The organism is Pseudonocardia autotrophica (assembly GCF_003945385.1).
GTDB classification, from domain to species: Bacteria; Actinomycetota; Actinomycetes; order Mycobacteriales; family Pseudonocardiaceae; genus Pseudonocardia; species Pseudonocardia autotrophica.
The window spans coordinates 7,005,887-7,063,304 of sequence record NZ_AP018920.1 but is presented as its reverse complement, the minus strand read 5'-3'; the positions used below and the strand labels follow the sequence as shown (position 1 = coordinate 7,063,304).

52 protein-coding genes, 1 tRNA gene and 2 pseudogenes (1 of these 55 only partly in view) are annotated in these 57,418 nt (G+C 72.6%); 38 read left to right on the top strand and 17 right to left on the bottom strand.

Going from position 1 to position 57,418, the window contains the following annotated elements; all coding sequences use genetic code 11:
- Positions 1-100: 100 nt before the first annotated feature.
- The 3 genes and pseudogenes from Pdca_RS32945 to Pdca_RS32935 all read right to left on the bottom strand — a co-directional run.
- Positions 101-811 (bottom strand): annotated as a pseudogene (locus Pdca_RS32945) (IS256 family transposase); the annotation flags it as partial.
- Positions 812-851: 40 nt separating this feature from the next.
- Positions 852-2,336 (bottom strand): ISL3 family transposase, encoded by a 1,485-nt coding sequence (locus Pdca_RS32940; RefSeq protein ID WP_125911562.1) that lies wholly within the window; start codon positions 2,334-2,336, stop codon positions 852-854.
- 168 nt (positions 2,337-2,504) lie between these two features.
- A pseudogene (locus Pdca_RS32935) lies at positions 2,505-3,065 on the bottom strand (IS256 family transposase); the annotation flags it as partial.
- A gap of 70 nt (positions 3,066-3,135) precedes the next feature.
- On the opposite strand from Pdca_RS32935, the gene Pdca_RS32930 reads away from it, so the two are divergent.
- Both Pdca_RS32930 and Pdca_RS32925 read left to right on the top strand, forming a co-directional pair.
- Positions 3,136-3,339 carry a helix-turn-helix domain-containing protein gene (locus tag Pdca_RS32930; RefSeq protein WP_373865518.1) on the top strand — a complete coding sequence of 68 codons (204 nt, stop codon included), beginning with the start codon at positions 3,136-3,138 and terminating at the stop codon, positions 3,337-3,339.
- Positions 3,339-4,511, top strand: coding sequence for a tyrosine-type recombinase/integrase (locus Pdca_RS32925; protein ID WP_166665880.1), 1,173 nt, complete (start codon positions 3,339-3,341; stop codon positions 4,509-4,511). Before Pdca_RS32930 ends, Pdca_RS32925 begins: the two co-directional genes overlap by 1 nt.
- A 102-nt stretch (positions 4,512-4,613) precedes the next feature.
- Here the strand turns inward: Pdca_RS32925 and Pdca_RS32920 are convergent.
- Positions 4,614-4,687, bottom strand: a tRNA-Gly gene (locus Pdca_RS32920).
- Between the two features lie 162 nt (positions 4,688-4,849).
- Between Pdca_RS32920 and Pdca_RS32915 the strand changes: the two genes are divergently transcribed.
- Genes Pdca_RS32915 through Pdca_RS32905 form a run of 3 tightly spaced genes read left to right on the top strand, consistent with a single transcriptional unit; the run spans position 4,850 to position 7,838 of the window.
- Entirely contained in the window at positions 4,850-6,025 is a 1,176-nt protein-coding gene (locus Pdca_RS32915; RefSeq protein WP_158092250.1) for a UDP-N-acetylglucosamine 2-epimerase, read from the top strand.
- 23 nt (positions 6,026-6,048) lie between these two features.
- Positions 6,049-6,633, top strand: coding sequence for a dCTP deaminase (gene dcd, locus Pdca_RS32910; protein WP_085914601.1), 585 nt, complete (start codon positions 6,049-6,051; stop codon positions 6,631-6,633).
- A 56-nt stretch (positions 6,634-6,689) separates the two neighbouring features.
- Positions 6,690-7,838, top strand: coding sequence for a hypothetical protein (locus Pdca_RS32905; RefSeq protein ID WP_085914600.1), 1,149 nt, complete (start codon positions 6,690-6,692; stop codon positions 7,836-7,838).
- Between the two features lie 66 nt (positions 7,839-7,904).
- On the opposite strand, the gene Pdca_RS32900 is transcribed toward Pdca_RS32905, so the two are convergent.
- On the bottom strand, positions 7,905-10,337 hold the full coding sequence (locus Pdca_RS32900; RefSeq protein WP_085914599.1) for a (Fe-S)-binding protein: 2,433 nt from the start codon (positions 10,335-10,337) through the stop codon (positions 7,905-7,907).
- A gap of 567 nt (positions 10,338-10,904) precedes the next feature.
- On the opposite strand from Pdca_RS32900, the gene Pdca_RS32895 reads away from it, so the two are divergent.
- Genes Pdca_RS32895 through Pdca_RS32865 form a run of 6 tightly spaced genes read left to right on the top strand, consistent with a single transcriptional unit; the run spans position 10,905 to position 18,523 of the window.
- Positions 10,905-11,177: a hypothetical protein gene (locus Pdca_RS32895; RefSeq protein ID WP_085914598.1), complete on the top strand. Its 273-nt coding sequence runs from the start codon at positions 10,905-10,907 to the stop codon at positions 11,175-11,177.
- Between the two features lie 14 nt (positions 11,178-11,191).
- Entirely contained in the window at positions 11,192-12,019 is an 828-nt protein-coding gene (locus Pdca_RS37305; RefSeq protein ID WP_232021323.1) for a hypothetical protein, read from the top strand.
- A complete protein-coding gene (locus tag Pdca_RS32880; protein WP_232021754.1) occupies positions 11,997-14,996 on the top strand; it encodes an ATP-binding protein in 3,000 nt (999 codons plus the stop codon). The genes Pdca_RS37305 and Pdca_RS32880 overlap by 23 nt, the downstream gene beginning before the upstream one ends.
- Positions 14,993-16,912: a hypothetical protein gene (locus Pdca_RS32875; RefSeq protein WP_085914595.1), complete on the top strand. Its 1,920-nt coding sequence runs from the start codon at positions 14,993-14,995 to the stop codon at positions 16,910-16,912. Before Pdca_RS32880 ends, Pdca_RS32875 begins: the two co-directional genes overlap by 4 nt.
- A complete protein-coding gene (locus tag Pdca_RS32870) occupies positions 16,902-17,498 on the top strand; it encodes a hypothetical protein (RefSeq protein WP_085914594.1) in 597 nt (198 codons plus the stop codon). Before Pdca_RS32875 ends, Pdca_RS32870 begins: the two co-directional genes overlap by 11 nt.
- Positions 17,495-18,523, top strand: coding sequence for a C40 family peptidase (locus tag Pdca_RS32865; protein WP_174824340.1), 1,029 nt, complete (start codon positions 17,495-17,497; stop codon positions 18,521-18,523). Before Pdca_RS32870 ends, Pdca_RS32865 begins: the two co-directional genes overlap by 4 nt.
- A gap of 23 nt (positions 18,524-18,546) precedes the next feature.
- On the opposite strand, the gene Pdca_RS32860 is transcribed toward Pdca_RS32865, so the two are convergent.
- Together Pdca_RS32860 and Pdca_RS32855 are read right to left on the bottom strand one after the other, a co-directional pair.
- Positions 18,547-19,230, bottom strand: a complete 684-nt coding sequence (locus Pdca_RS32860) for a GntR family transcriptional regulator (RefSeq protein ID WP_085914593.1) — start codon at positions 19,228-19,230, stop codon at positions 18,547-18,549.
- A gap of 66 nt (positions 19,231-19,296) precedes the next feature.
- Positions 19,297-20,415, bottom strand: a complete 1,119-nt coding sequence (locus Pdca_RS32855; RefSeq protein ID WP_125911653.1) for a hypothetical protein — start codon at positions 20,413-20,415, stop codon at positions 19,297-19,299.
- A 220-nt stretch (positions 20,416-20,635) separates the two neighbouring features.
- On the opposite strand from Pdca_RS32855, the gene Pdca_RS32850 reads away from it, so the two are divergent.
- From Pdca_RS32850 to Pdca_RS32815, 8 genes are read left to right on the top strand one after another with little or no spacing between them, the layout of a single operon-like run.
- A complete protein-coding gene (locus tag Pdca_RS32850; RefSeq protein WP_158092249.1) occupies positions 20,636-21,151 on the top strand; it encodes a nuclear transport factor 2 family protein in 516 nt (171 codons plus the stop codon).
- Positions 21,148-22,020 carry a fumarylacetoacetate hydrolase family protein gene (locus Pdca_RS32845; protein WP_085914590.1) on the top strand — a complete coding sequence of 291 codons (873 nt, stop codon included), beginning with the start codon at positions 21,148-21,150 and terminating at the stop codon, positions 22,018-22,020. The genes Pdca_RS32850 and Pdca_RS32845 overlap by 4 nt, the downstream gene beginning before the upstream one ends.
- Positions 22,020-22,478 carry a RidA family protein gene (locus tag Pdca_RS32840; RefSeq protein ID WP_085914589.1) on the top strand — a complete coding sequence of 153 codons (459 nt, stop codon included), beginning with the start codon at positions 22,020-22,022 and terminating at the stop codon, positions 22,476-22,478. Before Pdca_RS32845 ends, Pdca_RS32840 begins: the two co-directional genes overlap by 1 nt.
- Positions 22,462-22,872, top strand: coding sequence for a cupin domain-containing protein (locus Pdca_RS32835; RefSeq protein ID WP_085914588.1), 411 nt, complete (start codon positions 22,462-22,464; stop codon positions 22,870-22,872). Before Pdca_RS32840 ends, Pdca_RS32835 begins: the two co-directional genes overlap by 17 nt.
- 28 nt (positions 22,873-22,900) lie before the next feature.
- The gene (locus Pdca_RS32830) at positions 22,901-24,100 is read left to right on the top strand and encodes an aromatic ring-hydroxylating oxygenase subunit alpha (protein WP_085914587.1); all 1,200 of its coding nucleotides are present in this window, start codon (positions 22,901-22,903) and stop codon (positions 24,098-24,100) included.
- 14 nt (positions 24,101-24,114) lie between these two features.
- Positions 24,115-25,791 (top strand): ATP-binding cassette domain-containing protein, encoded by a 1,677-nt coding sequence (locus tag Pdca_RS32825; RefSeq protein ID WP_170205951.1) that lies wholly within the window; start codon positions 24,115-24,117, stop codon positions 25,789-25,791.
- Entirely contained in the window at positions 25,788-26,573 is a 786-nt protein-coding gene (locus Pdca_RS35905; RefSeq protein ID WP_158092247.1) for an ABC transporter permease, read from the top strand. Before Pdca_RS32825 ends, Pdca_RS35905 begins: the two co-directional genes overlap by 4 nt.
- A gap of 57 nt (positions 26,574-26,630) precedes the next feature.
- Positions 26,631-27,722, top strand: coding sequence for an ABC transporter substrate-binding protein (locus Pdca_RS32815; protein ID WP_085914584.1), 1,092 nt, complete (start codon positions 26,631-26,633; stop codon positions 27,720-27,722).
- Between the two features lie 70 nt (positions 27,723-27,792).
- On the opposite strand, the gene Pdca_RS32810 is transcribed toward Pdca_RS32815, so the two are convergent.
- The 4 genes from Pdca_RS32810 to Pdca_RS32790 form a co-directional block, all read right to left on the bottom strand.
- Positions 27,793-28,605: an ESX secretion-associated protein EspG gene (locus tag Pdca_RS32810; RefSeq protein ID WP_158092246.1), complete on the bottom strand. Its 813-nt coding sequence runs from the start codon at positions 28,603-28,605 to the stop codon at positions 27,793-27,795.
- Entirely contained in the window at positions 28,602-29,990 is a 1,389-nt protein-coding gene (locus Pdca_RS35900) for a hypothetical protein (RefSeq protein ID WP_158092245.1), read from the bottom strand. The genes Pdca_RS32810 and Pdca_RS35900 overlap by 4 nt, the downstream gene beginning before the upstream one ends.
- Complete coding sequence (locus Pdca_RS32795) at positions 29,987-30,391, bottom strand: PE domain-containing protein (protein WP_085914582.1); 405 nt, start codon at positions 30,389-30,391, stop codon at positions 29,987-29,989. The genes Pdca_RS35900 and Pdca_RS32795 overlap by 4 nt, the downstream gene beginning before the upstream one ends.
- A gap of 70 nt (positions 30,392-30,461) precedes the next feature.
- Entirely contained in the window at positions 30,462-31,022 is a 561-nt protein-coding gene (locus Pdca_RS32790; protein WP_158092244.1) for a DUF3558 family protein, read from the bottom strand.
- Between the two features lie 236 nt (positions 31,023-31,258).
- Between Pdca_RS32790 and dnaK the strand changes: the two genes are divergently transcribed.
- From dnaK to Pdca_RS32770, 4 genes are all read left to right on the top strand, one after another.
- Positions 31,259-33,142: a molecular chaperone DnaK gene (dnaK, locus tag Pdca_RS32785; protein ID WP_085914580.1), complete on the top strand. Its 1,884-nt coding sequence runs from the start codon at positions 31,259-31,261 to the stop codon at positions 33,140-33,142.
- Positions 33,143-33,177: 35 nt separating this feature from the next.
- Positions 33,178-33,912: a nucleotide exchange factor GrpE gene (grpE, locus tag Pdca_RS32780; RefSeq protein WP_085914579.1), complete on the top strand. Its 735-nt coding sequence runs from the start codon at positions 33,178-33,180 to the stop codon at positions 33,910-33,912.
- An 88-nt stretch (positions 33,913-34,000) separates the two neighbouring features.
- Positions 34,001-35,245: a molecular chaperone DnaJ gene (gene dnaJ / locus Pdca_RS32775; protein ID WP_085914578.1), complete on the top strand. Its 1,245-nt coding sequence runs from the start codon at positions 34,001-34,003 to the stop codon at positions 35,243-35,245.
- A gap of 47 nt (positions 35,246-35,292) precedes the next feature.
- Positions 35,293-35,724, top strand: coding sequence for a heat shock protein transcriptional repressor HspR (locus tag Pdca_RS32770; RefSeq protein WP_085914577.1), 432 nt, complete (start codon positions 35,293-35,295; stop codon positions 35,722-35,724).
- 136 nt (positions 35,725-35,860) lie between these two features.
- On the opposite strand, the gene Pdca_RS32765 is transcribed toward Pdca_RS32770, so the two are convergent.
- On the bottom strand, positions 35,861-37,156 hold the full coding sequence (locus Pdca_RS32765; protein WP_085914576.1) for an MDR family MFS transporter: 1,296 nt from the start codon (positions 37,154-37,156) through the stop codon (positions 35,861-35,863).
- A gap of 157 nt (positions 37,157-37,313) precedes the next feature.
- On the opposite strand from Pdca_RS32765, the gene Pdca_RS32760 reads away from it, so the two are divergent.
- The 4 genes from Pdca_RS32760 (at position 37,314) to Pdca_RS32745 (ending at position 41,548) form a co-directional block, all read left to right on the top strand.
- Positions 37,314-38,873 carry an ABC transporter substrate-binding protein gene (locus Pdca_RS32760; RefSeq protein WP_085914575.1) on the top strand — a complete coding sequence of 520 codons (1,560 nt, stop codon included), beginning with the start codon at positions 37,314-37,316 and terminating at the stop codon, positions 38,871-38,873.
- 7 nt (positions 38,874-38,880) lie between these two features.
- Positions 38,881-39,822: an ABC transporter permease gene (locus Pdca_RS32755; RefSeq protein WP_085914574.1), complete on the top strand. Its 942-nt coding sequence runs from the start codon at positions 38,881-38,883 to the stop codon at positions 39,820-39,822.
- Positions 39,819-40,676 carry an ABC transporter permease gene (locus Pdca_RS32750; RefSeq protein ID WP_085914573.1) on the top strand — a complete coding sequence of 286 codons (858 nt, stop codon included), beginning with the start codon at positions 39,819-39,821 and terminating at the stop codon, positions 40,674-40,676. The genes Pdca_RS32755 and Pdca_RS32750 overlap by 4 nt, the downstream gene beginning before the upstream one ends.
- 62 nt (positions 40,677-40,738) lie before the next feature.
- Positions 40,739-41,548, top strand: a complete 810-nt coding sequence (locus Pdca_RS32745) for a TauD/TfdA family dioxygenase (protein WP_158092243.1) — start codon at positions 40,739-40,741, stop codon at positions 41,546-41,548.
- Positions 41,549-41,582: 34 nt separating this feature from the next.
- On the opposite strand, the gene Pdca_RS32740 is transcribed toward Pdca_RS32745, so the two are convergent.
- Positions 41,583-42,755, bottom strand: a complete 1,173-nt coding sequence (locus tag Pdca_RS32740) for a globin domain-containing protein (RefSeq protein ID WP_174824341.1) — start codon at positions 42,753-42,755, stop codon at positions 41,583-41,585.
- A 360-nt stretch (positions 42,756-43,115) separates the two neighbouring features.
- On the opposite strand from Pdca_RS32740, the gene Pdca_RS32735 reads away from it, so the two are divergent.
- The 8 genes from Pdca_RS32735 to Pdca_RS32700 all read left to right on the top strand — a co-directional run bounded on the left by Pdca_RS32735 (position 43,116) and on the right by Pdca_RS32700 (position 51,594).
- The gene (locus tag Pdca_RS32735) at positions 43,116-43,856 is read left to right on the top strand and encodes a pyridoxamine 5'-phosphate oxidase family protein (RefSeq protein ID WP_232021322.1); all 741 of its coding nucleotides are present in this window, start codon (positions 43,116-43,118) and stop codon (positions 43,854-43,856) included.
- Positions 43,857-44,393: 537 nt separating this feature from the next.
- On the top strand, positions 44,394-47,024 hold the full coding sequence (clpB, locus tag Pdca_RS32730; protein ID WP_085914570.1) for an ATP-dependent chaperone ClpB: 2,631 nt from the start codon (positions 44,394-44,396) through the stop codon (positions 47,022-47,024).
- A 50-nt stretch (positions 47,025-47,074) separates the two neighbouring features.
- A complete protein-coding gene (locus Pdca_RS32725) occupies positions 47,075-47,407 on the top strand; it encodes a YbaB/EbfC family nucleoid-associated protein (RefSeq protein WP_085914569.1) in 333 nt (110 codons plus the stop codon).
- A complete protein-coding gene (locus tag Pdca_RS32720) occupies positions 47,404-47,730 on the top strand; it encodes a type VII secretion target (protein ID WP_085914568.1) in 327 nt (108 codons plus the stop codon). Before Pdca_RS32725 ends, Pdca_RS32720 begins: the two co-directional genes overlap by 4 nt.
- Positions 47,727-48,581 (top strand): WXG100 family type VII secretion target, encoded by an 855-nt coding sequence (locus Pdca_RS32715; protein WP_085914567.1) that lies wholly within the window; start codon positions 47,727-47,729, stop codon positions 48,579-48,581. Before Pdca_RS32720 ends, Pdca_RS32715 begins: the two co-directional genes overlap by 4 nt.
- 79 nt (positions 48,582-48,660) lie before the next feature.
- A complete protein-coding gene (locus tag Pdca_RS32710) occupies positions 48,661-49,308 on the top strand; it encodes a type III secretion system chaperone family protein (RefSeq protein WP_085914566.1) in 648 nt (215 codons plus the stop codon).
- Positions 49,309-49,398: 90 nt separating this feature from the next.
- Positions 49,399-50,544: an SDR family NAD(P)-dependent oxidoreductase gene (locus Pdca_RS32705; protein ID WP_158092242.1), complete on the top strand. Its 1,146-nt coding sequence runs from the start codon at positions 49,399-49,401 to the stop codon at positions 50,542-50,544.
- A gap of 54 nt (positions 50,545-50,598) precedes the next feature.
- A complete protein-coding gene (locus Pdca_RS32700; protein WP_085914564.1) occupies positions 50,599-51,594 on the top strand; it encodes an adenosine deaminase in 996 nt (331 codons plus the stop codon).
- 10 nt (positions 51,595-51,604) lie between these two features.
- Here the strand turns inward: Pdca_RS32700 and Pdca_RS32695 are convergent, their stop codons facing one another.
- On the bottom strand, positions 51,605-53,203 hold the full coding sequence (locus Pdca_RS32695) for a flavin-containing monooxygenase (protein WP_085914563.1): 1,599 nt from the start codon (positions 53,201-53,203) through the stop codon (positions 51,605-51,607).
- 152 nt (positions 53,204-53,355) lie between these two features.
- On the opposite strand from Pdca_RS32695, the gene Pdca_RS32690 reads away from it, so the two are divergent.
- From Pdca_RS32690 to Pdca_RS32680, 3 genes are read left to right on the top strand one after another with little or no spacing between them, the layout of a single operon-like run.
- Positions 53,356-54,129, top strand: coding sequence for an SDR family NAD(P)-dependent oxidoreductase (locus Pdca_RS32690; RefSeq protein ID WP_232021321.1), 774 nt, complete (start codon positions 53,356-53,358; stop codon positions 54,127-54,129).
- Complete coding sequence (gene pyrE / locus Pdca_RS32685; RefSeq protein ID WP_085914561.1) at positions 54,126-54,683, top strand: orotate phosphoribosyltransferase; 558 nt, start codon at positions 54,126-54,128, stop codon at positions 54,681-54,683. The genes Pdca_RS32690 and pyrE overlap by 4 nt, the downstream gene beginning before the upstream one ends.
- Entirely contained in the window at positions 54,680-55,333 is a 654-nt protein-coding gene (locus Pdca_RS32680; protein ID WP_085914560.1) for a TrmH family RNA methyltransferase, read from the top strand. Before pyrE ends, Pdca_RS32680 begins: the two co-directional genes overlap by 4 nt.
- 138 nt (positions 55,334-55,471) lie before the next feature.
- On the opposite strand, the gene Pdca_RS32675 is transcribed toward Pdca_RS32680, so the two are convergent.
- From Pdca_RS32675 to Pdca_RS32665, 3 genes are all read right to left on the bottom strand, one after another.
- Positions 55,472-56,365, bottom strand: a complete 894-nt coding sequence (locus Pdca_RS32675; protein WP_085914559.1) for a DedA family protein — start codon at positions 56,363-56,365, stop codon at positions 55,472-55,474.
- A gap of 96 nt (positions 56,366-56,461) precedes the next feature.
- Complete coding sequence (locus tag Pdca_RS36175; RefSeq protein WP_085914558.1) at positions 56,462-56,830, bottom strand: hypothetical protein; 369 nt, start codon at positions 56,828-56,830, stop codon at positions 56,462-56,464.
- A protein-coding gene (locus Pdca_RS32665) for an RNA polymerase sigma factor (RefSeq protein ID WP_373865517.1) crosses the window boundary here: on the bottom strand, positions 56,827-57,418 show its 3' portion. The gene runs 107 nt beyond the window's last position; 592 of the gene's 699 nt are visible here — the last part of the coding sequence; its start codon lies beyond the right edge, outside the window; the stop codon is at positions 56,827-56,829. Before Pdca_RS32665 ends, Pdca_RS36175 begins: the two co-directional genes overlap by 4 nt.

Here is a 57,418-nt window from a genome sequence, read left to right as displayed (position 1 = left end):
ACGGATCAGATAACAAACTGCGGCTGGAGTACTAGTACTCCAGCCGCAGTTTGTTATCTGGGGACTGTCCGATCAACGGTGTAACCGGCGTTGATGGGGTTCAGGTGTTGCTCGCGACGATACGGCCTTCGAAGGTGATCGCGAACGCGTTCAGTGCCGGCTTCCAGCGCATCGACCACCGCGCCTTGCCCTTCCCGGTCGGGTCCAGGGACCGGGTGACCAGGTAGAGACACTTCAGCGCGGCCTGCTCGGTGGGGAAGTGCCCGCGGGCGCGGACCGCGCGCCGATAGCGAGCATTCAAGGACTCGATCGCGTTTGTGGAGCAGATGACGCGGCGGATCTCCACGTCGTAGTCCAGGAACGGCACGAACTCTGTCCACGCCCGCGTCCAGAGCGTCCCGATCGCCGGGTACTGGCCGCACCAGCGGGCGGCGAATTCGTCGTAGCGCGCCTGGGCCGCGGCCTCGGTGGATGCGGTGTAGACCGGCCGCAGGTCCTTGGCCATGGCCTCCCAGTCGCGGCGGGAGGCGTAGCGGAAGGTGTTGCGGATCAGGTGCAGGATGCAGGTCTGCACCACGGTGGCCGGCCAGACGGTGGTGATCGCGTCGCCGAGACCGGTCAGGCCGTCGCAGACCGCGATGCAGACGTCGGCGGTGCCGCGGTTCTTGATCTCGGTGAGCACGGCGAGCCAGTACTTCGCGCCCTCGCCGCCGACGCCGGCCCAGATCCCGAGCACGTCACGGCGACCGTCGACGGTGACGCCGATGACGACGTAGAACGGGCGGTTGGTGACCTGGCCGTCGCGGACCTTGGCTCTGGCGCACTTCGCGTGATGGTGCGCGAGTCTGGACTCAGCGGGCGTGGAGGACGCGGGTGCGGAGCAGGTCGAAACCGGCTCGGCCGAACATCTGCCGCTTCAGCATTTTGATCTTGTTGACGGTGCCCTCGACCCGTCCGGAGCTGTGCTCGAGGGTCAGCCCGGCTTGGACGGCGTCATGGTCGCGGCGCAGGTTGCGGGCGAACCTGGCGATCGGAGCGATGTCGTCGAGCTCGACCGTGTCGACCCAGGCGTCGAGCTCGTGGCCGGTGCGGCTGGTCATCATCGTGGCGAATCCGCGGACGTGGCCGGTCAGCCTGTCCAGGCCGGGGTCGGCTTTGCGTAGCCGGGCGAGCCGGACAGCGTCATCGGTGGCCAGCCGATCGGGGTGGGTCATGATCCACGAGGTGACCTCGCGGACGGTCGGGGGTTTCGGACCCGGTCTCGGGGCATGGCCACGACCGTGACGGAACCGGCGCAGGTAGCGCTGCACCGCCAGCTCGCCGCCCGGGTAGCCGAGTGCGGCGATCTCGTGGAACAGGGCTGTGGCGTTGCGCTCGCCCTCGTTCCAGCGCCGGTGTAGGTGTTCGACGTAGTCGTCGACCAGGTGTGCACGTTGCTCGGTCTTGGCGGTCAGCTCGTGCGACGAAGTGGCGTCGGCGAACTTGCGGACCGTAGCCGGGTGCAGTCCGAGCCTGCGTCCGATCGCCGCCTTCGACATACCTTGCGCCCGCAACTGCTGGACGGCCTGGTAGTTCTCGCGCAGCCGGGTCACGATCCGCTTCTCCGGGACCGCCTGCACCACCCGTGGCTCGGAGGCCGGAGCCTGCGGTAGGACAGGGTTGGCCGCGGCCAGGACACCGCGGCGGGCGAGGAGGACCTTCTCCACCGCCTCACCCAGATTCCGCCACAGATGCCACCGGTCGGCGACCTGGATCGCCTGCGGGGCGCCCTGTCGGGCGGCGTCGGCGTAGCCGCCGGCTCGGTCCCGGCAGATCACCTCGACACCTGGCCGGGTGCGCAGCCAGTCCGCGAGGGTCTCGGTCTCCCGGTCTGCGAGCAGGTCGACCGGGGCGCCGGTGAGTACGTCGATCAGCACGGTGCCGTAGATGCGGCCGCGGCGCAGCGCGAAGTCGTCGACCCCCAACACCGCCGGCGTCGCGGGCTCGGGGTCGGGCAGGCCGTGCAGCAGTCTCAACAGCCGGTCACGGCTGGTGGGCATGCCCAATCGGGTCGCCAGCCGGGCTCCCGCCCGACCCGCCAGCATCAGCGCAATTTCGGTCAGCATCTCCCGTAACAGCGAGGTGATCCGGGCGCGCGGCGCGGCAAGCCCGTCCGGCTGCTCGACGAACGTCCGCGCCGCGCACTCGGGGTTCGCGCAGAAGAACCGCCGCACCCGCAGCCGGACCCGCACTGCCCGCCCGGCGATCGGGGCGTCGGCCAGCAGCCGCTCATAACGCGAATGCACCCGCCTTGACGACTGCCTGCACCACGGACAGGCCCCCTCCTCCGCGGTCATCCGGGCGAGCACCACCACCCCGGCACCGACGTCCTCAATCGTCTGGATCTCGACCGAGTCCAGATGCGGGAGCAGCTGCGTAAGATCACATTCAAGTGATCTTGCTCCGTCGCGGACCAGAGACCGGGAGCCACGCCGGACCGCCGATCACGCGAAGTGCGCCAGAGCCCGGACCTTGACGTGGATCGCGTCGATGAAGATCACCGGATAGACCGGGTCGAGCGGTCGGTTCTGCCACTCGGTCATCTCCTCGACGACCTTGTCGGTGATGCGGGAGATGGTGTCCTTGGAGACCTTGGCACCGTAGACCTCCTCGAAGTGCGCCGCGACCTCGCCGGTGGTCAGGCCGCGCGCGGTCAGCGACAGCACGATCTCGTCGATGCCGTCCAGGCGGCGTTGCCGCTTACGCACGATCACTGGCGCGAAGCTGGCGTCACGGTCGCGTGGGACCTCGATCTCGACTGGGCCGATCTCGGTCAGAACCGTCTTCGACCTGGTGCCGTTGCGGGAGTTCTGGCCGTTGTGACCGGCCGGGTCGTGAGGTTCGTAGCCCAGGTGCTCGCTCATCTCCGCCTCCAGCGCGGTCTCGAGCACGGTCTTGGTCAACCCGGCGAGTAGACCGCCCGGGCCGACGAGCTCGACACCTTCGGCGCGGGCCGCCTCGACGAGCTGCTGGGCAAGCTGTTGCTGATCAATCCGGTCGGGCACAGGCTCGATCGTGCTGGTCATGACTGCTCCTCCCACCGAGCTGCGCTCGGCGTGTCGGACCAGTTACACCGAAGATCAGACAGTCCCGTACCTGACCGTCCCGCAGGCGGCCGAGCACCTGAACACCTCGGTTCGCTTCGTCCGCCGGCTGATCGCCGAACGCCGCATCACCTTCTTCCGGGTCGGGCGGCACGTGCGGTTCGCCGTCGCCGACCTCGACGCCTTCGTGCAGGCGGGCCGGGTCGAGCCGGTGACCGCCGCGAGCGTCTGGCGGGACCTCGGGGGTGTGGCCTGATGGGTAACCGACGAGGCCACCGCCGGTTCGGGCACGTCCGCAAGCTCCCGTCCGGCCGCTACCAGGCGAGTTACCTCGGGCCGGACGGCCAGCGCCGGACCGCATCGACCACCTTCGCGCGCAAGGCAGACGCCGACGTCTACCTGTCCCGCGTCGAGGCGACGATCAGTCAGGGTGAGTGGACGGACCCGTCCCGGGCCAAGGTCCGGCTCGTCGACTACGCCGAGAGCTGGGTCGAGCAGCGCGCCGGACTCCGGCCCCGCACCGTCGAGCTGTACCGGTGGCTGCTGGCCCGGCACATCGTCCCCACCCTCGGCGGCGTCGCGCTCGGCGAGTTGACCACGGCGCTCGTCCGGCAGTGGCGGGCCGACCTGCTCGTCGCCGGGGTCTCCCAGACGATGGCGGCCAAGGCGTACCGGCTGCTCCGGGCCGTGCTGAACACCGCCGTCGAGGAGGATCGCATCCTCACCCGGAACCCGTGCCGGGTGCGTGGCGCCGACCAGGAGAACCCGGCGGAACGGCCGGTCCTGACGCTGCCGCAGGTGTTCGAGCTGGCCGACGCGATGCGCTACCGGCGGCTGCGGATGCTGATCATCGTGACCGCGTTCGCGACGCTGCGGTGGGGAGAGGCGACAGCGTTGCGACGGCAGGACGTCGCCCCCGACGGGAGCTGGCTGCGAGTGAGCGTCGCCCACACCGAGGTCGTCGGTCGGGGGATCGTCGTCGGCCCGCCCAAGTCCCGGGCAGGAGTCCGGACGGTCAGCATCCCGACCGCCGTTCGCCCGGAGCTGGTCGAGCACCTACGCACCTACGTCGGTCCGGGCCCGGACGCGCTGCTGTTCACCGGGCCCAAGGGCGGGGCACTGCGCCGGGCGCACTTCAACAACCTGGTCCGCTGGGTCGAGACCGTGAAGAAGATCGGCGCGCCCGGCCTGCACTTCCACGACCTACGGCACACCGGCAACCTCTGGGCCGCCCAGACCGGCGCGAGCACCAAGGACCTGATGTCCCGGATGGGGCACGACGACATGCGGGCGGCCCTGATCTACCAGCGTGCGACCAGCTCGGCCGATCGCCGTATCGCCGACGGGCTGAGCGGCCTGGTCGACGACCACCGACGTGGGGTCACGCGCTCACAGGACGACGAGCGCGATCCGCCGGTCGCTGGGTGAGCCACCCCGAATCGCACGTTGATAGCACGCAAGGCCGTTCAGCGAGAACGACGAAGGCCCAGGCTCGGTGGTAAATCCACCGCTGACCTGGGCCTTCGTTGATGGAGCGGATGACGGGAATCGAACCCGCGTATTCAGCTTGGGAAGCTGATGTTCTACCATTGAACTACATCCGCACGGTGCACGATCACCTTAGCACCAGCTGTCGGCGACCTGTCATGGGCCACCACACCCCGGTCGTCGCAGGATCCGACCACCCGGCGCGATCACCTCGACCCTCACCGCGACCGTCCCGCACACTCCGGACAACGGCCAGGTGCCGGTCGGAAGGGGTCGCGATGAGCATGTTCGAACCGCTGACGTCGGGGTCCGGCGCCGAGGCGGCCGAGATGTCGGAGCACGAGCACGACATCCTCCTCATCGCCGGCAGCCGGCCGGAGGTGGCGCGGCTCGCCCCGGTGGCGTCCGCGATCGCCGCCGCGGACCGGATCCGCGGGATCACCGTCGCGACCGGCTCGGACCCGATGGGCGTGCACGAGACCTTCGAGGCGCTCGACGTCGCAACGGACATCACGCTTCTGCTGCCCGGCGACGTCGGTCCCGCCGTGGCGGACGTCGCTGCCGCCCTGCTGACCCGGCTCGACCAGCTGATGGTGGACCAGGACCCGTCGGCGGTGCTGGTGCACGGTGGCGGGCTGGCCGCGGCGGTCGCGGCGTCGGTGGCGTTCTGGCGGCGGATCCCGATCGTCCACATGCAGGCCGGCATGGGCACCGACGACCTGCTGTGCCCGTTCCCGCAGGAGGCGCACCGGCGGGTGATCGGCCAGCTGGCGTCGCTGTTCCTGACGACCAGCGGGTCCGCGCTCGGCAGCCCGCTCGGCCCGAACGTCCTCACGATCGGCGACACGGTCAACTCGCTTCCCGGGCCGTCCGACCGCAACTGCCGCGACGCCCTGCAGCGGGCACACGAGCAGCACCGCAGGCTGGTGCTGGTCGACCTGGAGCGGTCGTCGTCGCTGCCGGTGCTCGGTGGCCTCGCCGACCTGCTGGAGCGCTACCCGCGGATCGAGATCCTGGTGACCGGCTCGCTCGCGACCGAGGAACCGGCACTGTCACTGGCCGGGCATCCGCGGGTCACCGTCGTCCCCCGGCTGGACCTGCCCGATGAGCTGGCCGTGCTGGCCGCCGCGACCGTCGTCGTCACCGACGACCACGAGCTGGTGGTCGACGCGCCCGGGCTCGGCACGCTCGCGGTGTTGGTCGACGGCCCGAACGTGCCGCAGCCCGGCGACTCGATCCGCAGCATCGCCGCGCACGACGCGGCGGCGTCCGTCGCGCAGGTGATGGACGGCGACCACGGTCGTCGCCCCGCGTCGTCCGACGGTTTCGAGGCCGCCCGAGCGGAGCAGGCGGTGGCCTGGATGTTCGGCCTCTGCCGCTCGCCGCAGCTGGGCCCGGAGGTCACCTCGGAGTCGGGATCGGAGTCGGGTGCGGAGGAGTCGTCCGAGGCTTGATCGTCGATCGCTAGGGTGTCCCGGTGCTGCTCTCCGACGGTGACCTGCGCAAGGAGATCGATTCCGGGCGGCTGGTGCTCGATCCGTGGGACGTCGAGATGCTCCAGCCGTCGAGCATCGACGTCCGGCTGGACCGCTACTTCCGGGTGTTCCAGAACTCCCGCTACACCCACATCGACCCGGCCCAGCAGCAGGACGAGCTGACCACGCCGGTCGAGACGCCGGACGGTGAGACGTTCGTGCTGCACCCCGGTGAGTTCGTGCTCGGATCCACGTTCGAGCGGGTGGGCCTGCCCGACGACCTGGCCGGACGGCTGGAGGGCAAGAGCTCACTGGGCCGTCTCGGCCTGCTCACCCACTCCACGGCCGGGTTCATCGATCCCGGCTTCACCGGCCACATCACCCTCGAGCTGTCGAACGTGGCGAACCTGCCGATCACGCTCTGGCCCGGCATGAAGATCGGGCAGCTGTGCCTGTTCCGGCTGTCCAGCCCCGCCGAGCGGCCCTACGGCAGCGCGGGCGTCGGTTCCCGCTACCAGGGCCAGCGCGGCCCGACGCCGTCGCGGGCGTTCCGCAACTTCCACCGCACCGACACCCGCCGGACCTGACACCACCAGCTCGTCGTTCCGCGGCGTGCCGGCGCCGCGTCGCTACGCTGGTCACGATGGACGCCGACCGCAGCTCCCCGGAGAACGGGCCCGCCGATCCGTGGGCGACCGGACGCCGCCGCCCCGGCAGGCCCGACCGCGGCCGGCGGCCGGGTGACGGCGCAGCCGCCGGTACGCCCGGCGCCGGTGCGAACGACGCCGATACGCGCGACGCCGGTGCGCACGCAGCTGTGCGCGACGCCGGCGCGCACGCCGGTGCACGCGACGACGCCGAGCCCGGCTCCGCGATGGTCCACGTCCCGCGGGCCGGCGCCGCGCCGGACCGCGAGGACGACCGTCCCGGCCCCCGGGAGACGGGCGCCGCGCGTCCCACCGGGCCAGGCCCGGACGGCGATCCGTGGGCGCACTGGCGCAAGCTGCGCCCGCGCACCGTCCGCGGGGCGAGCGCGCTCGGCCTGGTCGGTGCCGCCGTCCTGCTGCTGCCGTTCCTCGACGATCCGGACCGCTGGTGGGTGCCGGTCGGGCTCGGCTTCGGCACCCTGCTGCTGCTCACCCTGTTCCGGCTCGACCGGCTGCTGAACGGCTGGGCCCCGCACGTCGCGGGGGTCGTGCTGGTCGGCGCGCTGCTGCAGGCCACGGCCCGGAACCCGTGGGCCTGGGGGCTCGCGCTGGGCGTCGGCGTGGTCGTGGCCGGGCTGCTGCTGCTCCCCCGCTGGAAGGTCCTGGCGGTGGGTGGGGTGCTGCTCGTCGTCTCCGGGGCGGGTTACACGTTCCGGTCCGCCGAGATCCGCCAGGACCAGGCTCGGATCGACGCTCAGGCCGGCGCCCAGATGCGCGCGGCGCTCGGTGTCGACCGGCCGCAGCTCGCGCTCGTCGCGCTCGACACCGGTGTCGCGGACGGGAACCCGGCGCGGGTCTGCCGTCTGGTGCAGGACCCGGCGATCGAGCAGCTCCGGCTCGCGACCGGTGCCGCGACCTGTGAGGACGCCATCGCCGTCCTGCACTCCCGGGTCCCCTCCGATGCCCCGATCACGACGCCGGACCGGCAGTCGGATCCGGACGTCCCGCCCGGCGGCAGCACCGTCGTCGACGGCTGCGACACCGCCTGGGGTGCCGCCGCCGGCCCGCAGCTGGGAACCGTGGTGCTGACCCGCACCCCCGCTGCGACGCCGACCTTCCAGGTCTCGTCCTTCACGCCCTGCTGAGCACCCGGATCACCGTCCCGGAGCCGCGGGCCGCGATCCACGCGGCCCGCGGCGCCAGGGCGATGATCAGTTCTCGGTCGAGCGTTCCCGCGCGGCCTGGTCGGGCGACGAGCCGTTGCTCGCTGCGCCGTTCGAACCCTGCTCGGGGGTCGGTGCGGTCCCGGTGCTCTCCGCGCCGTCGGTCCCGGACGGGACCTCCGACTCAGCCGGGGACTCAGCCGGGGCCTCGGCCGAGGGCTCGGGGGTCGGCTCCGGCTCGGGGGTCGGCTCCGGAGCCGGGTCCCCGCGGCGCACGGCGGCGAGCAGCATCTGCGAGACGTCCTGGACCTTGACGGCCTCACCGGCGGTCTGGTTCACACCGTCGGTCATCATCGTGCGGCAGAACGGGCAGCCGACCGCGAGCGTCCCGGAGGGCTCCGTGCCGTTGCCCGCCTGCTGCAGGGTCTCGGCGGCCTCCTCGGCGCGGGTGAAGTTGATGCGCTTGCCGATGCGCTCCTCCATCCACATCCGGGCGCCACCGGCACCGCAGCACATCGACCGGTCGCCGTGGCGCGGCATCTCGGTCAGCGTGGTCGTGCCGGCCGCCCCGGTGGCGTTGATCAGCGCGCGGGGCTCCTCGTAGACCTCGTTGTGCCGCCCGAGGTAGCAGGGGTCGTGGTAGGTGACCGGGCCGGTCTCCTCGCCCGCCGGGGCGGACACCGGCACCAGCTTCTTCTCCCGCACCAGCTTGTTGAGCAGCTGGGTGTGGTGCAGGACCTCGTAGTGCCCGTCGAGCTGCGGGTACTCCCGGCCCAGGGTGTTGAGGCAGTGCGGGCAGGTCGTGACGATCTTGCGGGTGCCGGTCTCGCGGCCCTCGAAGACCGTGTTGAGGGTCTCGACGTTCTGCTGGGCGAGCATCTGGAAGACGAACTCGTTGCCCGAGCGGCGCGCCGGGTCACCGGTGCAGGTCTCTCCCGAGCCGAGCACGGCGAAGTTCACCCCGGCCCGGTGCAGCAGCTCCGCGGTGGCCTGGATGGTCTTCTTCTGGCCGTCGTCGAACGCGCCGGCGCAGCCGATCCAGAACAGGTACTCGGTCTCGGCGTCCAGCTCGCCCTCGACGACCGGCACCTCGAAGTCGAGGCCCTTGGTCCACTCCAGGCGGTCCTTCGGGTTCTGCCCCCAGGGGTTGCCCTTGTTCTCCAGGTTCTTGAACAGCGAGTTGAGCTCGGTCGGGAACTCGGACTCGATCATGACCTGGTAGCGGCGCATGTCGACGATGTGATCGACGTGCTCGATGTCGACCGGGCACTGCTCGACGCAGGCCCCGCAGGTGGTGCACGACCAGAGGATCTCCGGGTCGATCACGCCGAGCACGTCCTCGCCGCCGATCAGCGGCCGCTCGGCCTCGGTGCGCGCGGCCTCGGGGATCGCCGCCAGGCGGGCCTCGGCGTCGTCGCCGGTGATGCCGATCTCGTCGCCTGCCATGTCCTTCCGGCCACCGGCGAGCAGGTAGGGGGCCTTGGCGTAGGCGTTGTCACGCAGCGCGTTGACCAGCAGCTTGGGCGAGAGCGGCTTCTCGGTGTTCCAGGCCGGGCACTGCGACTGGCAGCGGCCGCACTCGGTGCACGTGGTGAAGTCGAGCAGGCCCTTCCAGGTGAAGTCCTCGACCTTGCCCGCGCCGAACACGTCGGTGTCCGGATCGGCCTCCTCGAAGTCCAGCGGCTTGCCGCCCGACATCATCGGCTTGACCGCGCCGAGCGCCTTGCGACCGGAGTCCTCGCGCTTGAAGTAGATGTTCGGGAACGCAGTGAACCGGTGCCACGCCACGCCCATCGTCGGCGTCAGGGCGATCACGATCAGCCAGATCGTCGCGGAGAGCACCTTGACCGCGGCGAACACCGTCACCAGCGTCTCCGAGGGCGGCAGGATCGCCGCGAGCGCGGTGGAGACCGGGGCCGACCAGGTCGGCACGTCGAACGCGCCGAGCGAGATCTTCGCGCCGCGCACGACCAGGATGCCCAGCCCCTCGAGGAACACGATGCCCTCGACGAAGTAGGCCCGGCCCATGTTGGAGCCGTAGAACCGCGACAGCCTGCCCTGGCGGGCCGGGTTGTGCAGCTGGCGGATGACGATCAGCGCACCGATACCGACCACGGTGCCGACGCCGAGGATCTCGACGAACAGCGAGTAGACCGACCAGGTGCCGATCAGCGGCAGGTGGAACGTCGGGTTCCAGACCTCGACGAACGCCTCGACCAGCGCCAGGAACAGGCCACCGAAGCCGACCATCACCAGCCAGTGCAGGACGCCGATGTGGCTCCACTTGAGCATCCTGGTGTGACCCAGGGTCTCCTTGAGCATGGTCATGAACCGCGGGCCGAACGGGCCGACGCGGTCCGGAGCCGGCTGACCGAGCCGGATGATCGACACCATCTTCGCGACCGTGCGGCTGACCAGCACGACCGCGACGACCGCCGACAGCACCGTGATGGTGCCGAGCACATACTGCACCCAGGTCATATGGAGCAACCTCCCTTGAGAGCACCCGGCCCGAGGGCTGTGCGGGGCCGTGCCGACCTGAGACGGGTGGCGCCGGAGGCGCCGTCATCGCGGCGGAACGGGACGGGAATCATGTTTCGGTGACCGGGGAGTGCCTGGGAGGCGGGCGGCCGGGGGCACGGCGGACCGTGCCCCCGGGACCGGGCGGGCCTCTCCATCGCAGTGCCTCCTCGGACGTCGCCGTCGCGTTGGTGTGGTGGGACGCAACGGCGGTCGGGCGAAGGGTAGTGCTCGCCGGCGCGGCGCGTCCCGCACCACCGCGGGACGGGTCAAGCTTTGTTACCGAACAGTAGCCACCCTCGACCATGACATTTCCGGCGCCCTCGCCCCAGTCGACCGCCCGAAGGTGAGGCACGAGTCACGTCCGAGATACGGGGGGTCCATTCGGCCGACCGTGTCTGATCCGTTGCGGTGCGTGGCGTTCACACCGGGCGTACGGGCCACTCCTCTACTATCACCGTCGGGTCTCGTGGTCTACTCGCCTGCGGGAGCGACCGGGACAAGCGGATGCCGCAAGGAGGAGCTGTGATGACCTCGCTCGAGGCGATCCAGCTGGTGCTCGCCCAGGGCGAGCTGACGACCGTGAACCTCCGCGACTGGATCACGAACAACATCGTTCCGCTGGTTCTGCTCGCGATCGCCGTGATCCTGCTGTGGATCGGTGGCCGTGGGGACAACGCCGGCGTGGCCCGGCGGAGCATCGGGCTGTTGGTCGGGCTCGTCGCGCTGGGTATCGCCGTGACCGGCAGCGGTCCGGCCGTCGGTCAGGCGCTGGCCAACCTGCTCGTCTCCACGGGCTGAGCCGGGGCTGATCCGTGCTCGTTCGTACCGACGACGAGATCTACCGAGTCGATGCGGTCTGGCTGGGCCCGCCCCGGGCCACGTTCCCCTGGCGCGCCCGCTACGTCAGCTACGGCGTCGGGCTGCTCGTGATGATGCTGATCATGATGTTCCAGCGGCAGCTCGGGATCGGGCTGGACTTCATCTCGGTCGCCTGGGCACTCGTCGGCACCGTCGCGATCACCGGGTTCCTCGGTAAGAAGATCGACTACGAGCGTCCGCTCGGCCAGGTGCTCGGCCAGTTCTGGGCCGAGGTGACCGGGCCGCGGGCCGACCGGCGGCCGAGTGGTGGATCGGTGGGCGCCCGGCACGTCCGGATCCAGACCTCGCGCGCCCAGCCCGCGGCGGCGCTGCGCGCCGGCGCGACGACGCGGCCGTGGAAGGTCGCCGGGCGGGGCGCGCGGCCCGCGCTCGCCGACGGCGCCGTCCCCGCCCCCCGCGCCGGTTCCGCGGCCCACCCGACGGGAGCCGCCGCTGCGCTGACCGACGGTGCGGTTCCCGCCCCCGGCGCCACCGGCGGGCAGTTCGGGAAGCCGGTTGCCACGAAGGGCCCGTTCGTGGCCGACCGTGCCCCGACCGTGCCCGCCGTCGTCGACGGTGACAGCGCCGAGGGGCCGGGCTCCGAGCCGGCCGAGCCGCGCCGCGTCGTCCCGCCGCTCCCGGACCCGGTGAGCGCGCCGAAGCAGGGCCGCTTCCGCAAGGCGCGCGGCCGGATCGGCAAGCGCGGTCGCCGGACGGGTACAGCGGCCCGCACCCGTCAGTCCGAGCCCTGGCGCAGTGGTGGCCACCGTGGCCGCACCTGAACGAACCTCCCGCCGGGCGCGCAGGCGTGGCCGTGCCCGGGCCGGTGAGGGCGGGTCGGGCTACACGCCGTCGATAGCGCTGCGGTCGATCGACGGCCACCTCACGCGCACCGGCACCCAGGTGATGGCCTGGTACCGGCTCGCCGCACAGGCCTGGAGCTTCCGCAGCGACGGCCAGCGCGAGGTGCTGATCCGGCAGATCGCCGCCCAGCTGGGCGAGATGCAGGGCCGCTGGCTGCACATGCGGGTGACCACCCGGCCCTACCCGGTGCACATGTGGGCCGAGTCCTTCGACCAGAACGCCATGGGCCGGATGCCCGACGTCCCCGGCGCGCTCGGCTGGGACGGCTTCCTGGAGGGCGAGCAGCGCCACCTGATGGGGCTGTCGATGGCCGACAAGGAGGTCTTCCTCGGTATCGAGGTGTCCGGCCGCGGACTGCTCGACCGCTGGGTGGAGCGGGCCGCGCCGGTGCTGGACCGGATCGCGCCGTCCGCCGTGCGTGCCGAGCTGGCCGCGCTGGAGTCCGAGGTGAACCACCTCGACGTCCTGGTCGCCGGGTCCGGGCTGGACGCCGTCCCGGCCAGCGCCGAGGACATGGCGTGGCTGATGCACCGCTCGGTCGCGCTCGGGCTGCCCGCGCCGCGCGGGCTGTCGTCGGTCCCGCGCGGGGTCAGCACCTGGGAGGCCGAGGACCTGGCCGCCTTCACCGAGGGCGTCGACCTGCACCAGGAGCCGTACGCGCCGACCGTGCAGGTGGTCGGGCGGATGCGCTCGCAGACCGTCTCCCGCAATGTCGCGGTGCTCTCGCTGGGCCTGATGGAGGGCCTGCGCATCCCGGAGATCGACGACCCGTGGATGCAGCACTCGGACCGGCTGCCGTTCCCGGTGGAGTGGTCGGCCCGGATGTACATCCGCCGCCCGGAGGACGTCACCGGCGAGCTGCAACGCCAGATGGGCAAGGTGCGCAGCCAGATCCGGCACTACACGCACGACCACGACCTCGATCCGCCGATGTCGCTGGCCCGCCAGGCCGACCGGGTGCTCGAGGTCGAGGACGAGCTCACCACCGGGCTCACCCAGCTCAACACCAGGCTCTACGGCTGGTGGCGGATCGCCGTGTCCGGCCGCGACGAGGCCGAGGCCACCACCCGCGCCCAGCAGGTCGTCGACCTGTACCGGCCCAAGGTGCAGATCGAGCACCCGGAGGCGCAGTACCGCTACGCCCGGGAGTTCATCCCGGGTGAGCCGCTCGCGTCGACGGCGTACCGGCGCCGGGGCAGCGTCACCTGGGCGGCGTCCGGGGTGCCCGCGGCGACCGCGAGCGTCGGCGACCGGCGCGGCATCATGCTCGGCGAGACCTGCACCGCGACCCGGCGCCCGGTCGCCTGGGACCCGTGGCTGGCCCAGGAGGTCCGGCGGGCGTCCGGGCTGACCGCGATCGTCGGCGGGCTCGGTTCCGGCAAGTCGTTCCTCACCGGCCTGGTCGTCTACAAGACGCTGCGCGCCGGGGCCCGCTGGACGGTGCTCGACCCGTCCGGCCCGCTCGCCGAGCTGGCCCGGCTGCCCGAGCTCGCGCCGTTCTCCCGGCACATCAACCTGCTGCGCGCCGACCCGGGCATCCTCAACCCGTACCGGGTGGTGGCCGAGCCGCGCCCGGACCACTTCGCCGACGACGAGGACCCCGAGCGCGCCTGGAAGCGGGAGCGATCGCTGGCCGCCGCCACCCGGCGACGGCTGGTGCTCGACGTGCTCTCCGGCCTGCTGCCCTACGAGATCTCCCGGCAGCCGCACACCCGGATCGTGCTGCTGCGTGCGGTGCGTGAGGTCGGCGGCGCCCCCGACCGGCATCCCGGCATGGTGATCGACACGCTGCGCCGGCACGCGGCGGAGGGCGAGGACCACGCCGGCGTCGTCGCGGACTTCCTCGACGAGCGTCGGGAGCTGCCCCAGGCCGCCCTGCTGTTCCCGGACGAGACCCGCGCCGACCCGTGGCACGCCGACCGCGACTACCGGCTCACGGTGCTGACCATGCAGGGTCTGTCGCTGCCGCGCCCGGGCAGCCCGCGCGAGGAGTGGACCGACAACGAGGCGCTCGGCGTCGAGCTGCTGAACCTGGCGTCCTGGCTGACCCAGCGCACGATCTACGACGCCGACCGCAACCTGCGCAAGGGCGTCGCGCTGGACGAGACGCACTTCCTGTCCCAGGTGCCCACCGGCAAGGTGCTGATCGACCGGCTGGCCCGCGACTCCCGCAAGTTCAACGTCCGGGCGTTGTTCGCCTCCCAGCTGGCCGGTGACCTGCTGCGGGTCTCCGGGTTCGCGTCGCTGGTGAACGCGGTGTTCGTCGGCCGGACCGACGACGAGGAGGCGCAGTCCGAGGCGTTGCGGCTGCTGCGGGTGCCCACCGACGTCGGCTACGAGGAGATGCTCGGGACGCTCTCCCCGCGCCCCCGGCACGACGACCGCCCGGACGACACCCCGCGCCAGTTCGTGTTCGCCGACGGACACGGTGGCGTCGAGAAGATCCGGATCGACCTGGAGGCGCCGCACCTGGAGCACATCCGGGACGCGCTGGACACCAACCCGGACGCCGCCCGCGTCAAGCCACGGGCCGCCGGACCGGCCGGCCCCGAGCTGACCGCGCCGGACGAACCGACCCCGCTGCCCGCCGCGCCGCGCCAGCCGCCGCCGTCGGCAGTCGTCCCCGACCTGGACGGCGACGACATCGACCTGCGCGGCGCCGACACCCGGATCGGCCCGGTCGGCGACGCCGATCCGGTGCTGGTCGGCGGCGTCCGGGCGGGGGCCGTGCAGGTGGTCTCGGCCGATGTGCTGGACCGGGCCGATCTCGACTCCGCGGAACTGTTCGACGACGAGCAGCTCGATCTGCTCGACGAGCTCGACGACGAGTGGGTGGTCGACGAGCCGCGCACCGGGCAGGATCCCCGGCCCGATCCCGACGGTGACGGGCGGTGACGGGCGGGCTCGACCCGTCCGGAGGCGCCGGTCTCTGGGTGGTGCTGGGTGTACTGCTGGCGGCCGTCCTGGTCTCGGTCCGGCAGTCCCGTCGTTCCCGGCGGGGCCGGACGACCGGGCCGGCGCGTCCCCGCCGGCGGGCGGCACTCGTGGTCGCCGCGCTGGTCGGCGGCACGCTGCTGATCGGCACCCCGGCGTTGGCCCAGGCACTGGACTGCAAGACGCCGCCCGAACCGGACCGCCCCGGCACCGGTCTGGTCGGCTCGCTGGACCGGCCGAGCGCGCTGCACGGTGAGGCCGGATCGGTCTACGAAGAGGTCGGCTACGCCGGCCTGGTCTGGCACAACTACGACCTCGGCTGTGCCGCGTCGGGGGTGCTGAACCCGTCGGTCACGACCGACACCTGGCTCGGCAACCAGGCCTTCAACCTCGCCAAGCTCACCGTCGGTGGCGTCAACTGGGCGCACTACCTGATCGCCGACGGCGGCGCACTGTTCGAGCCGATCGACAACGTGATCACCACCGCGACCCGCGCGATGTACGAGACGGTGTTCACCACCTGGGTCGGCCTCGCGCTGCTGGGCTTCGCGATCATCGTGCTGCTGCTGGCGATGCGCGGGGAACTGGCGAAACAGGCCCAGCGCACCGGGATCGCGGTGCTCGCCCTGATGATCGGATCGGCGGCGTATCTCGCCCCGGTGGACTGGTCACGGGCGGCCGATGATCTGCTGCTCGACGGCGTCACCCAGATGCAGGAGGGCTTCCTCGGCCAGATCGGGCTCGGCACCCGGGACACGTTGCCGACCGTGCTGGTCGACCAGGTCGCCTACCAGAACTGGCTGCGCGGGTCCTTCGGCGCACCGGACGTACCGCAGGCCCAGGAGCTGGGCCGCGACCTGCTGCGGGCGCAGGCGTTCACCATCGACGAGATCGACCAGGGGCTGGACACCACCGAGACGGCCGAGCAGAAGAAGGCCGACTACGCGGCGATCGCCGACCGGATGGGCGACCGCTACAGCTACTTCACCGGGGCGTCGGGCAGCCGGATCGGGGCGGGGACGCTCGCGCTGATCCAGGCCGCCTGCATCGCGCTGTTCCAGCTGCTGGCGAAGGTGCTCGTGCTCGTCGCGCTGCTGATCATCCGGCTGCTGGTGGTGTGTGCGCCCGCGGTCGCGGTCGTCGCGTTGCTGAAACCGGACGTCATCCCGGCGATCCTGCGGATCACCGGGGCCGCGGTGGTGAACACTCTCGTCGTGGGGGCGCTGGCGGGGCTGCACGCGTTGCTGGTGGTGTCGCTGTTCGCGCCGGGATCGGGCGTCGATCTGTGGCTCGCGCTGCTGGTCACCGGGGTCGTGACGCTCGTGCTGTGGGCGGTCGCGCGGCCCTTCCGGCGGCTGGTGTCGATGGTGTCGCTGACCCGGGAGCAGTTCGGCGGGATCGTGCCCGGTGTCGCCGACGGGCCGATGTCGAAGGTGTGGAACCGGATGCGCGGCCCGCTGCCCGGTGAGGAGCGGCAGAGCCGCTGGTGGTCCGAGCGGGGCCCCGGGAACGGCTCCGGTGACCCCGACGCGGTGCGTCCCGAGGCGGAGACCGTGTCCGGTCCGGGTGCACGGACCTGGCGCCGCCGGGCGTCCGGGGACACCGTGCAGAACGCCCGGCTGGCCGAGCCGCGGCGCGCCGGGCTCCCGATCGGGGCGTCCGGACGCCCGGACACCGGCTCCGGTGTCCCCGGCCGCACCGATCCGGGCGAGATCGACGACCGGTCCATCTACCGGCGCGCCGATCCGCTGCCGCGCCGGCCGGGCGACCCGACGCCGGTGACCCCGGAGCTGGTCGACGGCGTGCCCGTCTACAAGATCTACCGGCCGCGGGCCGCGCGGACCGCAGGCGACGGGCGGAGCGACCGTGCCCGTTAGGTCCTCGCGCGGCCGGGCGGCCGCCTACCGTTCGGTCTGGCAGTGGCCGCTGCGCTCCCCGCTGCGGCTGGCCGTCAGCGTCGTCGTGCTCGCAGGTCTGGTGTTCGGGCTGGTGTCGCTCGGCGGGCAGCTCGGTGGCGGATCCGGCGGCGGACTGATCGCCGGCGGCGGCGGGCAGCAGGGGTGGGACTCCGGCGGCTCCGGTGTGTCCGCGACCCCGACGCCGACGATGCTCCCGCCGGTCGCCGAGCTCACGCCCGAGGCACTGCCGCCGGAGCAGGCGTCGCCGCAGGCTCTCGAGGTGGCGCGGGTGTGGGCGTCGGCGTGGGTCAACCATCCCGAGGGCACGACGGCCGAGCAGTGGCTGGCCGGGCTCCGGCCCTACACCACCGACGAGTTCCTCGGCGTGCTCGCCGGTGTGGACCCGGCCAACATCCCGGCGTCCCGGGTGACCGGATCGGCGACACCGCTGCGGGCCGCACAGCGCAGCGTGGAGGTGGAGGTGCCGACCGACACGCTGCGCCTGACGATCCTGGTCGTGGACACCGACGCGGGCTGGAAGGTGTCCCGCTACGACCGGGTGTGAGCACCCCGTTCACCCGGGCACTGCGCCCGCTGCGGCTGCTGTTGCCGTTCGTCGCGATCGCGCTGGCCCTGGTGCTGTTCCTGACCGTCGGGTTCCTGGCGTTCAGCCCGAACGTCACCGGGCGTCAGTCGTCCGGCGCCGAATGGTGCGACACCGGGATCTCCACGGCCACCGTCGGCCGCGGGGGCGGCGGCGCGACCATCGAGACGTTGAGCGACGAGCAGCGCGCCAACGCCACCGCGATCATCTCGGTCGCCAAGGAGATGGAACTGCCGCCGCGCGCGTGGCTGGTCGCGCTGGCGACGGCGATGCAGGAATCCACCCTCCGCAACATCAACTACGGGGACCGTGACTCGCTGGGCCTGTTCCAGCAGCGGCCCTCGATGGGCTGGGGCAGCCCGGCCCAGGTCACCGACCCGGCCTACAGCAGCCGGATCTTCTACGAGCGGCTGCTGGAGGTGCCGGACTGGGAGCGGATGCCGGTCACGGTGGCCGCGCAGACCGTGCAGCGCTCGGCGTTCCCGGACGCGTACGCCAAGTGGGAGGGCCTGGCCGCCTCGATCGTCTCCGAGATCGGCGACGTCGCCAACCCGGCCGGCTGCGAGCCGGGGACGACCGGTGCGCTGCCACCCGGCGCGGCCGGTGCGGCCATCGGGTTCGCGCTCGGCGAGGTCGGCAAGCCCTACGTGTGGGGTGCGACCGGGCCGAACGCCTACGACTGCTCCGGCCTGCTGATGCGGGCCTACGAGGCGGCCGGGATGACGATCCCGCGGGTGTCCCGCGACCAGTACCGCTCCGGCGGGCACCTGCCGGTCCGCGAGATGCAGCCGGGTGACTTCCTGTTCTACGCGCACGACACCTCGGACCCGTCGACGATCTACCACGTCACGATGTACATCGGCGACGACAAGATGGTGGAGGCCCCGAACCGGGATCACCCGGTCCGGGTCCAGCCGGTCCCGTGGGACTTCGGCGACCTCGTCCCGCTGGCCACCCGGCCGGGGACGACGCCGAACCCGGCGTAGCCGCCGTGGTGCGGCCCGGCTGGTCAGAGGGTGCCGCTGCGCAGTAGCGCCTCCCGTGCGACCGTCTCGGTGTCGCCGATGTGCCGCAGGGTGATTGCGGTGACCAGCGCAGCGTCCCGCTTGCGGTAGGCCTTGACGAGCTCCTTGTGGTCCTCTCGTGCCCGGCGGCGCCGGGTGGGGTCGGTGGTCACCGACAGCCCCACGTAGAGAGAGGAGACGTCGGCGAGTCGTCGCATGATGGCGCGCAGATGCACCTGCCCCGAAGTGCCGTCGAGCAGCCGGTGCAGCCGGCGGTTGTCCTCCACCCAGCGGGTCGAGTCGCTGCGCAGCGACATCGCGGAGGCAATGGCCTCGGCGTCCTCGATCTCCTCGTCGGTGATCGTGCGGACCCGTTCGCGAGCGGCGATCGGGATCAGCGTCCGCCGGATCTCGTAGACCTCGTCGAGCTCGGCCAGGCTGACCTGGTGCACCGTGGCGCCACGGAACGGGTCGAAGTCGACAAGGCCCTGACTCTCCAGCTCGCGTAGCGCCTCGCGTACCGGCGTGACGCTGACCTCGAGGTTTGCTGCGAGCTCTGCCTGGACCAGCCGGCTTCCCGCCGGGAGCACACCGGAGACGATGGCGTCCCGCAACCGCTCGGTGACGTCGCGATGGGCGGTGCGGACGGCGCTCGGGCCAAGGCCCGGTCTCGACCCGGTGGTCTTCACATCACGCCTCTCTCGTCGTCGGTCGGCGCGGACGGTGCCGGCGGGGCCACCCGATGTGGCGCCGGGCTAGAGGAATCGTGCCGTACCCGCCGTCTCGGCGGCGAGCACGGTCCCGGCGAGCGGGACGCCGAGGAACGCGGCGCGCCTGCTCTCCTGGCCGGGCCAGAGCCCGGCCGGCCCGGTCCCTGCCGGATCGACGACGATCCGCGAGTCCGGCAGCCCGGCGGCGGGGCGGAACACCGCGGCGGCGGCGGTCGTCGCCTTGGCGAGCGCGGCGGGCAGGTCCAGGACGCCGTCGGCGACCAGCTGCAGCAGCGCGGGGAGCAGGAACTGCTCGCTGTCCAGTCCCGGGCCGTCGTTGCCGTGGACCGGTGCATTGTGGTCGCTGGCGATCAGGTCGACCCGGTCGGTGACGACCTCGCGCAGCCCGTCCCGGTCCGCGCCACCGGGTACCGGCGGGAGCACGTGCAGATCCCCGGCCCGCCCGGGCGTGATCTCGACCAGGAAGTGCGGCGAGGTCTGGCAGGTCGAGTCGGGCCGGGCCGCGACCTGCTCGGCCATCTCCCGTGATGTGACGTGCCGAAAGTGCACGGGACCGGCGTGTTCCGCGGCGACCTGCTCGAAGCTCGCCCGGTCGTAGAAGTAGACGGCGGCCCGGCAGCCGGCCTCCCAGACCGCTTCGAGGTTGGGCCGGAAGAAGGGGTCGTTCGAATAGAGCTTGATCGTCGGCATCCACGTCTCGCGGATCTGTGCCCCGTGGTCGCGCAGCCAAGCCGCGAAACCCGCGCCGGACGGGCTGTCGGACACCGACAGGATCGGCAGGACCAGGGGGAACGTGGTCGCGGCCAGGAAGGAGGTCACGGCCTCCAGGCTGCGGGTGCGGACCAGGTGCCACGGCAGCGCGGTAGTGACCGCGGTCGCGCCGCCGGCCAGCGCCCGCCACCGGTCCGACTCACGCAGGCCGAGATCCAGGACCGGAAGGTGGCTGTCGGCGTCGTAGAGCCCGGGCAGCACGTGCAGGCCGGCCCCGTCGACATCGGTCGTGGGCCCGGCCGGTCCGGGCACCTCCAGCCGGACGTCCTCCCGCTCGCCGCTGAGTGGGTCGAGCACGTCGTGCAGGACGACCGTGCGGCCGGTCGGCGACGTCGTCGCGGGTGTCCGGGTCACCGGAGTCGGAGCGGGCACTGAGGTCACGGACCTTCCATCGGGGGGATCGTTCGTCAGATCATATATGTTCTTCGGCGGCCTGGAACCCCTTCTGCAATGCGTGACTGTATCGCTGCAACCTGCGAAGATGCTGTGTTTCGGAAACGTGAACAAGTGTTTCGGCTTGGCTCCCGGACTGGACGCGAGCAAGGGGATCAGCGCAGCTTTCATATATGTTGCGAGAACTGAGAGGCCGTCGATGACCGCGGATCTGGCGGTGCGGATAGGGCGGATCGAGGCCCGGGACGCCGTTCGCAGGCTCAAGGCGGCTTACATGCAGGGGCTCGACGACCGGCGGCGCGGTGGGGTGGCAGACCTCTTCTGGGAGGACGCGGTCTGGGAGGCCCTGCCCGACCGGGTGCCGGAGGGCGATCCCGCGATGCCCGGGGGCGCCGAGCGCATCGTCGGCCGCGAGGCGATCGCCGCGTCGTTCGAGGACGCCGCCGCACGGATGGGGTTCACCGCTCACTTCCTCGGCAACGAGGACGTGACGGTGGACGGTGACCGCGCGGTCGGCCGCTGGAAGCTGCTGCAGGCCTGCACCGCGGGCCGGGACACGGCGTTCTGGCAGGCCGGGGTCTACGTCGACGACTTCGAGTGCCGGGACGGCGAGTGGCGCTTCGCCCACCTGCGGCTCGCGCTCGACTTCCGGACGCCGTACCCGGACGGCTGGGCGAACAAGCGGATGTGGGAGCTCCCGGGGCGGGTCCGATGAGGCTCGCGCGGTTCGTAGCGGGCCCGGAACGCGGTACCGGGCTGGTCGACCCCGATGCCGGGACACTGCGTCCGGTCCGTGAGCGGCTCGCCGATCTGGTCGCCGGGGCGCTCCCCACCCCGGACGGCCGGACGCTCGAACTCGCCGGGGTCCGCCTTCGGTCACCGCTGGCGGAGGACTGCCGCGGCCTGCTCTGCACCGGCATCAACTACACCGAGCACCAGGCCGAGTCGGCGGAGGTGTTCGTCGCCGCCGCACCGCGGCACCCGATCGTCTTCTTCAAGACCCCGGCGGCGGTGGCCGACCCGGGTGGCGTCCTGGAGCTCGACGAGCGGATGTCCGCGGAGTTCGACTGGGAGGTCGAGCTCGGGGTGGTGATCGGCGTCGGTGGGCGGGCCATCCCGGTGGCCGAGGCGGGGAGGCACGTGTTCGGCTACACGATCGTCAACGACGTCACCGCCCGTGACGTGCAGCGCAGGCACGAGCAGTGGCACCTGGGCAAGAACATCGACGGGGCAACCCCGGTCGGGCCGTGGATCGTGACCGCAGACGAGGCGGGCTACCCGCCGGACGTCGACATCGAGCTGGCGGTCAACGACGTCCCGAAACAGCGGGCGCACACCACAGACATGATCTTCAGCGTCGCCGAGCAGATCGCGGTGATCTCCCGGTACGTCGCGCTGCGTCCGGGAGATGTGATCGCGACCGGGACCCCCGCCGGCGTCGGCTTCACCCGCTCGCCCGCCGAGTTCCTCCGCGACGGTGATGTCGTCGAGGCCCGGATCGACGGTATCGGGCTGCTCCGCAACGAGATCCGCGTGACCCCGGCCGCACCGCGGGCGGCCATGACACAGGTGGAGGTGGCGTGATGACCCCGACGACGACCGTCGGTAACCGGGTGGTGCGGACGGCGGGCAGGACCGTCGGTCTGTACTCGCCCGCGGTGGTGATCCCACCGGGAGTGCACACGGTGCACATCAGTGGCGTGCTCCCGGTCGACCTCGACGGAGGATCGCTCGGCGAGGGCGACTTCGAGACGCAGATGCGGACGGTCTTCCGGCTGCTCGGTGAGACGCTCGCGGCCGGCGGCTCCTCCTTCGTCGAGCTCGTGAAGATGACGACCTACCTGGTCGATCCGGGGCACATCGACGACTTCTACCGGATCCGGGAGGAGTTGTTCGACGGGATCTTCCCGGAAGGCCGTCCACCGGGAAACACCCTCCTGGTCGTGCAACGGCTGGTGCGCCCGGATTTCCTGATCGAGATCGAGGGCGTCGCGACGTCCCCGACCGGACCTGAAGGAGCGGACGATGAGCTCGTCGGCTGAGGAGCAGACATTCCCGAGCGGCTGTCGGGTGGTCGGTACAGGGGCGCTCGTCGCGGACAACGCGGCGGACGCCGGAGGTGCCTCGGGTGCACTGGCCAGGGGCACCGCCACCGCGGCCGCCGGGATGTGGATGGGCACCAGCGTCCTCCCGGCAGGCCGGGGCGGCGGCCTGCACCACCACGAGGACCAGACCACGATCGTCTGCATCGTCTCCGGGTCCATGCGGTTCATCGTCGAGGGCCCCGGTGGCACGGAGGACTTCTTCGCCGGTCCCGGCGAGATCGCCGTCATCCCAGGCGGGCTCGTGCACCGCGAGGAGAACCCGGGCAACGAGGACTGCGTCTGCGTGGTCGTCCGCAACTCCGAGACTCCGACCGTCGTCAACGTCGCCTGATCCGTCCGAACCGACCGATGGAGCACCGATGAGCCTGATCACCCCCGAGGTCCGCGCCATCCTGGACGGCCTGCGCGAGTTCGGTGGCGACTTCACCACCGCGCGGACGATGCCGGCCGCCGTCTACACCTCCGAGGAGTTCTACGAGTTCGAGAAGGAGGCGATCTTCGCCCGCGAGTGGCTGTGCCTGGGCCACGTCAGTCAGGTTCCGGAGAGCGGTGACTACTTCACCGTCACCGTCGGCGATGAGCCGTTGATCGTGGTCCGCGATCGGTCCGGCGAGATCGGGGTGATGTCGGCGATCTGCCAGCACCGCGCCTACCCGGTCGTCGAGCCCGGTTCGGCGGGCAGCACGAAACAGTTCCGCTGCTCCTACCACTACTGGGCATACGGCCTCGACGGCAGGCTGGTCGCCGCACCGGAGATGACCCGGACCTGCCCGATCGCCGAGCTGCGGGCAGAGACCCGGCTGCCGCAGCTGAAGGTGGAGATCTGGCACGGAATGATCTTCGCCAACATGGATCCGGCCGCCGCACCGCTCGCGCCTCGGCTGGCGAAACTGGCGCCCGAGATGGAGGCCTATGACGTCGCGAACCTGAGGGCGATCAACCATCTCGAGTATCCGGACCAGCCGTGGAACTGGAAGGGCATGCACGAGAACGCCCTCGAGCCGTACCACACGTCGTTCGTGCACATGGGCTATCACGACGTCGCCCCGGCATCGATGGCCGAGTTCGTCGAGTGGGACGACACGGACGGCCAGATCATGCACCCGACGAACTACCGGTGGATCGACGCTGGCTTCAACCCGACCGGCAAGAGCGTGCTGCCGATCCTCCCCGGGCTGGACGAGAAGCGACGCAGCCGGATCATGTTCGCCTCGGTGCTGCCCACCGTGTTCTTCGCGCTGAGCCCCGACCAGGTCTTCTACTTCCTGATCACCCCCGAGTCGGCGGGCCGGATGACCCTCCGGATGGCGTGGCTGTTCCCGGAGAGCTCGCTCAAGGCCCCCGGGTTCGACTGGGCGTTCGAGATGCAGAACGCGGTCAATGCGGTGATCAACGACCAGGACATCACGACGAACACCCGTATGCAGGGCGGACAGCGGTCGCGGTACGCCAATCGCGGCCGGTACAGCTGGCAGGAGTCGACACTGCCGCAGATGAACCGCTGGCTGACCCTGCGTTACCAGGCATACGCGGACTCGCTCTCCGAGCGGGCCGGCTGACCGGCGGCAGGACCGTGGACACACGCACAGCGGCACTGCCCGCACGGACCGCGGAGCGTTCCAACGCGGCGCGGGGCGCTCGTCGCGACGCCGTCGCCACGACGGTGGGCTGCATCCTCGTCGCGGTAGCCACCGTCGCGTTGTGGGAGCTCGTGAAGCTGGTCGCGGGGCTGGACCGGACCCGGCTACCGCACGTCTGGGAGGTTCTGGCGCACTTCGGGGAGCGCACCTCGCAGGGCGAGATCGAGCTGATCTTCCTGCTCGGCAACCTGTGGGTCACGGTGCGGTCCGCGCTGATCGGCATCCTGTGCGCGCTGCTGGTCGGCGCTGCGCTGGGTGTGCTGACGGCCAAGCGGCCCGTGCTCGGCCCGAGCCTCATGCCGCTGCTCATCCTGAGCCGGGCACTGCCGCTGGTGGCGCTCGCACCGCCGCTGGTGATCCTGTTCGGGCCCGGCTGGGCTGCGGCGACGATCATGGCGACGCTGGCCGGGTTCTTCCCGGCCGTGGTCGCGGTGGCGCGCGGCATCGGAGAGGTCCCGATCGCCCAGCGGGAGCTGCTGGACAGCTTCGGCGCTCCGCGGCGGCGGCAGTTCACCGTGCTGGAGCTGCCGGCTGCGCTGACCCACACCAGCGCGGCGATCCGGACCGTCACGGCCTGGGGCGTTCCTCGGAGCCGTCCTCGCGGAGCTCCCGTCCGGCACGCAGGATGGGATCGCGGCGGTAGTGCTCGCGGCCAGCCAGTACTACTCGTACCGCCCGGAGCCGATGTGGTGCGCGGCGCTGGTCGTGGCCGGCGGGGGTGTGGCGCTGGTGTACCTGGTCTCCTGGCTTGTCCGGGCCGCCGCCAGGGCCGCGCTGCGGACCACCTACCTACCGGCGGGAGCCGAATCATGACCATCACCCGTGACCCCGCCACCGGGACCCGAACCGCGATCGAGTTCTCCCGGGTCGGCAAGACCTTCGACCCGGCGGCCGGCCCGGTGCTCGCCGGTCTGGACCTCACGATCGCCGACGGCGAGTTCGTCTCGCTCGTCGGGGCGTCCGGCTGCGGGAAGTCCACCCTGCTCCGGCTGGCGGGCGATCTGACGTCACCGACCGACGGGGCGGTGCTCGTCGACGGCAGAGAGGCTGCGCTCGCCCGCGAGCGGCGGGAGGTCGGGGTGGTGTTCCAGAGCCCCAACCTGTTGCCGTGGCGCAGTGTGATCCGCAATGTCGAGCTCCCGCTGGAGCACACCGGGGTGACCCGGGCCGAGCGTCGCGAACGGGCGATGGCCCAGCTCGAGCTGGTCGGCCTCGCCGCAGCGGGGGGGAAGTACCCGCAGCAGATCTCCGGCGGCATGGCCCAACGGGTCGCGATCGCCCGTGCGCTGGTCTACGAGCCCCGGATCGTCCTCATGGACGAGCCGTTCGGCGCGCTCGACGAGATCACCAGGGACCGGCTCAACCTGGAGGTCCGCGATCTCTGGGCACGGACCGGGAAGACCGTGCTGTTCGTGACCCACTCCGTCCCGGAGGCGGTGTTCATGTCCTCCCGAGTCGTCGTGATGGCTGCCGGGCCCGGCCGGGTCGGCGGGATCATGGAGATCGACCTGCCGGAGCGGCGTACCGCGGCGACCACGACCACCCCGGCCTTCTTCGACGCGGTGACCCGTGTCCGGACGAGCCTGTCGGCGCACATGGGCGCGTCGTGAACGCCGCCCCGGCGGAGCGGTACGCGCCGCGGGCGGCCACCCGGTGGCTGACCGTCCCGGGCACGGTGCTGCTGCTCATCCTGTTCGTCGCGGCCTGGTCGGCCGCGATCCGGATTCTGGCGATCGGACCGCTGACCCTGCCGTCGCCGTCCGGGGTACTCGCCGCGGTCGCCGACAAGCCCGGCGTCTACCTGCGCAACGGATGGAACAGCCTGGTCGAGGCGGTGCTGGGGCTGGGTGCCGGCGTCGTCGTCGGGATCTCCGTCGCGGGGCTCGTCGTGCGCCGCCGCACGGCCAGGGCGGTGTCGGCCGTGTACGCCTCCGCTCTGATGGCGGTTCCGGTCGTCGCACTCATCCCGCTGGCCAATGCGGTCTTCGGGTTCGGCATGCTGCCGCGGGTGGTCGTGGTCGCGATGGCCGTCGGCCCGCTGATGTTCACCTTCGCCCTGAACGGCTTCTCCGCGGCCGACCCGGGGACCGTGGAACTGTTCCGCAGCATCGCCGCCTCCCCGGTCCGGGTCGTCTGGGCGCTCCACCTCCCCGCGGCGATGCCGCACCTGATGAGCGGCCTGCGGGTCGCCGCCCCGACATCCTTCACCGTCGCGCTGCTCGCGCAGTACTTCGGCGGGAGCCTGGAGAACCTCGGCACCTACATCAAGAGCGCATCGGTGCAGCTGCGCGTCGACAACCTGTGGGGCGCGGCCCTCACCGCGTTCGTGTTCTGCGCGGTGCTCTTCTGGCTCGCCATCGCGCTCGACCGGATGCTCGTGCGCCGACACTGACCCGCTCCGGGCGGAACGTCCCCCGACCGCCCGACTCGACACTTCACAAAGGACATCATGATGCGCAATCCCGGGCTTAGGTTGCTCGCTGCCCTCACCGCTTCGGCCGCACTCCTCACCCTCGCCGCCTGCGGGAGTGGGGCTGGTCCGGAGGCCGACGGCACCGACGGTCTCCAGCCGGTCACCCTCGCGCTCGGCTGGGTCACCCAGGCCGAGTGGGCCGGTTACTACGCCGCCCAGGAACAGGGCTTCTACCGGGAGGCGGGGCTCGACGTGACGATCCGGCCCGGTGGGCCGGACGTCAGTGCGCAGCAGATCGTCGGATCGGGGCAGGCCGAGCTCGGCACGGACAGCTTCGGCAACACCCTGAGCGCGATCGACCAGGGCGCTTCGTTGAAGGCGATCGCTCAGACCACGGCCCGGCCCGGGTACGTGATGGTGTCGAGGAAATCCGCGGGCATCGAGTCCCCTGCGGACTGGGTCGGTAAGCGGATCGGTTCGTGGGCCGGTGACCAGAAGCTCTACGCGACGATGGCGAAGTACGGGATCGACCCGGACACCGACGTCACGATGGTTCAGCAGGGCTTCGACATGAACCAGTTCCTGGCCGGCGACGTCGACATCGCCTCCGCGTACGCGTTCAACGAGCTCGGACAGGTGCTGGCATCGGGGATCCCGGCCGAGGAGCTGAACGTCTACTCGTTCGCCGAGGACGACACCTCGGTCGCGGAGGACGGGATCTTCGTCAACGGTGACTTCCTGGAGTCCAACCGCGACGACGTCGCCGCGTTCGTCACCGCGTCGATGCGCGGCTGGGCCTACTGCCGGGACGCCGCCGAGCACTGCGTCGAGCTGGTTGTCCAGCAGGGAACCGCGTTGGACGCCGACTTCCAGACCTATCAGATGAACCAGATGAACCAGCTGATCTGGCCGTCGGTCGCGGGGCTGGGCAGCATCGACGAGGAGTGGTACCAGCAGTCGATCGATCTGCTGCACCGGTATGGCGTGATCAGCCGGGAGCTGCCGCTCGACGAGGTCGCCGATCTCGCGCTGAACGAGGCGGCGACCGCCGCGTTGAACGGGGTCGACCGGATCGGGGAGGGCTACAGTTCCCCTGAGCTTCCGGCCGACCTGCTCACCAGGGGCTGAGCCGGTCCGGCGGGGCTCCGACGGCGTCGTCCCGCCGGAACACGTGGCCGGGGACGACGCCGAACCCGGCCTAACGCAACAGCGCCGTCAGCTCCGCGACCAGGGTCGGGGCGTCGATCGGTCCGGCGTGCACGGTCGCGCCGCCCGCCGGCGGTCCGCCGATGACGTCGGAGGTGGGCCGGCGCTGGTAGTAGCAGCCCTCGGCGGTGGCGTGCACCAGCAGCACCGCCGGTGCCCGGCGCCCGGCCGGTTCCGTCCGGCCGGCGCCGAGCTGGGCCAGGCCCCGGACCTCCCCCATCCGCGCGACCAGGTCGGCCTCGGCGCCGGAGCAGCCGCGCCGCAGCAGCTCGGCCGTCCAGCGGGTGCGGTCTCCGGCCGCCGCGGCGGCCTCGGCGAGCACCCGCACCGGGATCCGCACGGTCGGACCGGGGCCGGGGGTGAGCGGCCCCAGCAGCTCGACCAGCGCGGTCGCCGCCTGCTCCGGCCGCACCCGGAGCAGTGCGACGTCATCGCCGATCCGGCAGGCGAGCACGGCCCGGCCGGTCCGGTACCCGACGAGCGCCTGCTGCGGGGTGGGTGGAGAGACGACCAGATCGTGCTGGAACTCGGGGGCGGCGACGGTGCGCAGGTCGTCGACCAGGGTGGGGCGGAAGCCACCGGCGTCGAGCAGCCCGCGCGCGGCCAGAGACCGGGTCGCCTCGCGGACCACACCGGCCCGCTCGACATCGGTCGGTCCGGGGCTGAGCAGCCCGAGCACGGCCGGGCCGCGGCCCAGGTCGAGCAGGTCGCGGGCGACGTCGAACTCGGCGGCGCTCAGCACGGTCGCCCGCCGCCAGTCGAGCACCGGCCCCGGCACACCGGGGCGCGGTGTCCGGTCGGTCACCGGTGGTCCTCGTCGGGGCCGAGAACGGCGTCGGTGGCCCGCACGTCGATGTCGAAGACCTCGTCGGTGTGGACGACGTAGCGGTTGCGGTGGTCCTGGCCGTCCCGGGCGCCGGCGCCGGCGCCGGCCATCGGGCCGTAGCCACCCGGGGCGCCGGAGCCGCGGGGATCCGCCGGCCGGCCCGATTGGGCGGGATCGATCGGGCCGCCCCGGGCGCCGGGCGGGCTCCACGCGGTGCCGCCCCGCCCCGGTGGGGCGTGCTGGTCGGACCCACCCGGCACGCGTCCGGGGCCGGGGCCGGGGGCCAGCTGGTTCTGCCGGGCCCGGTCGGCGAAGTCGCGGGCGAGCTGGTCGCGGACACGCGAGTCGCTCGGGCCGGGCATCGGGCCGTACGGCGGAGCGAACGGGCCTGCCGGCCGGTCGGGGGTCCACTGCCGCTCGGGTATCGGGCCGGGTCCGGGTCCGGGCGTGCGTTCCGGCGGGACGGGTGCGACCTCGGCCTGGGTGACGGTGTCCGGCCGCGCCGCGACGGGCGGATCGAGCGGATTCGGCCCGGCCGGGCCGTACTGCTCCGGGCCACTGGGACCCCCCGGCCCGGGGCCACCCGGTCCGGGAGCTTCTGGTCGGGGGCCGCCTGGTCCGGGGCCACCCGGTCCGGGAGCTTCCGGCGCGGGGCCGCCCGGTCCGGGGCCGCCCGGCCCGATGTCCTCCGGCCCGGGGCCGCCCGGTGGTCCGCCGGGACCCGGTGGGCTGGGCGTCGCGGTGCTGGGACCGGAGGACCCGGTGCCCGGCGGCAGCGTCCCGCCACCGCCGCCACCACCGCCCTGCGGCCCGGCTCCGGCGCCGGGCGGCGGAGGCGGAGTGGCACCGGAGAAACGGTCGTCGGCTGCGGACGTCTCGGCGGCGTAGCGGTCCAGCGCCCGGTTGGCGACCTCGTCGTTGGCCAGGTTCCGCTCGGCGATCGTGACGTGGTCCGCGCCGTTCCCCCACAGCGAGTGCCACGCCTCCGAGGTGTTGTCGACCGCGCGCTGGAACCAGCTGTGGTCGGCCGGGTTCACGTAGCTGATCTGCCGGCGCATCGACTCGAAGGAGTTTCCGTGGTCGACGAGACGCTCGGCGCCGTTGCCGGTGACGACCGCGGTGTCCGCCATGCCGGAGGCGGTCGTGGTGAGCGAGCTCCTGGCGGCGTCGGAGGCCATGCCCTGCCAGGCGATGTCGAGGTCGGTGATCCTGCGGTCGGTCGCGACGCTCGACTCCTCGAGTGAGCCGGTGAGGGACCGTAGTCCGTCGGACACCGGCAGGGTCGCCGCGATCCCGGGCTGCCCGTCCACCCAGCCGAACTTCGTCGCCATGTCGAAGGCGGCGAAGTTGTAGCAGCGGATCACGGCGTCCCGCCTGCACCGGGTGTGTCGGGAGAGGCGTGCTCCGAACGAGTGGACGACGGCGACGAGCTGAAGGATCCCTTCAGCTGCTCCTCGGTGAATCCGTAGTGCCGCGCGGCCTCGGCGAGCCTGTCGGTCGCCTCCCGGAGCTCGGCCACGTGAGCCCAGTGGACGGCCTTGATCTCCTCGATCTTGGTTCTGAAGCTCGCTGCTGCCTGGAGGGACACCGGATCACGGCCGCACGGCCCGAGGTTCAGCTGTCGCTCGGCCCGGCCGAGCGCAAGTTGCATGGAGCCGAGCTGAGCGACGAGGACGTCCCGGACCTGGAGAACGTTGGAGACGTCGATCTGGAGGAGGAGCCCGTCGGAGGCGCTGCCACGAGGGAGGTGCGCAGGTGAGGACATGGCCGAAACCTACGAACGACGGGCACCGAGCGCGGACCATCTCCCGGATGCTGTTGCGATGGTGAACGCGTCAGCCGCGGATGTTGACCATCACCGCGCCGGCGATGTCCTCGGCGTGTCGGCACACGTCGCGGAACGCCTCCGGTTCTCCGCCGGTGTCCGGACGTCCGTTGTTGACCTGGACCCGTACCGACTGCTGTGGCCCGGCGTCGACGGCGATCTGGCAGAAGGCGGGGAGCCCGGGACCGTTGTTCGTCTCCGGCGCCCCCTCGACGGCACCGAAACCTTCCACCAGGAGCAACCGTGACCCGCGTTCTTCCGCCGCGGTCTCGGCGCCGACGGCGATGAACTGGACGCCGGCGTTGACGGTCGGACCGATCCAGGTGCAGTCCCGGGCCGAGGTGCCGTTGACCGTGGCGGTGCCGGGCGCTCCGGCTCCGAGGTCGCGGGCTCCGAGCTGCTGCTCGGTGAGGGAGCTGCACGGGTCCAGGCGGGCCAGATCGACGTCGGAGGGACGCGGTGCGAACGGGCCGCCCGGCTGCTCGGCACCGTCGGAACATCCGGCGAGGAGCACGACCGCCCCGACGAGCGCAGGCAGCAGGCTCGCCCCGCGCCGGACCGATCCGCCCACGTCGTCCCCCCGTTGCGCGATGGAAGATCCACAGGCTAGCCCGCGCCCAGCACCGGCACGCTCGAATCCGACGAAAAAAGTTGAGCCGGGTCGGAACAACTCTGCGGGGGTGCCCGTTGAGCCCGGTGAGAGCAAGTTGAGCAGGGCCCACTCAAGGGCGATGCGCACCGTGCTCCCCGGCCTGGTACAACTTGAGCCGGACGCACTCATACTCGTACTACACGGAGGCAGTCACCATGGCTCGTACGGTCGGTATCGACCTCGGGACCACCAACTCCGTCGTCGCCGTCCTCGAGGGTGGCGAGCCGACGGTGATCGCGAACTCGGAGGGTGCTCGCACCACTCCGTCGGTTGTCGCGTTCGCCCGCAACGGCGAGGTTCTCACCGGTCAGTCCGCGAAGAACCAGGCCGTCACGAACTCCGACCGCACCTTCCGCTCGGTGAAGCGCCACATCGGCACCGACTGGAAGACCTCGGACATCGACGGCAAGACCTACGCGGCGCAGGAGATCAGCGCCCGCGTCCTGCAGAAGCTCAAGCGGGACGCCGAGGCCTACCTGGGCGATGAGGTGACCGATGCGGTCATCACCGTCCCCGCGTACTTCGAGGACGCGCAGCGGCAGGCGACCAAGGAGGCCGGCCAGATCGCCGGCCTGAACGTGCTCCGGATCGTCAACGAGCCCACCGCGGCCGCGCTGGCCTACGGCCTGGACAAGGGCGAGGCCGAGCAGACCATCCTGGTCTTCGACCTGGGTGGCGGCACGTTCGACGTGTCCCTGCTGGAGATCGCCGAGGGCGTCGTCGAGGTCAAGGCGACCAACGGCGACAACCACCTCGGTGGCGACGACTGGGACGAGCGGGTCGTGACCTGGCTCGTCGACAAGTTCAAGTCCTCGCAGGGCATCGACCTGACCAAGGACAAGATGGCGATGCAGCGGCTGCGTGAGGCCGCGGAGAAGGCGAAGATCGAGCTGTCCAGCTCGTCCTCGACCAGCATCAACCTGCCCTACATCACGGTCGACTCGGACAAGAACCCGCTGTTCCTCGACGAGACGCTGTCCCGCGCGGAGTTCCAGCGGATCACCCAGGACCTGCTCGACCGCACCCGCAACCCGTTCAACCAGGTCATCAAGGACGCCGGCATCTCGGTGAGCGCGATCGACCACGTCGTGCTCGTCGGTGGCTCCACCCGGATGCCCGCCGTCACCGAGCTCGTCAAGGAGCTGACCGGCGGCAAGGAGCCCAACAAGGGCGTCAACCCGGACGAGGTCGTCGCCTCCGGTGCCGCCCTGCAGGCCGGTGTGCTGCGCGGCGAGGTCAAGGACGTCCTGCTCCTCGACGTCACGCCGCTGTCCCTCGGTATCGAGACCAAGGGCGGCGTCATGACCAAGCTGATCGAGAAGAACACCACGATCCCCACCAAGCGTTCGGAGATCTTCTCCACCGCGGACGACAACCAGCCGTCGGTGCAGATCCAGGTCTTCCAGGGTGAGCGCGAGATCGCCGCGTACAACAAGAAGCTCGGCATGTTCGAGCTGACCGGCATTGCGCCGGCCCCGCGCGGCGTCCCGCAGATCGAGGTCTCCTTCGACATCGACGCCAACGGCATCGTCAACGTGTCCGCCAAGGACATGGGCACCGGCAAGAGCCAGGAGATGACGATCACCGGCGGGTCCGCGCTGTCCAAGGACGACATCGACCGCATGGTGTCCGAGGCCGAGGCGCACGCCGAGGAGGACGCCAAGCGTCGCGAGGAGGCCGAGACCCGCAACCAGGCGGAGACCCTCGTCTACCAGACGGAGAAGTTCCTCAAGGAGAACGACGAGAAGCTCCCGTCCGACGTCAAGGACTCGGTGAACGGCGCCCTCGGGGAGGCCCAGGAGGCGCTCAAGGGCACCGACAACGAGGCCATCAAGACGTCCATGGAGAAGCTGGCCACCGAGTCCCAGAAGATGGGGTCGGCCCTGTACTCCCAGCCCGGCGCCGAGGGCGCCGCGGGTGCGGCCGGAGCCGGCGCCGCGGGTGCCGACGCCGGTGCCACCGAGGAGCAGCAGGACGACGTGGTCGACGCCGAGATCGTGGACGACGACAAGGACGACAAGGACAAGGGCGACAAGTGACGGCCCACGGCCATCCAGGAGACGGGACGGTCGACATGACAGGCAATCACGAGCGGGACGAGCAGCAGGACGAGCCGGTGACCTTCCGGGACCGCCGCAAGGTGGACCCGGAGACCGGCGAGGCCCGCAGCAACGGTGAGACCGGGGCCGCCCACGCGGCGGCCCCGGGCTCCGACGGCACGGACCCGGTGGCGGGTCCGGCCGACGGGGTCGATCCCGAGGTGGAGAAGCTGACCGCGGAGGTCGCCGAACGCACGGCGGACCTGCAGCGGGTCTCCGCCGAGTACGCCAACTACCGGCGGCGGGCGGACCGGGACCGGGAGCAGACCCAGCTCTCGGCGAAGGTCTCGTTCGTCACCGATCTGCTCACCGTGCTCGACGACTTCGAGCGCGCCGAGCAGCACGGTGACCTGACCGGGCCGTTCAAGTCGGCGGCGGACAAGGTCACCGGCGTGGTCACCAAGCTCGGCCTGGAGTCCTTCGGGGCCGAGGGCGAGCCGTTCGACCCGCAGTTGCACGAGGCGGTCCAGCACGAGCCGGCCGAGGGCTCCGGCCCGACGGTCACCGTGCTGTCGACGGTGCTGCGTCGCGGCTACCGGATCGCCGACCGGATCCTCCGGCCGGCGATGGTGACCGTGCAGGACCGGCCGGAGGCGGAGGCGTCGCAGGCACCCGGTGCCCCTGAGGTCCCCGAGGTTCCGGAGGCCTCCGGGAACTCGGAGTCCGCCGAGGGCGACGCCGGGCAGCCCGGCCAGGGCGACCCGGCCTGACCGGCAGGAACACCGACGTTGCCGCGCGGTGCGGCGGGATGCGGGAACGCACCCGCCGCACCGGGGGCGTGAACGGGAAGGAGGCGTAGTGACCCAGCGCGACTGGATCGAGAAGGACTACTACCGCGAGCTGGGCGTCTCCTCGACGTCGTCCCAGGACGAGATCAAGAAGGCGTACCGCAAGCTCGCCCGTGAGCTGCACCCCGACGCGAACCCGGGCGACGAGAAGGCCGAGGCCCGCTTCAAGGCGGTCTCCGAGGCCTACGGCGTGCTCGGCGACGAGGCCAAGCGCAAGGAGTACGACGAGACCCGCGCCATGTTCGCCGGTGGCGGCGGCTTCGGCGGTTACGGCACCGGCGGCGGCTTCCCCGGTGGGGGCGCCGGCGGCCGGCCCGGCGCGGGCGGGCCGGGCGGTTTCGACATCAACGACCTGTTCGGCCAGGGCGCGGGTGGCGGTGCGGGCGGATCCGGCGACTTCAGCGACATCCTCGGCGACATCTTCGGCCGGGCGGCCCGCAACAACCGTGGCGGCGGCAGCGGCGGTGGCGGTTTCGGCCCGACCGGCGCCCGCCGTGGCCAGGACGTCGAGAGCAGCCTGACGATCTCGTTCGAGGACGCCGTCCGCGGCGCCGCGGTACCGATCACGCTGTCCTCCCCCGGGCGCTGCGAGCGGTGCGGCGGCACCGGATCCCGCCCCGGGAGCGCCCCGCGTACCTGCCCCACCTGTGAGGGTGCCGGGCTGGTCAGTCGCAGCCAGGGCGCGTTCTCGTTCTCCGAGCCGTGCCGCGACTGCCGCGGGACCGGCCGGCTCATCGACGACCCGTGCCCCGAGTGCCGCGGCGACGGCGTCTCGACCCGGACCCGCTCGCTGACCGTCCGGGTGCCCGCCGGGGTGGACAACGGGCAGAAGGTCAGGCTCACCGGTCAGGGCGAGCCCGGCCGGGGCGGGGCACCCGCCGGTGACCTGTACGTCACCATCGGCGTCACACCGCACCGGGTGTTCGGCCGCTCGAAGAAGAACCCGGACGACCTCACGATCACCGTCCCGGTGACCTTCCCCGAGCTCACGCTGGGTGCCACTCTGACTGTGCCCACCCTCGACGGCACCGTCTCGCTGAAGGTTCCGGCCGGGACCTCCAGTGGTCGCACGTTCCGGGTGTCCGGTCGTGGGGTGGAGCGCAAGAACGGCAAGAAGGGCAACCTGCTGGTCACCGTCGAGATCGCGGTGCCGCAGAAGCTGGACGGGCCGGCGACGGAGGCGCTGCAGGCGTACGCCGAGGCGACGGCGTCGTTCGACCCGCGGGCCGATCTGTTCGGTAACGCCAGGAGGTGAGAGCGGTGGCCGGAGCCGGACGACCCCCGGGTGACTCCGGGCGGCCGGTGGACCGGGACCAGGAGGCGGCGGGCGTCGCGCACGACAGCCCGGTGTTCGTCATCTCGGTCGCGGCGCAGCTGTCCGGGCTGCACGCCCAGACGCTGCGCAGCTACGACCGGCTCGGCCTGGTCAGCCCGGGCCGGGCGGCCGGCGGCGGGCGACGGTACTCCCAGCGCGACATCGCGCTGCTCCGCGAGGTGCAGCGGCTCTCCCAGGACGAAGGCGTCAACCTCGCCGGCGTGAAGCGGATCATCGAGCTGGAACAGCTGGTGGACGAGCTGCAGGCCCGGCTGGAGGAGACGGCCGCCGAGCTGGATGCCGTCCGGGCCGCGGCCGCCCATGCCACCGCTGCGGTGCACCGCTCCTACCGGCGCGATCTGGTCCCGGTGGACCGGCGGCAGGCCGTCGTCCGGTGGCGGCCGGCCCAGCCGGACTGAGCGGACCCGGCCGCACCGGGAGAGAGCGCCCCCGGAGGGCACGGCCCGCCCCCGCCGAGCCGGTGCGGTCGCCTGCGGTGGCCCGATCCGGGCCCGTTCGTGGTGCCCGGAGGCGGTCACCGCCCTGGCCGAACGGTCAGGATGCCAGCGCACCCCGTCGAGCCAGCATGCCGAGCACCAGCGCACCCAGCAGCGGGACCGCCGCCAGCACCAGGAACGGCAGCGCCGGCGGGAACGCCGGATCGAGCAGCGCGCCGACGGTAGTCGACCCGATCAGCACCAGCAGGCCGCCGAACGAGGCGAGCACCCCGAAGTGCGCCCCCAGCCGTCGCTCCCCCGCCAGCCGGGGCACCAGGTCCTGCGCGACCGGCACCGCGAACATCTCGCCGAAGGTCAGCAGGAGCACCATCGTGACGGCCGGTGCGAGCGCCCACCACCCCGGCAGGTCCGGCAGCAATCGGGCGATCGCGACCACCAGGAACGATGCCGCCATCAGGCAGAACCCGAGCACCACCGAGCGCCCGGCGCCGAACCGGCGCGACCAGCCCGTCACCCGCAGCTGCAGCGTGATGACCAGCACGGACATCATCACGAAGAGGAATCCGAGCGCGGCGGTCCGATCGATGCGCTCCAGCTCGGCCGGCAACGCCAGGTAGAGCTGGTTGTAGGTGAGCAGCCAGCCCGAGTACCCGGCGGCGAACGCCATGAAGCGGCGGTTGCCCAGCACCTCGCCCCAGCCGGCCAGGATCGGGGAGCCCGCCCGCTCCGCGGTCCGCCACGGCAACCACCGCCAGTGCGCGAGCCCGACCAGCACGAAGCCGAAGGCCGCGACCAGGCAGGCGGTGCGGAAGTCGACCAGCAGCAGGGCCGTCCCGACCAGCGGACCGGTGACGGTCCCGACCTGGCCCGCGACGGCGAACATCCCGAACACCGCGGTGCGCGGCGGGCCCTCGCCTGCCCGCTCGCGCTCGCCGGCCTCGCGCGCCAGCGACGACTCCACCGCGGGCGAGAACAGCGCCGCGGCGAACCCGGTCAGCAGCGCCCCGCCGATCACCGCGGGCAGCGTCCCGGCGGCGCCGAGGAGGATGAAACCGATCACACGGAGCACACAGCCGGCGAGCACGACGGGTTTCGCGCCGAACCGGTCGGTGAGCGCGCCGCCGACCACGAACAGGCCCTGCTGGCTGAACGTGCGCAGCCCCAGCACCAGCCCGACGGCCGCGGCGGCCAGCCCGAGATCCTCGGCCAGATGCGTCGCCAGATACGGCAGCACCATGTAGAAGCCGACGTTGAAGGCCAGTTGGGTCGAGATCAGCAGCTTCATGACGGGCGGGAGCGCGCCGAACCGGGCCCAGCGGCCCGCGCGCGGCGCGGCGGGCGGGCGTGGGTCCGACTCGGGATCCGCCGGACGACGGAGCAGGCTGCGGAGCACGGACAAGTGGTATCAGGTCTGCTCTTGCAGCTGCGACTCGATGGCAGTAGTCAGATATGCGCATGCCCGCACTAGCTTGACCGTCCGCTCACACATCCCGAGGATCTTCCGGGCGCCGGGTGACACCCGATCCGTGGCGCCGGAGAGGACCCATCGCATGACCGTCGTTCCGGTCGTCGTCGCGCGACGCCGTCGTTCACCGTTCCGGGTCGCCGCGGCGCTCGCCGCGAGCGCCGCGATACTCACCGCCTGCGGTGGTGCGGGAGGCGGAACGGGCGAAGTCGTGCCCGATGCCGAGGTCACCATCGCGATGGCGTTCGGGCCGTCGGCCGGCTATGCGGTGGACACCGACGACGCCTACGTCCTGTCCCAGCTGGGTGTGACCGAGTCGCTGGTCGCGTCCGGCTCGGACGGGGAACCGCGCCCCGCGCTGGCGACGAGCTGGGAGCAGCAGGACGATCCCCGGACCTGGCGCTTCGCGCTCCGCACGGGCGTCACCTTCCAGAACGGCGAGCCGCTCACCGGCGATGCCGTCGCCACCGCGCTCAACTGGACCGCGGGTGTCGAGGCGCCGCCGCGGGCGCTGCGCGGCATCGGGCTGGAGGCGGCCGCGGACGGCGCCGATGCCGTCCGGATCACCACCACCGAGCCGGACCCGATCCTGCCGCTGCGGCTGAGCAGCGCGAACTCCGCGATCCTCGCGCCGTCGGCGTTCGCCGCGAACCCGCCGGCGGTGCAGGGCACCGGCACCGGCCCGATGACGATCACCCAGGTGAACGGCACCCAGACGGTGACCCTGGAGCGCAACGACGGCTACTGGGGCGACCGGCCGCAGCTGGCCGGGATCACCGCGAACTTCGTGCCCGACCCGTCGGCCCGGGCGCTCGCCCTGCGCGCCGGGGACGCCGACATCGCGCAGGAACTGCCCGAGACCGCGGCCCTCGAATTCACCGGCGACGAGTACACGAACGAGACGGTCGCCGCCCCGCGGACCGCGTCGCTGCTGCTCAACCAGTCCCGGGCGCCGTTCGACGACATCCGGGTCCGGCAGGCCGTCACGGCCGCCGTCGACCGGACCGCGCTCGGCGAACAGGCGCTCGCCGGGTCCGCGGTGCCGGCATCGGAACTGTTCGGCCCGGCCGTCACCTGGGGGTCGCAGGACCCGCCGCCGCCCGCCGATCCGGCCCGCGCCCGGCAGCTGCTGACCGAGGCGGGTTTCGGCCCGGACAATCCGCTGCGGGTCGAGCTGGGCACCTACAGCACCCGGGCCGAGCTGCCGACCCTCGCGACCGCCGTCCAGGAGATGCTCCGGGCGGCCGGGATCGAGGCGACCATCCAGGTCGGCGACTACGACGCCCGGGAGCCCGCGCTGCTCGGTGGCGACTACGACATGTACCTGCTCTCGCGCAGCTACCTGCTCGACGTCCCGGACGCGGGCGCCACCCTGACCTCGGACTACAGCTGCGACGGGTCCTACAACATCAACCGGTACTGCTCGCCGGAGTTCGACGCGCTGCTCGCGCCGCTCGCCACCGAGACCGATCCGGACGCCCGTCAGGCGATCTTCACCAGGGCCGCGGAGCAGCTGAACGCCGACGCGGTCGGTGTGCCGCTGGTGCACACCCGCGCCAACGGTGTCGGGGACCGGGTCGCCGGGTACGCGGTGGACCCGCTGGCGAAGACCCTGGTGGTGCCGGGGCTGGCCAAGACCGGATGACCCGGGCGTGACCGCCCTGCTGATCCGGCGGCTGCTGGCACTGCCGATCGTGTTCGTCGCGGCGGCGGTGCTGGTGTTCCTGCTGCCCCGCATCTCCGGCCAGGACACCGCGCTCGCCGTGCTCCGCAGCCGGATCGGGGAGGCCGAGCCCGATCCGGTCGTCCTGGCGGCGCTGCGCGAGCAGTACGGCCTCGACGGGTCCTGGCTCGATCAGTTCCTGGCCTGGTCCGGCGCGCTGCTCACCGGCGACCTGGGCATCTCCTACGCGAGCCGGACCCCGGTGTCCGGCCTGCTGTGGCCGGCACTCGGGGTCTCGCTCGTGCTGACCGTCGCGGCGATCGTCGTCGCCGGGCTGGTGGGCATCCCGGCCGGGGTGCGCGCGGCGCGGCGCCCGGGTGGCCGCCTCGACCGGCTGCTGACCGCCGGATCGGTGCTCGGTGTCGCGGTGCCCGAGTTCGTGCTGGGGACGGTGCTGGTGCTGACGTTCGCGGTGAGCCTCCCGCTGCTCCCGGCGACCGGCTGGGGCACGCCGGCCCAGGCGGTGCTGCCGGTGCTCACGCTGGCCGCGTTCCCGGCGGCGCTCGCCGCCCAGCTCGTCCGGGCCGAGACCGTCGACGCGCTCGCCCGCCCGCACGTCACCGTCGCGCGGTCCAAGGGGTTGTCCGACGGCACCGTGCTCTGGCGGCACGGCGGCCGGCTCGCGCTGACCTCGGTGGCCTCGATGTCCGGTCTGTTCCTGGGCGGGCTGCTCGGCGGCTCGGTCGTGGTGGAGGTGCTCTTCGCCGTGCCCGGGCTCGGACGGCTGCTCTACGACGCGGTCCTCGGCCAGGACCTGCCGGTCGTCCAGGCCGGGCTGCTCGCGGTGGTGATGGTGGCGGCACTCGCCGGGATCCTCGCCGAGCTGCTCGCGCTGTCGCTCGATCCGGTGGCCCGGAGCGCGGTCCGGTGAGCGCGGAGGCGATGGCGGGGCGCGGATACCTGACGACGGGCTGGAGCGAGCGGCTGCGGCGGCCACTGCAGATCGGTGCGGTCGTGCTGCTCGGTGTGCTGGTGCTGTTCGCGTTGCTGCCGCTCGACCCGACGGGCAACGATCTGGGCTCCCGGTTCGCCGGCCCGTCGCTCGAGCATCCGCTCGGGACCGACCAGCTCGGCCGGGACCTGCTCGCCCGGCTCGCGGTCGGTGCCCGGATCTCGGTCGGCTTCACCCTCGTCGCGCTGGCGCTGTGCGCGCTGATCGGCACCGTGCTGGGCGTGCTCGCCGGGTGGGCCGGGCGGTTCGTCGGACAGCTGTTCCAGCGCACGATCGACGTCCTCGTCGCCGTCCCCGCGGTCCTCATCGGGCTGGTCGTGGTGGCAGCATCGGGCGGGGCGCCGGGCCTGTGGTCGCTGCTGATCGCGATCGTCGTCGCCGGGTGGACACCGTTCGCGCGGCTCACCTACCAGCTCGTCGTGCGCGAACGGAACCGCGAGTACGTCGAGGGTGCGCTGGCGATCGGCGCCGGCCCGGGCCGGATCGCGTTCCGGCACGTGCTGCCCAACCTGACCCGGCCGCTGCTGTCGCACCTGTGCCTGCGGTTCGCGAACATCCTGTTGACGGTCGCCGGGCTGTCGTTCCTCGGGCTCGGCCCGCAACCACCCACCCCGGAGTGGGGGGTGATGCTCGCCGAGGGCAGGCAGTTCCTGTTCAACGCGCCGCAGCTGGTGCTGTTGCCGGCGGCCGCGGTGGTCGGCACGGCGCTGCTGGTGACCGGGCTCGGCCGGGCCCTGGAGCGGCGCTGGACCGGTCCGTCCGGCCAGTACTGAGAACCACTCGTTCCTGCCAGACTGGTGCGACAGCATCAGTGGGGCACGAACGGAGGGCCATCGTGGCGGAGACCGGTACCGACGGGAGGCGCCGGGGCGAGTCCCGGCCCGAGCTGAAGGACCTGGTGGACGGCACCGGCGTCGTGCCCCGTCCGGCCGCGCTCGCCGACGCCCGCGCGGTGCTGCAGGCCGACGGCGTGGTCCGGGTCCCGGCGCAGGGACAGGACCCGGAGGCCCTGGTCGTCGCGGCGGCGACGGTGCTCGGCGGGCGGCTGCGTGAGCTGTTCGGGATCCGGCCGCAGGGCGGCACCGACTCACCGGCGCTGGGCCTGCACAACGACGGCGCCTACCTGGAGGGCGACGTGCACGGCCGCACCGTGCGGCTGCGCGACCCGGACGAGGACTACCTGCTGATGCACTGCTCGTCCCCGGCGCCGGCGGGCGGCGACTCGGTGCTCGTCGACGGGTACGCCGTGGTCGACCGGCTGGCCACCGACCATCCGGACCTGCACGCCTTCCTGACCGGCCACGACGTCGACTTCTTCGGCAGCCGGGTGAACCCGCCGCGGGGAGTCCCGCTGGTTCCGCTGCTGCGCCGGATGGTGGAGCACACCCGCGGCGGCCGACGGGCCGTGCGGGCCAGCGACTACGCGCTGCCGGTGCCCCGCGAGCCGGAGTGGGACGCGCACCTCGCGCGGATCGAGGAGTACGCCGATCTGCTCGCGACCGCGTTCGAGGCCGCGCCGCGCTTCCGGCTGGAGGCCGGTGACCTGCTGATCCTGGACAACTACCGGTACCTGCACGGCCGGGACGCCTTCCACGGCGCCCGCACCCTGCACGTCCTGTCGGTCCGCTCGGCCGAGGCCTTCTGACCCGGTGTGGGGGCGCTGCGGCGCCCCCACACGGTCAGTCCATCGTGAACGGGTCGTAGGTGATCCGGTCCAGCGGCGTCCCGGCGACCAGCATCCGGGAGACGGTGGAGCGGATCATCGACGGCGAACCGCAGACCAGGACGTCGTGGTCGTTCCAGGCCCCGAACCGGGTCACGACGTCGGCGAGGGTGCCGGTCTCGGCGCCCGACGGCTCGTCCTCGTGCTCGACGACCGGGATGACGTCCAGCCACGGGAAGTTGTAGGAGAGCTTGCGCAGCGCCGTGAAGTCGTAGAGGTCTTCCCAGGTCCGCCCGCCGACGAAGACCTGGGTGCGCGGCGGGCGCGGACGCCGCCGCACCTCGTCGAGCAGCGCCTTCATCGGGGCGACACCGGTGCCACCCGCGATCATCAGCAGCTCGCGCTCGCTGTTGTGCGGGACGGCCATGCGACCCATCGGCGGGCCGATCCGCCAGGTCTCGCCGATCCGGCTGTGCGCGACGATCGCCCGGCTGACCCAGCCGTTCTCCACCGCGCGGACGTGGAACTCGAGCGTCCCGTCCTGGCGCGGGGAGTTGGCGGGCGACAGGTAACGCCACAGCCGAGGCCGGTGCGGCGTCTCCACCGAGAGGTACTGGCCGGCCTGGTAGGGCACCGGCTGGTCGGTCGCGACGGTGACGACGGCCAGATCCCAGCCGATCCGGCGGTGATCGACGACCCGGCCCAGCCAGGACGCCGGGCCGCGCTCGGCGGCGGCGGCCTGCTGCATGGCGTCGGCGACGATCCCGTAGGCGCCGGTCCAGGCCTTCTCGACCTCCGGGGTCCAGTTCTCGCCGGAGTAGGTGGCGATCGCGGAGAGCAGCGCGTGGCCGACCGCGTCGTAGTGCTGGGAGAGCACCCCGAACTTGCGGTGGTCCCGGCCGAGCTGCTGCAGGAACGGCACCAGATCGTCCGGCTGGTCCACCATCTGCACGACGTGCACGAGGGCGCGCAACAGTCGGCTGCGCTGCACCTCCATGTTCACCGGGAAGAGGTCGCGGGTCTCCGGGGCGCGCCCGAACAGCGTCGAGTAGAAGTGCTTGCCGAGTTCCTCGGCCTGCGGCTCGACGAGGGCGAAGCTGTTCCGGATGAGCTCGACTGTCCGGTCCGCCTCCGAGGCGGGGCGTCGCTGCGGGGCGACGTCGCCGGCGATCAGCTGGTCAGCAGTCATGCCTGGCGGACACTCTCCTCGGTCGTGCTCCGTGCCGCGGTGATACCGGACATCGATGTCCGCGCACCGCCGGTTAGGGTACGCGAGCGCCTCCGTCCGGTGGAACGTCGCACCGCAACTAGCTCACTGTGCGGCAGTGGGCAGGTACACACGGTTGCAAATCATCCGTTCGGGGACGGTGGTCACTCGTCATGGCGTGGGTGGCGCCGAGGTCAGGATAGCGCCCGTGCGCCGGAATGCCGACGTGGCGTGGCGCCCGGATGTCCCGGCGAGCGTTTGGTCCTGGGCGTCCCGGATGGCACGGTGGTGCGCGTGCCGCTGCGAACCCCCGCTCCGGTGCTCTCCGGTCGAGATCGTCCCGTGACCGTCGCCGAGCACCCGCCGACCGACGTGGACGCCGTCGAACACGCTGTTCACCGGCCGGGTTCGGGCGGGGAGCACATCCTGCAGGACGAGATCGGCAGTGTGGCGAGGGCCGACCGGTTCTACGGCGACCAGCTCCGGGACCGGCTGCTGCCGCGGATGATCGAGTTCATCGCGCGGATGGAGATGGCGTTCATCGCGACCTCCGACGAGCACGGTGAATGTGACAGTTCCCTCCGCGCCGGCCCGCCCGGATTCATCCGGGTGCTCGACGAGTACACGCTCGCCTACCCCGAGTACCGCGGTAACGGTGTGTACGCGAGCCTCGGCAACCTCGTCGAGAACCCGCACATCGGCCTGCTCATGGTCGACTTCACCGACTCGTTGATCGGTCTGCACGTCAACGGCAGGGCCCGGGTGCTCGACGACGACGCCTTCCGCGCGACCTTCCCCGGGCAGGCCCGGGACCGGACGGCCGGCCGCCGCGCCGAGCGCTGGGTGGTGGTGCAGGTCGAGGAGGCCTACATCCACTGCCGCAAGCACATCCCGCGGATGGAGCGGGTGACCCAGCGGCGGGAATGGGGCACCGACGACCCGGCCCGCAAGGGCGGCGACTTCTTCGCCGCGAAGGGGACCCCGCCGCGGGTGCCCCGCCCGCCCCGGCGCCGGTTCCCCAGCACCACCCACCTCGGCGGAGGCTCCGCCCGCGCGCTGCGCGGACGCCCGCCGGCTCGCTGACCCGGCGCCTGCGCACGGCCCGCATCCGCGCGGGCTCGTATCCGTGAGCCCGTGCGCATCCGTCCGGCGGCACTCGTGCGCCCGGGGCCGGCCCTCGGCCGGGCGCGCGTCACACGCTCGGTCTCGCGCCACGCCCGGTGCGTCCGGTGGTCCGGCACGGCCCCGCGTCCCCCGGCGCCGACCGCCTCGTCCGGCACCGCCCGGCCCGGCTGTCCGGCACTGCCCGGCTGTCCGGCACTGCCCTGCGCCGGGCGTCGGCGGTGCGTCCCGGGGGCGGGTTCACCGGAACCGGTGTGGGCGTTCCTGCGCCGTCCGGCCGGGTGCGGCCCCGTGGGCCGGACCCCAGCGGCACACGGGGTCGTGCCCGCGCGTCCGCAACCTCTCGAAAAACTCCGACCTGAGCGGAACAGACTCAACTTTCCTGCCGTTGTACGAGTCGAGAGGCGCACCCCCCGGCACACTGTGAGGCAGACGGGCCGGGATGCCGCTCCCCGCAACCCAGAGACCCCAAGCGAAGGACCGGGAGGACCGCGGAGCATGGACTCCTTCAACCCCACCACCCGTACCCAGCAGGCCATCTCCGCCGCCGTGCAGGCCGCGACGCTGGCCGGAAACCCCGATGTCGGCCCGACCCACCTGCTCGGCGCGCTGCTGGCCCAGGGCGACGGCATCGCCGCCCCGCTGCTGACGGCGGTCGGCGCGGACGCCGCCGCCGTCCGCGCCGAGCTGACCGCGCTCGGGAACCGGCTGCCCTCGGCGTCCGGTTCCTCGGTGAGCGCGCCGCAGCTGCAGCGGGACGCGCTGGCCGCGATCACCGCTGCCCAGCAGCTGGCCACCGAGATGGGCGACGAGTACGTCTCCACCGAGCACCTGCTCGTCGGGCTCGCCCGGTCCGGCGGCCCGGTCGCCCAGCTGCTGCAGCGCCACGGCGCGACCCCGGACGCGCTGCGCGACGCGTTCGCCCAGGTCCGCGGCTCGGCCCGGGTGAGCAGCCCGGACCCGGAGAGCAGCTACCAGGCGCTGGAGAAGTACGGCCAGGATCTGACGGCCAGCGCGCGTGACGGCGACCTCGACCCGGTCATCGGCCGGGACACCGAGATCCGGCGCGTCGTGCAGGTGCTGTCCCGGCGTACCAAGAACAACCCGGTGCTGATCGGTGAGCCGGGCGTCGGCAAGACCGCGATCGTGGAGGGCCTGGCCCAGCGGATCATCGCCGGGGACGTGCCCGAGTCGCTGCGGAACAAGCGGGTCATCACGCTCGATCTCGGGTCGATGGTGGCCGGCGCGAAGTACCGCGGTGAGTTCGAGGAGCGGCTCAAGGCTGTACTCAAGGAGATCACCGACTCGGCCGGCGAGATCATCACCTTCATCGACGAGCTGCACACCATCGTCGGTGCCGGTGCGTCCGGTGAGGGCGCGATGGACGCCGGGAACATGATCAAGCCGATGCTCGCCCGCGGGGAGCTGCGGATGGTCGGTGCCACCACGCTCGACGAGTACCGCAAGCACATCGAGAAGGACCCGGCGCTGGAGCGCCGGTTCCAGCAGGTGCTGGTCGGCGAGCCGAGCGTGGAGGACAGCGTGGGCATCCTGCGCGGTCTGAAGGAGCGCTACGAGGTGCACCACGGCGTCCGGATCACCGACGCCGCGCTGGTCGCCGCCGCCACCCTCTCCGATCGTTACATCACCGCCCGGTTCCTTCCGGACAAGGCGATCGACCTGGTCGACGAGGCCGCGTCCCGGCTCCGGATGGAGATCGACTCGCGCCCGGTGGAGATCGACACCGTGGAGCGGGCCGTGCGCCGGCTGGAGATCGAGGAGATGGCGCTGACCCAGGAGTCCGACGCCGCCTCGAAGGATCGCCTGGTGGCGCTGCGGGCCGAGCTGGCCGAGAAGCGCGAGGAGCTCTCCGCGCTCACCGCCCGCTGGCAGAACGAGAAGGGCGCCATCGAGTCCACCCGGGAGCTCAAGGAGCAGCTGGAGCAGCTGCGCGGCGAGTCCGACCGGGCCGAGCGCGACGGCGACCTGGGCCGGGCTGCGGAGCTGCGCTACGGGCGCATCCCGGCACTGGAGAAGGAGCTGGCCGAGCAGACCGCGGCCATCGACACCCACGAGGACGTGATGCTCAAGGAGGAGGTCGGCCCGGACGACGTCGCCGACGTCGTCAGCTCCTGGACCGGCATCCCGGCCGGCCGGATGCTGGAGGGCGAGACCGCCAAGCTGCTCCGCATGGAGGACGAGCTGGGCCGGCGGGTGATCGGGCAGGCCGAGGCCGTCCGGGTCGTCTCCGACGCCGTCCGCCGGGCCCGTGCCGGCATCTCCGACGAGAACCGGCCGACCGGGTCGTTCCTGTTCCTCGGGCCGACCGGCGTCGGCAAGACCGAGCTGGCCAAGGCGCTCGCCGAGTTCCTGTTCGACGACGAGCGGGCGATGGTCCGCATCGACATGAGCGAGTACAGCGAGAAGCACAGCGTCGCCCGTCTCGTGGGTGCCCCGCCCGGATACGTCGGCTACGACCAGGGCGGCCAGCTCACCGAGGCGGTCCGGCGACGCCCGTACACGGTGGTGCTGCTCGACGAGGTGGAGAAGGCCCACCCGGACGTCTTCGACACGCTCCTGCAGGTGCTCGACGACGGCCGGCTGACCGACGGCCAGGGCCGCACCGTGGACTTCCGCAACACCATCCTGGTGCTGACGTCCAACCTCGGCAGCCAGGCGATCGCCGACCAGGCGCTCGACGAGAAGGCGCGCGAGAACGCCGTCATGGCGGTCGTCCGGACGCACTTCAAGCCCGAGTTCCTGAACCGGCTCGACGACGTCGTGGTCTTCCACGCGCTCTCGACCGACGAGCTGACCCACATCGTCGACATCCAGATCGGCGTGCTGGGCCGCAGGCTCGCCAAGCGCAGGCTGACCCTGGACGTCACCGACCCGGCCCGCGAATGGCTGGCGCTCAACGGGTTCGACCCGGTCTACGGGGCACGTCCGCTGCGCAGGCTGGTGCAGTCCTCGATCGGGGACCAGCTCGCCCGCGCGCTGCTCGGCGGGTCGATCCGGGAGGGCGACACGGTGCGGGTCGACCTGGACCCGGCGGCGTCCGGGGGCACCGGCGGGCTGATCGTCGGCCGGGCGCTCACCGGGGCGGATCCGGTCGCGATCGCGAACTGATCCGCACGCTCGGCCGTGCGCGGCGACGGTGACGGGCATCGTCGCCGCGCATGGAGCGTCCACACACCTCCGCCGTGCCGCCGGCGGGAACATGGCTCGAGGAGTACCGCGAGCGCGTCGAGCAGATCCGGGCCCGGGCCGAGGCGGCCAGGGCCCGGATCGCGACGGTGACGGCGACCGCACGGACCCGCGACGGCGCGGTCGTGGTGACCGTCGACCAGTCCGGCCACCTGACCGGCCTGAGCATCGGCGTCCGGGCCGACGACATGCCCCGGGCCCGGCTCGCCGAGACGGTGCTGCGGCTGGCCGGTGAGGCCGCGGCCGACGTGGCCGGGCAGGTCGAGAAGATCATGGAACCGCTGATCTCCGGGGCCGGGCGGTGACGTCACCGGCGGCCGGGTTCCGGGTCGATCCGGACATCCTCGGTACCCAGGCCGGCCTGCTCCGTCAGCTCGCCGCCGACGTCACGGCGATGCGACCGTCGGCGACCGACCTGGACACCGATGCCTACGGGGCGATCGGCAGCTTCTTCGCCGCCGACGCGACCGCGGCGATGCGGGCCGGGGCCGAGGCGCTGGAGGGGCTGGGGGGCACGCTCGGCGAGCTGTCCGCGGCGCTCGAGCAGGCGGCGACCGGCTACCGCGAGGCCGACCAGCGGGCGGCCCTGGAGTTCACCCGGGTCGACGTGGTGGAGGAACCCCGGTGAGCGCGCCCCCGCTGGACGGGGCCGGGCTGCTCTCGTCGATCGACGACGTCTCGACCGCCGTCCGGGAGCAGGACGCCGGCGGCATCGCGGTCGCCGGGGTCGTGGCCGGGCTGGACGCGCTGGGATTCGTCGCGAACCCGATCGGTGAGCTCGGCAGGGCCGGGGTCGGCTGGGCGATGGAGTACTTCGACACCTTGCGGATCCCGCTCGACCAGCTGTGCGGCGACCCGGTGCAGATCACCGCCCGGGCCGATGACTGGCAACGGATCTCCGCCGATCTCGGTACCGCGGCCACGGCACTGGACGGGGTGCGCGCCACCGCGGGCACCTGGGAGGGCACGGCGGGGACCGGCTTCGGGCGGACGCTGACCGAGCACCAGGAGGGGCTGCGGACACTGTCCACGGCCGCGCGGGAGGTGGCGGACCTGGTGCTCGGCTCCGCGTCGATGGTCGGCACCGAGCGGGCGATCGTCCGCGACATGATCGCCGATCTGGTGGTCCGCGTGGCCTCCTGGCTGATCGTGTGGGGAGTGACAGCGCTCGCCACCGCGGGGACGGCACTGCCGATTGCGATCGCCATGATCGTCAAGCAGGTCGCCGACACGGCCCTGACGATCATCCGCAGGATCGATGAGCTGGCGACGCTGCTCCGGCAGGCCGGCGCGGCGATCGGGCGGCTGGAGGACACCATCCGCACCGGCCTGCTCCCCGCGGCCGTGCGCGGATCCGGGCTCGCCGAGGGGGTCGGGCTGGCCCAGGACGCCGGACTGGAGCTCGGCAAGCAGCAGGCCGCGGCCCGGGCGACCGGTTCGGATTGGGACGACGGAGGGAACCCCGCGTCGTCCGGATGAGCCATCGGCACCCGGAAGGTGCACGTCCGGGCCGTGGCGCTACCAGCTCGGCGCCCGAATCGGGACTACGCTCCGCGGCATGTCGGTCTGGTTCGTCATCGCCGTCCTCGCGATCGTCGTCGGCGTCGGTCTGCTGGTCTTCGACCGGTTCCGTGGCGGTGCCACGCGTGACCGGAAGCGCTGGGCGTCGATGCGCGAGTGGGAGTACCTGGACTCCGATCCGGTACTGCCCAGCCGCTGGCGCTACGGCACGATCCACCAGGGCGGGCCGGGTGTCGCGCGCAACCTGGTGTCCGGCGACGTCCCGACGCCGGACGGGCCGCGCCGGGCGCACGCGTTCGACCACGAGCAGGCCGGGCGGATCAGCTCGGTGCTGTGTGCGGTCCAGGTCCAGGACCCGCTGCCCGCCGCGGTCGAGCTGCGGCTGCCCTCCGCCCCGCTCCCCGACGACGCCGGGCTGGACCTGCTGGAGCCGGTCGGTGAGCGCTACGCCTTCGTCAGCGACGCCGACGCCGTCCGCCCGCTGCTCACCCCGCGGCTGGCCGACGCCAGCGACGCGGTCGGCGAGGACGTCGAGCTGCTCTGGGCCGAGGACACCTGGGTGCTCGCCGCAGCCCCGGTCGGCATCTCCGCCGACCGGATGCAGGACCTGCTCGCCGATCTCGCCGAGGTGGCGACGGCGCTCGAGGAGGGCATGCACGCCAAGCGTCCCGCGGTCGAGTCCTGATCAGGGCGTATATACGTAGCGTAGATCAACGCATACGTGAAGTGACCACCCGAACGCGCTAGCCCGATCGGGTCTCGATACCCTTTTCGGGTGGCTCTGGCACTCATCACGGGCGGTGGCTCCGGGATCGGCGCGGTACTGGCCGACCGGTTGGCCTCCCGCGGACACGATCTGATCCTCGTCGGCCGGGATCCGGACCGGCTGCACGTGACGGCGCGGGCGCTCACCGCGCGCTACGACGTCCGGGCCGACGCCCTCGTCGCCGATCTCGCGACCCGACGCGGGCTGTTCCGGCTCGAGGCGCTGCTCGGCGGCCCCGGGGCTCCCGCACCGGACGTCCTGGTGCACGACGCGATCCCGGGTCACGCCGGGCCGGGCGCGCCGGAGTCCGTCGACGAGCAGCAGTCCCGGATCGACCTGGGCATCACGGCGACGATGCGGCTGACCCACGCCGCGCTCCCCGGGATGCTGCGCCGCGGATCCGGCACGGTGATCGCGGTCGGTGCATCACCCGATCCGGGCGACGATCCCGTGACCGCGTGGGCGCTGGCCTTCACCGCAGGCCTCGCCGGGATGCTCGACGGCACCGGGGTGCGAGTGGTCACGGTGCGCACCGAGCGCGCCGCCGAGTCCGTCATCGACACGGACCGCCCGGTCGGCCTCCCGGAGCCGGGCCGCCCGGCGGTGGCCCTGCTGGAGCTCCCCCGGCGTGCGGTGGACGCGGGTCTGCGGGCCGCGCGCCGCGGCGCCCAGATCGTCTCCGACGCCACCCGCGAGCCGCTGATGCCGGCGCCCGGCGCGCCGGGCGCCCCGGCGGCCCGGGAATCGGCGGCCCCGGTGGCCCCGGTGGCCCCGGTGATGCCGGGGTCGTCCGTGCCGGCGGTGTCCGTGCCGGGAGTGCCCGTGCCCACCGCGTCCGGGCCGGCACCCGAGCCGGCAGCATCCGAGCCGAGGATGCCCGTGGCCCCGCGCCGGCCCGTCCCTGCCCCCGGCTGCGACCGGGCGCCCGTCGCACAGCAGCCGTTGCGCACCCCGTCGCGGCTGCCGGACCTGCCGTCCCGGCCCGGCGCGGGCCGGTCGGTCGGTACGGCGCCCGGATGCGGGCGCTCCGACCACTACGTCGGCGGATCGCTGCGGACACCCGAGCAGCGTGCCCGGGCGGCCGCGGCCGCCCGCGACCGTGCGCGGCGCCGGATCGGCTCGGCGCACACCACGGCCACCGTCACCGGCGGCTGATCCGATGCGGCGCCGGGGTGGCAGGGGGCCCCGGCGGGCCGGGATGATCGTCGGATGACGACGACGGGGATCCCGCCGCTGCCGAAGGCGGAGCTGCACCTGCACATCGAGGGCACGCTCGAGCCGGAGACGGTCTTCGAGCTCGCCGCCCGCAACGACGTCGCACTGCCCTATCGCGACGTCGAGGACCTGCGGGCGCGCTACGAGTTCACCGACCTGCAGTCGTTCCTCGACGTGTACTACGCCAACATGGCCGTCCTGCGCACCCGCGCGGACTTCGCCGAGCTGGCCTCGGCGTACCTGCGGCGCTGCCCCGGCGAGGGCGTCCGGCACGTCGAGATGTTCTTCGACCCGCAGGCGCACACCGCCAGGGGGATCCCGATCGAGGACGTGATCGGTGGCCTGACCGACGCCGTCGACGAGCATGCCGGCAGCGTGTCGGCCGGGCTGATCCTCTGTTTCCTGCGCGACCGGCCGGCGTCCGAGGCGGCGGACACGCTGCGGGCCGCCGAGCCGCACCTGGACCGGATCGTCGGCGTCGGCCTGGACTCGGCCGAGGTCGGGCATCCGCCGTCGAAGTTCACCGACGTCTTCGACCGGGCCCGGGGCCTGGGGCTCAAGCCGGTGGCGCACGCCGGCGAGGAGGGCCCGGCCGGCTACGTCCGGGAGGCACTCGACGAGCTCGGCGTGCTGCGGGTGGATCACGGCATCCGGGCGGTCGAGGACGACGACCTGGTCGCGCGGCTGCGCCGGGACGGCACCCCGCTGACCGTCTGCCCGCTGTCGAACGTGCGCCTGGGCTGCGTCCCCGGCATCGGGCTGCACCCGCTGCCCGAGATGCTCGCCGCCGGATTGAAGGTGTCCGTGCACTCCGACGATCCGGCGTACTTCGGCGGCTACGCCGACCGGAACTACACCGCGGTCCGGGACGGTCTCGGCCTGTCGGCCGAGCAGCTGCGGACCCTGGCGGCGAACTCGATGGAGGCGTCGTTCGTGGACGCCGCCACCCGGGACGCGCTACTCGCCGAGGTCGCCGGCTGGCGGCCCTGACCGGGCCGGGTCAGGCGGTCGCGGCCAGCCGCACCGGGCGCAGCGGTTCCAGCGGCCGTCCGGATCCGGTGCGGCCCCGCTGCGCGCGGAACGGTGCGAGCCGGAACCGCCGGGTCCGCAGCTGGTACTCGGCGGTGTTCGCGGGCCACATGACGACGTTGACGCCCTCGGCGTTCTGGTAGTAGCTGGAGCAGCCGCCGGTCTCGTAGACGGTGCGGGCGGAGCGCCTGCGGATCCGGGCGGTCCAGCGCCGCTCGATCTCCGGCCGGACGTCGATCGACCGGATGCCCTCGTCGGCCATCCGGCAGACCGCGTCCGCGACGTAGCGGGCCTGGGCCTCGGAGAACAGCAGCGTCGAGCTGGCCCCGCTGGTCGCGTTCGGCCCCTGCATGAGGAACAGGTTCGGGAAGTTCGGACAGGTCATCCCCAGGTACGCCCGCGGGTCCCCGTCCCAGTGGTCGTGCAGCGAACGGCCCTGCGCGTCGAACAGCCGGTGCGCGATCGGCGCGGTCGCGCCGACCTCGAAACCGGTGGTCAGGACGATCGCGTCCACCTCGGCGGAGGTGCCGTCACCGGAGACGACGGTGTCGCCGTCGACCTGCACCAGCCCGCCGGTGTGCAGGGTGCAGTTCTCCGCGCTCATCGCGGGCAGGTAGCTGTTCGACACCAGCGGGCGCTTGCAGGCGTAGTCGAAGTCCGGGGTCAGCCGGTCGCGCAGCTCCGGATCCGGGACCTGCGCGGCGAGGTGCCGCCTGCCGACCCGGGTCAGCGCGTCGCGCAGCACCCGGGAGCGCCGGGTCGCCGCGAGCAGCTCGGCACCGGCGTAGATCAGGTCGAACTGCATCCTGGTCAGAGCCGGGCTGGCGGCCAGCGCGCGGCGCGCCAGCCGGCCGACCGGGTTGCCCGGCTTCGGCATGATCCACGCGGGGGATCGCTGCAGCACGTGCAGCTCGTCGACCTGCGACTGCAGCTCCGGGACCAGCTGGATGGCGGTCGCGCCGGTGCCCACCACGGCGACCCGCTTGCCGGTGAGATCGACCGAGTGGTCCCAGCGTGCCGAGTGGAACACCGGGCCGCGGAACTCGCGCAGGCCCGGCACGTCGGGCAGCTTCGGGTCGGCGACCAGGCCGGCCGCGCTGACCATGACGTCGGCGGTGAACTCGCCGAGCGGGGTGTCGATCCGCCAGTGGGCGTCGGCATCGTCCCACCGCGCGGAGTGCACGTCGGCGCCGAACCGCACGTGCTGGGACAACCCGGTCGAGTGGGCGAGCCGGCGCGCGTAGTCCTGCACCTCGTGACCGGGCGCGTACAGGTCCGACCAGTCGGGATTGGTCATCGCGCGGAGCTGGTAGAGCGGCGAGGGGGTGTCGACACCGACCCCGGGATAGGTGTTGTCCCGCCACACCCCGCCGACGTCGTCGGCCCGCTCGAGCAGGACGAAGTCGTGGACCCCCCGGCGCAGCAGCGCCAGCCCGACCGCCAGACCGGTGAAACCTGCACCGATGACGGCGACCCGGGAGTGTCGCGGCGACGGGCCGGTGGGGAGTCCGCCGGCGTCCGGGGAGGACGGCTCGGCCGGTCGCGGTAGCGGCGGCGCCTCGGACGTCATGCCCCTGACGGTAAAGGCTGCATAACGGTCGGGCACGCGAGAGCGGCCCGTCTCACGGCGTTACGCCGCGTCATTGTCGCCGGGGTCACACCAACCGGCCGGTAACCCCGTCACGATGTGTCGGCCCCGGAGCGACGGACTAGGGTTGCCTGGTGCCCTCCGTCATGATCACGGGCGCGTCGTCGGGTATCGGGGCCGCCTTCGCCGACCGCCTCGCCGCGGACGGCCGCGACCTCGTTCTCGTGGCCCGCGACGCCGACCGTTTGCAGGCCGCCGCGAACCGGTATCGCGACCTCGGTGTCGCGGTCGAGGTACTGCCCGCCGATCTCGCCGATGCCGAGGAGCGCCTGCGGGTGGTCCGCAGGCTCGCCGACCCGGACGTCGCCCCCGTCGACCTGCTCGTCAACAACGCCGGGCTCGCGCTCGGTGCCCCGTTCCTGGAGAACGAGCCCGCCGAGCTGACCCGGCAGCTCCAGGTCAACGTGGCGAGCGTGCTGGAGCTGACCCGTGCGGTGCTGCCGGGGATGGTCGACCGGGGCGCGGGCGCCGTGCTGAACGTGGCCAGCGTCGCCGGGTTCCTCGCCGGGCGCGGATCGACCTATCCGGCCGACAAGGCGTGGGTCATCTCGTTCAGCGAGGGCGTGGCGGCGTCGCTGCAGGGCACCGGGGTGCGGGTGATGGCGCTGTGCCCCGGATACGTACGTACGGAGTTCCACGAGCGGGCCGGGATCGACGTCGGTGCCCGGCGCGGACCGCTCTGGCTGGAGGCCTCGCAGGTCGTCGACGAGGCACTCGCGGACTTGGACAGGGGACGGGTGGTGTCGGTGCCCTCGAGGCAGTACAAGGCGATCGTCGGGCTGGTCGGGGTGATTCCGCGCGGTGTCCTGCGGCGGATCACGGCGGCCTTCGACCGGGACCGCACATGAGCGCGCACGCCGACCGGGCCCGGCTGGCCGCACTGGTCCGGGAGATCGCCGTCGTGCACGAGAAGGTCGTGCTGTCCTCCGGCGCGGAGGCCGACTACTACGTCGACCTGCGCCGGGTCACGCTGCACCACGAGGCGTCGCCGCTGATCGGCAGGCTGGTGCGGGCGCTGACCGCGGACTGGTCCTACCGCTCCGTCGGCGGCCTGACGCTCGGGGCCGATCCGGTCGCGACCGCGGTGTTGCACGCCGCCGCGCAGGAGTCCGATGCCGCGCCGGTGGACGCGTTCGTCGTCCGCAAGGAGACCAAGCGGCACGGCATGCAGCGGCTCATCGAGGGCCCGGACATCGTCGGACGGCCGGTGCTGGTCGTCGAGGACACCTCCACCACCGGTGACTCGGTGCTGACCGCGGTCCGGTCGGTGCGTGACGCCGGTGCGGACATCGTCGGGGTGTGCACCGTCGTCGACCGGGACACCGGGGCACGGCAGGCCGTCGAGGCCGAGGGAGTGCCGTACCGGGCGCTGCTGGGGCTGGCGGACCTGCAGCTGGGGTGAGCACGTCCGAGCCCGGGCCGAGCGAGTGGTCGGTGCCGGGGCAGGTCGGCGTGGGGCCCTGGGAGGGGCCGTTGCCCGACGGCGACCGGTGGGATCCGGAGCTGCTCGAACAGGGCGATCGGCGCAACGTCGTCGACGCCTACCGGTACTGGCGGCGCGAGGCCGTCGCCGAGGACCTGGCCGCCAGGGCCCATCCGTTCCACGTCGCGATCGAGAACCTCGGGCACGACCACAACATCGGCACCGTCGTGCGCACGGCGAACGCGTTCGGTGCCGGTGGGGTGCACATCGTCGGACGACGGCGCTGGAACCGGCGCGGTGCGATGGTCACCGACCGCTACCTCGCGCTGCACCACCATCCCGAGGCCGCCGGGCTGGTCGGATTCGCCCGGGAACACGGGCTCGCGCTGGTCGCGGTGGACAACCTGCCCGGCGCGACCCGGCTGGAGCGGACGGAGCTGCCCCGCGACTGCGTGCTGCTGTTCGGCTCCGAGGGCCCCGGCCTGTCGCCGGAGATCCGGGCCGCCGCCGATCTCGCCGTCTCGATCGCCCAGTTCGGCTCCACCCGGTCGATCAACGCCGGGGTGGCCGCGGGGATCGTCATGCACTCCTGGGTCCGGCGGCACGCCGACCTGTCCGACGCCTGGTGACCGGCCCCGGACCCGCGACGTGTGGTGCGGCCGGGGCGGGCTCGTGTGGTGTGGCCGGGCCGGCTCCGGCGGGTGCGGCCCCGGCCGGAGATGTGCCGCCGGCGGCCGTCGGAACCGCCCGGATCAGGCCGGATCAGGTCAGCGGGGCTCTCGTGGGGGCATCGGCGGCCCGGCCGCGGGCCGGTCCGGCCCCCGGGAGACGACGCCCGGCGGCACCGGAGCGGCAGCGTCCGCCGGGTGCTGCACGGCTGCCGGGCGGGGCACGACCGGCATCCGGGTCGTGACGGCCGCCGGATCCACGTCACCGGCGCCGGCGCCGGCACCGGTGGCGGTGGCGGTGGCGGTGGCGACCGGCATCCCCGGACCGGCGACCGCAGCGCCGCGCCGCGCCATCAGCCGCGCCCGGAGCACCTCGAACAGGATCGGGACGACGGAGATCAGCACGATCGTCACCAGGATCAGGTCGATCCGTTCCCGCACGATCGCGAACTGCCCGAGGAAGTACCCGAGCACGGTCACCCCGGCGGCCCAGGCGATGCCGCCGATCAGCGAGTAGGTGAGATAGCGCCGCGCGTCCATCCGGGCGACCCCGGCGCTGACCGTGATGAACGTCCGGACGATCGGCACGAACCGGCCCAGGACGATCGCCCGGTTGCCGAACTTCTCGAAGAACTCGTGGGTCTTCGCCACGTGCTTCGGGTTGAACAGCCGCGATCGGGGCCGGTCGAAGACGGCCGGACCGGCCCGCAGGCCGATGCCGTACCCGACCGCGTTGCCGGCCACCGCGGCCGCCACGAGCACGACGCACACCAGCCACAACGGGACGTCGATCGCACCCTGGGCGACGAACAGCCCCGCGGTGAACAGCAGGGAGTCCCCGGGCAGGAAGAAGCCCAGCAGCAGGCCGCACTCGGCGAACACGATCGCCGCCAGCCCGATCAGGGCCCACGGGCCGAGGGACTCGATGATCACTGCCGGGTCGAGCCACGAGGGGCCGAGTGCGAGCGTCTGGGTCGCGGCGAGAACCGTCACGCAGCGAAACGGTACCGGCGGGCCGCAGGCAGCCCGACGGCGCCGTCACCAGCGGAAGGACGAACCGGACACCGGGTCGGGAACCGGATCGCCGGCTCAGCCCAGTGCCGGCAGCGCTCCCGGCAGCAGCACCGAGACGAGCGCGATCCCGCCGCCCAGCAGTGCGCCCACGAGCAGCGCGATCAGGGCGGCCCACAGGATCTGCGCGGTGAGCGCCCGGCCGCCCGGGGACCGGGGTGCGGCCGCGACCGGGGCGGCCGCGGGCCTGCGCTGCTGGGGCGGGGCCGGGCGGGGCGCGACGGGCGGCGGGACCCGGCCCGGCACCCGGGGCGGGCCGGGCGGCGGACCGGCCGGGCGCGGTGGCGGCATCGGCCGGCCGCGGGCCTGCGCGTGCAGCGCCTCGCCGACCCGGCGCTCGGCGTCGTCCCGGTACGGGTCGTGCGCCGTGTTCTGCGGCCCGGTCATCGCGGCTCCTCCGGACGGCGCGGCACGGGAGCGCCGGCACGTTCCTCCATGATGCGGGCGACCGCGTCGAGCGCTCGGCTGGCGGTCGACTTCACGGTGCCGCGGCTCATCCCGGCGGCCTCGGCGATCTCGGACTCGGTCAGGCCGCCGTAGTAGCGCAGCACCAGCACCTCGCGCTGCCGCGGCGGCAGCAGGCCCAGCGCGTCGACCACCGACTGGTGCTCGGCCGAGAGCATCGCCAGCGACTCCGCCGACCGGGCGTTGGCCGCGTGCGGCGGGACGTACTCGCGGGCCGTCCGGCGGCGGCGCAGCACCGACCGGGAACCGTTCACCACAGCGGCGCGCAGATAGGCGACCGCGGCGGTCTCGTCGCGCAGTCCGGTCCAGTGCCGGTGCAGGCCGGTGAACGCCTCCTGCACGACGTCCTCGGCGGTGGCCGGGATGTCGACCAGGAGCATCGCCAGCCGCATCAGCCGCAGCCGGTGGTCGCGGTAGAGATCGGCGAGGGTGAGCGGCTTCTCGTCGGCCGGCGCCGGCTGCTGCGCCCCCGAGCCACCCGGACCGTCCGGAACGGTCGCGAACGGACCG

Coding starts and splice junctions, on each gene's coding strand:
- Pdca_RS32895 (WP_085914598.1), top strand. CDS start 10,905: ATGACCTCGCTCGAGGCGATCCAGCTGGTGCTCGCCCAGGGCGAGCTG.
- Pdca_RS32795 (WP_085914582.1), bottom strand. CDS start 30,391: ATGTCCTCACCTGCGCACCTCCCTCGTGGCAGCGCCTCCGACGGGCTC.
- Pdca_RS32915 (WP_158092250.1), top strand. CDS start 4,850: ATGAGCATGTTCGAACCGCTGACGTCGGGGTCCGGCGCCGAGGCGGCC.
- pyrE (WP_085914561.1), top strand. CDS start 54,126: ATGAGCGCGCACGCCGACCGGGCCCGGCTGGCCGCACTGGTCCGGGAG.
- Pdca_RS32900 (WP_085914599.1), bottom strand. CDS start 10,337: ATGACCTGGGTGCAGTATGTGCTCGGCACCATCACGGTGCTGTCGGCG.
- Pdca_RS32850 (WP_158092249.1), top strand. CDS start 20,636: ATGACCGCGGATCTGGCGGTGCGGATAGGGCGGATCGAGGCCCGGGAC.
- Pdca_RS32700 (WP_085914564.1), top strand. CDS start 50,599: ATGACGACGACGGGGATCCCGCCGCTGCCGAAGGCGGAGCTGCACCTG.
- Pdca_RS32845 (WP_085914590.1), top strand. CDS start 21,148: ATGAGGCTCGCGCGGTTCGTAGCGGGCCCGGAACGCGGTACCGGGCTG.
- Pdca_RS32940 (WP_125911562.1), bottom strand. CDS start 2,336: ATGACCGCGGAGGAGGGGGCCTGTCCGTGGTGCAGGCAGTCGTCAAGG.
- Pdca_RS32925 (WP_166665880.1), top strand. CDS start 3,339: ATGGGTAACCGACGAGGCCACCGCCGGTTCGGGCACGTCCGCAAGCTC.
- Pdca_RS32905 (WP_085914600.1), top strand. CDS start 6,690: ATGGACGCCGACCGCAGCTCCCCGGAGAACGGGCCCGCCGATCCGTGG.
- Pdca_RS32815 (WP_085914584.1), top strand. CDS start 26,631: ATGATGCGCAATCCCGGGCTTAGGTTGCTCGCTGCCCTCACCGCTTCG.
- grpE (WP_085914579.1), top strand. CDS start 33,178: ATGACAGGCAATCACGAGCGGGACGAGCAGCAGGACGAGCCGGTGACC.
- Pdca_RS32740 (WP_174824341.1), bottom strand. CDS start 42,755: ATGACTGCTGACCAGCTGATCGCCGGCGACGTCGCCCCGCAGCGACGC.
- Pdca_RS32760 (WP_085914575.1), top strand. CDS start 37,314: ATGACCGTCGTTCCGGTCGTCGTCGCGCGACGCCGTCGTTCACCGTTC.
- dnaK (WP_085914580.1), top strand. CDS start 31,259: ATGGCTCGTACGGTCGGTATCGACCTCGGGACCACCAACTCCGTCGTC.
- Pdca_RS32840 (WP_085914589.1), top strand. CDS start 22,020: ATGACCCCGACGACGACCGTCGGTAACCGGGTGGTGCGGACGGCGGGC.
- Pdca_RS32725 (WP_085914569.1), top strand. CDS start 47,075: ATGGAGCGTCCACACACCTCCGCCGTGCCGCCGGCGGGAACATGGCTC.
- Pdca_RS32830 (WP_085914587.1), top strand. CDS start 22,901: ATGAGCCTGATCACCCCCGAGGTCCGCGCCATCCTGGACGGCCTGCGC.
- Pdca_RS32710 (WP_085914566.1), top strand. CDS start 48,661: ATGTCGGTCTGGTTCGTCATCGCCGTCCTCGCGATCGTCGTCGGCGTC.
- clpB (WP_085914570.1), top strand. CDS start 44,394: ATGGACTCCTTCAACCCCACCACCCGTACCCAGCAGGCCATCTCCGCC.
- Pdca_RS32695 (WP_085914563.1), bottom strand. CDS start 53,203: ATGACGTCCGAGGCGCCGCCGCTACCGCGACCGGCCGAGCCGTCCTCC.
- Pdca_RS36175 (WP_085914558.1), bottom strand. CDS start 56,830: ATGACCGGGCCGCAGAACACGGCGCACGACCCGTACCGGGACGACGCC.
- Pdca_RS32835 (WP_085914588.1), top strand. CDS start 22,462: ATGAGCTCGTCGGCTGAGGAGCAGACATTCCCGAGCGGCTGTCGGGTG.